The organism is Pseudomonas sp. Irchel 3H3 (genome assembly GCF_900187635.1).
In the GTDB taxonomy this organism is placed as follows: domain Bacteria; phylum Pseudomonadota; class Gammaproteobacteria; order Pseudomonadales; family Pseudomonadaceae; genus Aquipseudomonas.
Genome location: NZ_FYEC01000018.1, coordinates 55,177 through 112,847, shown reverse-complemented (window position 1 = coordinate 112,847; position 57,671 = coordinate 55,177). Strand labels below are relative to the sequence as shown.

General features: G+C 57.8%; 49 protein-coding genes and 1 pseudogene (1 of these 50 running past the window's edge). 16 read left to right on the top strand and 34 right to left on the bottom strand.

Features of this window, described 5'->3' with window-relative positions; translation table 11 throughout:
- Positions 1 to 51 carry the 3' end of an Lrp/AsnC family transcriptional regulator gene (locus CKW24_RS19205; protein ID WP_095169736.1) on the top strand. 384 nt of this gene lie to the left of the window's left edge, so 51 of the gene's 435 nt are visible here — the last part of the coding sequence; the start codon falls outside the window, past its left edge; the stop codon is at positions 49 to 51.
- Between the two features lie 7 nt (positions 52 to 58).
- Here CKW24_RS19205 and CKW24_RS19200 read toward each other — a convergent pair whose 3' ends face one another.
- The 4 genes from CKW24_RS19200 to CKW24_RS19185 all read right to left on the bottom strand — a co-directional run bounded on the left by CKW24_RS19200 (position 59) and on the right by CKW24_RS19185 (position 2,253).
- Entirely contained in the window at positions 59 to 559 is a 501-nt protein-coding gene (locus CKW24_RS19200) for a DUF2867 domain-containing protein (protein WP_256585504.1), read from the bottom strand.
- 170 nt (positions 560 to 729) lie between these two features.
- Positions 730 to 1,161, bottom strand: coding sequence for a carboxymuconolactone decarboxylase family protein (locus CKW24_RS19195; protein ID WP_095169734.1), 432 nt, complete (start codon positions 1,159 to 1,161; stop codon positions 730 to 732).
- Positions 1,162 to 1,189: 28 nt separating this feature from the next.
- On the bottom strand, positions 1,190 to 1,810 hold the full coding sequence (locus CKW24_RS19190; RefSeq protein ID WP_095169733.1) for an FMN-dependent NADH-azoreductase: 621 nt from the start codon (positions 1,808 to 1,810) through the stop codon (positions 1,190 to 1,192).
- Positions 1,807 to 2,253, bottom strand: coding sequence for a GNAT family N-acetyltransferase (locus tag CKW24_RS19185; protein WP_095169732.1), 447 nt, complete (start codon positions 2,251 to 2,253; stop codon positions 1,807 to 1,809). The genes CKW24_RS19190 and CKW24_RS19185 overlap by 4 nt, the downstream gene beginning before the upstream one ends.
- 87 nt (positions 2,254 to 2,340) lie before the next feature.
- On the opposite strand from CKW24_RS19185, the gene CKW24_RS19180 reads away from it, so the two are divergent.
- A complete protein-coding gene (locus CKW24_RS19180; protein WP_095169731.1) occupies positions 2,341 to 3,741 on the top strand; it encodes a PLP-dependent aminotransferase family protein in 1,401 nt (466 codons plus the stop codon).
- A 58-nt stretch (positions 3,742 to 3,799) separates the two neighbouring features.
- Here the strand turns inward: CKW24_RS19180 and CKW24_RS19175 are convergent, their stop codons facing one another.
- Complete coding sequence (locus CKW24_RS19175; RefSeq protein WP_095169730.1) at positions 3,800 to 4,024, bottom strand: hypothetical protein; 225 nt, start codon at positions 4,022 to 4,024, stop codon at positions 3,800 to 3,802.
- A 104-nt stretch (positions 4,025 to 4,128) separates the two neighbouring features.
- Entirely contained in the window at positions 4,129 to 4,845 is a 717-nt protein-coding gene (locus tag CKW24_RS19170) for a class I SAM-dependent methyltransferase (protein WP_095169729.1), read from the bottom strand.
- A 223-nt stretch (positions 4,846 to 5,068) separates the two neighbouring features.
- Between CKW24_RS19170 and CKW24_RS19165 the strand changes: the two genes are divergently transcribed.
- Complete coding sequence (locus CKW24_RS19165; RefSeq protein WP_095169728.1) at positions 5,069 to 5,617, top strand: YdeI/OmpD-associated family protein; 549 nt, start codon at positions 5,069 to 5,071, stop codon at positions 5,615 to 5,617.
- Positions 5,618 to 5,644: 27 nt separating this feature from the next.
- On the opposite strand, the gene CKW24_RS19160 is transcribed toward CKW24_RS19165, so the two are convergent.
- Together CKW24_RS19160 and CKW24_RS19155 are read right to left on the bottom strand one after the other, a co-directional pair.
- A complete protein-coding gene (locus CKW24_RS19160; RefSeq protein ID WP_095169727.1) occupies positions 5,645 to 6,859 on the bottom strand; it encodes an aldose 1-epimerase family protein in 1,215 nt (404 codons plus the stop codon).
- 106 nt (positions 6,860 to 6,965) lie between these two features.
- Complete coding sequence (locus tag CKW24_RS19155) at positions 6,966 to 7,865, bottom strand: alpha/beta fold hydrolase (protein WP_095169726.1); 900 nt, start codon at positions 7,863 to 7,865, stop codon at positions 6,966 to 6,968.
- Positions 7,866 to 8,194: 329 nt separating this feature from the next.
- Here CKW24_RS19155 and CKW24_RS19150 point away from each other — a divergent pair, with 329 nt between their 5' ends.
- Positions 8,195 to 8,653: a GNAT family N-acetyltransferase gene (locus tag CKW24_RS19150; RefSeq protein ID WP_095169725.1), complete on the top strand. Its 459-nt coding sequence runs from the start codon at positions 8,195 to 8,197 to the stop codon at positions 8,651 to 8,653.
- Positions 8,654 to 8,776: 123 nt separating this feature from the next.
- On the opposite strand, the gene CKW24_RS19145 is transcribed toward CKW24_RS19150, so the two are convergent.
- The 11 genes from CKW24_RS19145 to CKW24_RS19095 form a co-directional block, all read right to left on the bottom strand.
- Entirely contained in the window at positions 8,777 to 9,508 is a 732-nt protein-coding gene (locus tag CKW24_RS19145; RefSeq protein WP_095169724.1) for a CPBP family intramembrane glutamic endopeptidase, read from the bottom strand.
- Between the two features lie 130 nt (positions 9,509 to 9,638).
- On the bottom strand, positions 9,639 to 10,019 hold the full coding sequence (locus CKW24_RS19140; protein WP_256585503.1) for a hypothetical protein: 381 nt from the start codon (positions 10,017 to 10,019) through the stop codon (positions 9,639 to 9,641).
- 119 nt (positions 10,020 to 10,138) lie between these two features.
- Positions 10,139 to 11,557, bottom strand: coding sequence for an aldehyde dehydrogenase family protein (locus CKW24_RS19135; protein WP_095169742.1), 1,419 nt, complete (start codon positions 11,555 to 11,557; stop codon positions 10,139 to 10,141).
- 14 nt (positions 11,558 to 11,571) lie between these two features.
- Positions 11,572 to 12,897 carry an aminotransferase class III-fold pyridoxal phosphate-dependent enzyme gene (locus tag CKW24_RS19130; protein ID WP_095169722.1) on the bottom strand — a complete coding sequence of 442 codons (1,326 nt, stop codon included), beginning with the start codon at positions 12,895 to 12,897 and terminating at the stop codon, positions 11,572 to 11,574.
- Positions 12,894 to 14,411: a serine hydrolase gene (locus CKW24_RS19125; RefSeq protein ID WP_095169721.1), complete on the bottom strand. Its 1,518-nt coding sequence runs from the start codon at positions 14,409 to 14,411 to the stop codon at positions 12,894 to 12,896. Before CKW24_RS19125 ends, CKW24_RS19130 begins: the two co-directional genes overlap by 4 nt.
- A 67-nt stretch (positions 14,412 to 14,478) precedes the next feature.
- The gene (locus tag CKW24_RS19120) at positions 14,479 to 15,759 is read right to left on the bottom strand and encodes an OprD family porin (RefSeq protein WP_095169720.1); all 1,281 of its coding nucleotides are present in this window, start codon (positions 15,757 to 15,759) and stop codon (positions 14,479 to 14,481) included.
- A gap of 130 nt (positions 15,760 to 15,889) precedes the next feature.
- Entirely contained in the window at positions 15,890 to 17,521 is a 1,632-nt protein-coding gene (locus CKW24_RS19115) for an ABC transporter ATP-binding protein (RefSeq protein ID WP_095169719.1), read from the bottom strand.
- Between the two features lie 2 nt (positions 17,522 to 17,523).
- Positions 17,524 to 18,393 (bottom strand): ABC transporter permease, encoded by an 870-nt coding sequence (locus CKW24_RS19110; protein WP_095169718.1) that lies wholly within the window; start codon positions 18,391 to 18,393, stop codon positions 17,524 to 17,526.
- The gene (locus CKW24_RS19105) at positions 18,390 to 19,331 is read right to left on the bottom strand and encodes an ABC transporter permease (protein ID WP_095169717.1); all 942 of its coding nucleotides are present in this window, start codon (positions 19,329 to 19,331) and stop codon (positions 18,390 to 18,392) included. Before CKW24_RS19105 ends, CKW24_RS19110 begins: the two co-directional genes overlap by 4 nt.
- A gap of 11 nt (positions 19,332 to 19,342) precedes the next feature.
- Entirely contained in the window at positions 19,343 to 20,911 is a 1,569-nt protein-coding gene (locus CKW24_RS19100; RefSeq protein ID WP_095169716.1) for an ABC transporter substrate-binding protein, read from the bottom strand.
- Between the two features lie 125 nt (positions 20,912 to 21,036).
- Complete coding sequence (locus tag CKW24_RS19095) at positions 21,037 to 21,915, bottom strand: hydrolase (RefSeq protein ID WP_095169715.1); 879 nt, start codon at positions 21,913 to 21,915, stop codon at positions 21,037 to 21,039.
- Positions 21,916 to 22,047: 132 nt separating this feature from the next.
- Here CKW24_RS19095 and CKW24_RS19090 point away from each other — a divergent pair, with 132 nt between their 5' ends.
- Positions 22,048 to 22,926, top strand: coding sequence for a LysR family transcriptional regulator (locus CKW24_RS19090; protein WP_095169714.1), 879 nt, complete (start codon positions 22,048 to 22,050; stop codon positions 22,924 to 22,926).
- A gap of 565 nt (positions 22,927 to 23,491) precedes the next feature.
- Here the strand turns inward: CKW24_RS19090 and CKW24_RS19085 are convergent.
- Positions 23,492 to 25,618, bottom strand: a complete 2,127-nt coding sequence (locus CKW24_RS19085; RefSeq protein ID WP_095169713.1) for a TonB-dependent siderophore receptor — start codon at positions 25,616 to 25,618, stop codon at positions 23,492 to 23,494.
- A 740-nt stretch (positions 25,619 to 26,358) separates the two neighbouring features.
- Between CKW24_RS19085 and CKW24_RS28490 the strand changes: the two are divergent.
- Positions 26,359 to 26,582: pseudogene (locus CKW24_RS28490) on the top strand (hypothetical protein).
- A gap of 221 nt (positions 26,583 to 26,803) precedes the next feature.
- On the opposite strand, the gene CKW24_RS19075 reads toward CKW24_RS28490, so the two are convergent.
- Entirely contained in the window at positions 26,804 to 30,391 is a 3,588-nt protein-coding gene (locus tag CKW24_RS19075) for an ATP-binding protein (protein ID WP_256585502.1), read from the bottom strand.
- A gap of 138 nt (positions 30,392 to 30,529) precedes the next feature.
- On the bottom strand, positions 30,530 to 31,726 hold the full coding sequence (locus tag CKW24_RS19070) for an EAL domain-containing protein (RefSeq protein WP_095169711.1): 1,197 nt from the start codon (positions 31,724 to 31,726) through the stop codon (positions 30,530 to 30,532).
- A gap of 211 nt (positions 31,727 to 31,937) precedes the next feature.
- Between CKW24_RS19070 and CKW24_RS19065 the strand changes: the two genes are divergently transcribed.
- The 10 genes from CKW24_RS19065 (at position 31,938) to CKW24_RS27960 (ending at position 40,186) form a co-directional block, all read left to right on the top strand.
- Positions 31,938 to 32,564 carry a response regulator transcription factor gene (locus CKW24_RS19065; RefSeq protein WP_095169710.1) on the top strand — a complete coding sequence of 209 codons (627 nt, stop codon included), beginning with the start codon at positions 31,938 to 31,940 and terminating at the stop codon, positions 32,562 to 32,564.
- Positions 32,565 to 32,739: 175 nt separating this feature from the next.
- Entirely contained in the window at positions 32,740 to 33,294 is a 555-nt protein-coding gene (locus tag CKW24_RS19060; RefSeq protein WP_095169709.1) for a fimbrial protein, read from the top strand.
- 71 nt (positions 33,295 to 33,365) lie between these two features.
- Positions 33,366 to 33,893 (top strand): fimbrial protein, encoded by a 528-nt coding sequence (locus CKW24_RS19055; RefSeq protein ID WP_095169708.1) that lies wholly within the window; start codon positions 33,366 to 33,368, stop codon positions 33,891 to 33,893.
- 43 nt (positions 33,894 to 33,936) lie between these two features.
- Positions 33,937 to 36,426, top strand: coding sequence for an outer membrane usher protein (locus tag CKW24_RS19050; RefSeq protein ID WP_095169707.1), 2,490 nt, complete (start codon positions 33,937 to 33,939; stop codon positions 36,424 to 36,426).
- Positions 36,427 to 36,448: 22 nt separating this feature from the next.
- Positions 36,449 to 37,207, top strand: a complete 759-nt coding sequence (locus CKW24_RS19045; protein WP_095169706.1) for a fimbria/pilus periplasmic chaperone — start codon at positions 36,449 to 36,451, stop codon at positions 37,205 to 37,207.
- Between the two features lie 32 nt (positions 37,208 to 37,239).
- The gene (locus CKW24_RS19040; RefSeq protein ID WP_143501247.1) at positions 37,240 to 37,812 is read left to right on the top strand and encodes a fimbrial protein; all 573 of its coding nucleotides are present in this window, start codon (positions 37,240 to 37,242) and stop codon (positions 37,810 to 37,812) included.
- Between the two features lie 10 nt (positions 37,813 to 37,822).
- Complete coding sequence (locus CKW24_RS19035) at positions 37,823 to 38,302, top strand: fimbrial protein (RefSeq protein ID WP_159987316.1); 480 nt, start codon at positions 37,823 to 37,825, stop codon at positions 38,300 to 38,302.
- Positions 38,299 to 38,802 carry a fimbrial protein gene (locus CKW24_RS19030; protein WP_095169703.1) on the top strand — a complete coding sequence of 168 codons (504 nt, stop codon included), beginning with the start codon at positions 38,299 to 38,301 and terminating at the stop codon, positions 38,800 to 38,802. Before CKW24_RS19035 ends, CKW24_RS19030 begins: the two co-directional genes overlap by 4 nt.
- A gap of 8 nt (positions 38,803 to 38,810) precedes the next feature.
- Positions 38,811 to 39,344 carry a fimbrial protein gene (locus CKW24_RS19025; protein WP_095169702.1) on the top strand — a complete coding sequence of 178 codons (534 nt, stop codon included), beginning with the start codon at positions 38,811 to 38,813 and terminating at the stop codon, positions 39,342 to 39,344.
- A gap of 5 nt (positions 39,345 to 39,349) precedes the next feature.
- Positions 39,350 to 40,186, top strand: a complete 837-nt coding sequence (locus tag CKW24_RS27960) for a hypothetical protein (RefSeq protein WP_143501245.1) — start codon at positions 39,350 to 39,352, stop codon at positions 40,184 to 40,186.
- Between the two features lie 158 nt (positions 40,187 to 40,344).
- Here the strand turns inward: CKW24_RS27960 and CKW24_RS19020 are convergent, their stop codons facing one another.
- The 12 genes from CKW24_RS19020 to CKW24_RS18965 all read right to left on the bottom strand — a co-directional run bounded on the left by CKW24_RS19020 (position 40,345) and on the right by CKW24_RS18965 (position 57,410).
- Entirely contained in the window at positions 40,345 to 41,610 is a 1,266-nt protein-coding gene (locus CKW24_RS19020; protein WP_095169701.1) for an OprD family porin, read from the bottom strand.
- 234 nt (positions 41,611 to 41,844) lie between these two features.
- Complete coding sequence (locus tag CKW24_RS19015) at positions 41,845 to 43,134, bottom strand: MFS transporter (protein ID WP_095169700.1); 1,290 nt, start codon at positions 43,132 to 43,134, stop codon at positions 41,845 to 41,847.
- 352 nt (positions 43,135 to 43,486) lie between these two features.
- Positions 43,487 to 43,822, bottom strand: coding sequence for a LysR substrate-binding domain-containing protein (locus CKW24_RS19010; RefSeq protein ID WP_256585506.1), 336 nt, complete (start codon positions 43,820 to 43,822; stop codon positions 43,487 to 43,489).
- An 89-nt stretch (positions 43,823 to 43,911) separates the two neighbouring features.
- Positions 43,912 to 45,087 (bottom strand): fimbrial protein, encoded by a 1,176-nt coding sequence (locus CKW24_RS19005; RefSeq protein WP_095169699.1) that lies wholly within the window; start codon positions 45,085 to 45,087, stop codon positions 43,912 to 43,914.
- Positions 45,084 to 47,681: a fimbria/pilus outer membrane usher protein gene (locus CKW24_RS19000; RefSeq protein WP_095169698.1), complete on the bottom strand. Its 2,598-nt coding sequence runs from the start codon at positions 47,679 to 47,681 to the stop codon at positions 45,084 to 45,086. Before CKW24_RS19000 ends, CKW24_RS19005 begins: the two co-directional genes overlap by 4 nt.
- A gap of 33 nt (positions 47,682 to 47,714) precedes the next feature.
- Complete coding sequence (locus CKW24_RS18995; protein ID WP_371917599.1) at positions 47,715 to 48,380, bottom strand: molecular chaperone; 666 nt, start codon at positions 48,378 to 48,380, stop codon at positions 47,715 to 47,717.
- A 154-nt stretch (positions 48,381 to 48,534) separates the two neighbouring features.
- The gene (locus CKW24_RS18990; RefSeq protein ID WP_095169696.1) at positions 48,535 to 49,077 is read right to left on the bottom strand and encodes a fimbrial protein; all 543 of its coding nucleotides are present in this window, start codon (positions 49,075 to 49,077) and stop codon (positions 48,535 to 48,537) included.
- A gap of 318 nt (positions 49,078 to 49,395) precedes the next feature.
- Entirely contained in the window at positions 49,396 to 51,762 is a 2,367-nt protein-coding gene (locus tag CKW24_RS18985) for an ATP-binding protein (RefSeq protein ID WP_256585501.1), read from the bottom strand.
- A 17-nt stretch (positions 51,763 to 51,779) separates the two neighbouring features.
- Positions 51,780 to 54,173, bottom strand: a complete 2,394-nt coding sequence (locus CKW24_RS18980; protein WP_095169695.1) for an ATP-binding protein — start codon at positions 54,171 to 54,173, stop codon at positions 51,780 to 51,782.
- Entirely contained in the window at positions 54,170 to 54,835 is a 666-nt protein-coding gene (locus tag CKW24_RS18975) for a response regulator transcription factor (protein ID WP_095169694.1), read from the bottom strand. Before CKW24_RS18975 ends, CKW24_RS18980 begins: the two co-directional genes overlap by 4 nt.
- 137 nt (positions 54,836 to 54,972) lie before the next feature.
- Positions 54,973 to 55,662 (bottom strand): response regulator transcription factor, encoded by a 690-nt coding sequence (locus CKW24_RS18970; RefSeq protein ID WP_095169693.1) that lies wholly within the window; start codon positions 55,660 to 55,662, stop codon positions 54,973 to 54,975.
- A 407-nt stretch (positions 55,663 to 56,069) separates the two neighbouring features.
- Positions 56,070 to 57,410: an EAL domain-containing protein gene (locus CKW24_RS18965; protein WP_095169692.1), complete on the bottom strand. Its 1,341-nt coding sequence runs from the start codon at positions 57,408 to 57,410 to the stop codon at positions 56,070 to 56,072.
- Positions 57,411 to 57,671: the final 261 nt, after the last annotated feature.

Sequence of the window (57,671 nt, the reverse complement as noted above, 5' to 3'; positions counted from 1 at the left end):
GAAGACATCACCACCGCAGTGGTCCTGCGGCGCGACATTGATCGGCAGTGATCCGCTGCTAGTCCGTGAGCGCTGATGCGCGCTCTGCCAGCGTGCGCTGCAGTTGCCGCAGATTGCGCTTGATGATCACCTTGTGCGCTGGACCGACCGGCACCATGTAGGCGCGGCCGAAGGCGTTGTGGGTGATCACCGATGAGGTGATCGTCATCACTCGAGCGCTTATCGACAGGCAAATCATCACATCCAGGTGCCGGTCCCGCTCGGTCAAAACCAACACGTCGGGGGCACAATGCTCCACCCGGAAAAAATCCAGGTAGTCCCCCACACTGACTGTCTCGCGCTGGGTACCGGAAAAACCGCCGATGCGCTTCACCCCGAACAGCGAGGAAATCCGGTCCCTCACCCGGAACGCCAGGCGCATGAACCACCCCGTTTGCGCGGTAATGATGTTCCATGCCTCAAGCACACTGACATCCGCAGCCAGCGCGGCCGAGCGACAGTCGTAGTAATCCAGTTCGGACAGCGGGCGCAGGGTGTGAACAGCTGATGTGCTAACCAAGGATAATCCCTCAACCTGGGTGAAAACGGCGGGTGACCCGCCGTAAGGATTGCTAGAACAGCTCATCCAACTGTTCGAAAAATTCACGCTTGCGCGCAATGCTGCGGCGCTTTGCACGTTTGCGCGGATTATCCGGCTCGCCCAGGGTTTTGAGAATAGGATTTTTGCCCTTAGAGCTTCATCCCCACCGCCAGCCGGTTAAACGCATTCATCAAGGCCGCAGCCAACGTCAGGTCGCTAATCTCGACATCGCTGAAGTGCGCTTTCAATGGCTCGTACAATTCGTCTGGCGCGCCCTTCTCACTGACGTAGGTGAGTGTCTCGGCCCAGGCCAGTGCGGCGCGTTCGCGGGCGTTGAACAGTTCGCTGATGCGCCAACCCGCCAGGCAATCCAGCTTCTCTTGCGCCACCTCACTGTCGCGCAAGGTCTGTGCATGTTTGCCCAGGCAGAACGCGCAGCCGTTGATCTGCGAGATGCGCAAGTACACCAGCTCCAGCAGCGGCAAGCCGAGGGAGCTGGTAGCCAGCGCCGTGTTGGTGGCGAGCAGGCCCTGATAGGCGGCAGGCGACAGGGACGGAAACGGCAGTCTGAGTTGGCTCATGGTGAAACTCCTCGGTAGAAAAAATCGCTCAGGCACAAACGAGATGATTGAACAGTGGCTCCAGTGCCAGCCGGGCGCGGCTATCGTCGAGCGTTGCGCGGACGGCCTCCTCACCCAACACCAAGCCCTGAAGATAAGAAAAGTGCAGGTCGAACAGCCCAAGGGTATTCAGCACATGGCGCAGGTACGAGGTCAGGAAATCCGCTTGCCGGGCCCGCTCGCCCTGGTGAAAACCACCGGAACCGACAATCACGTACACCGGGCGATCGCGCAGCAGACCGGTCTTGCCCTCAGGGCCCGAGCTGAATGTGCGGTGAATGCGCAGGACGTAGTCGATCCACAGCTTGAGCGCGGCCGGCAGGGTAAAGTTATGCATCGGCGTGGCTATCAGCAGCATATCGCTGCGCTCCAACTCGCTGATCAACGCCTCGGACAACTCGAACGTTGGCGAGTCGAACGGCGTGGCCGTGGTCAGCGCACGGGCGTAGTCCATATCCAGCGGGGGCAACGGCTGCGCGCCGAGGTCGCGCTCGACCAGTTCGAGCTGCGGATAGCGGTTGCGCAGGGAGGCCACCAGCTCCAGTGCCAACTGGTTGGCGTGGGACACCTGCCCCTGCGGGCTGGCATTGAGCAACAACAGATTGTTCATGCCGGATTTCCTGCCCGCAGGCTCTGGGTGAAATGCATGCCACGGGCCAACAGCCCCTGGCGAAAATAGAAGCGTTGGGCCAACGGCATATGCAGGCCGGTATCCAGCACCAGGTGATCACAATCGCGCTGCACGGCCTGCTCGCGAACCGCGGTCAACAGTTGCGCGCCCACGCCGCTGCGCTGCAACTGGGGACTGACCACCAGGTCATCGACATAGATGAAACGCCCGTAGAGCAGGTTTTCCAACTCGCGGTAACCGGCCAGGCCGACCAGGCGTTCGCCCTCCTGCGCGGCCAGCAAACGGTAGCCCTGCTCCGCCTGCCGAACCAGTTGCGCCACATAGCGGTCCTGGTCATTGAGGTGCGGGCGCAACACGCCCATCAGCGCAAAGCTGGCCGCCAAGGCCTGCGGGTCGTCGAGGTGTTGAAAGGTGTAAGGCATGTGCGTTGTCCGCCGTGAAGAGATGGCTCACTTTAGGGCGGTAATGGCTTAAGCTACAGGGCCGAAAAATGCATAAATGACTAGGCCATGATTCCGCCCTTCCAACTGGATCGCTGCCAACCAGCCCCCATCTATCGCCAGCTGTATCAGCGATTTCGTGAATCGATCGCCGACGGTCGCCTGCGCCCGGGAGACCGGGTGCCTGCCGTTCGCGCACTGGCGGCGGAGCTGAACCTGGCGCGCGGCACCGTCGAAGCGGCGTACCAGTTACTGATTGGCGAGGGTTACCTGACAGCTCGCGGGGCCGCAGGGACGGTGGTCACCCCTCACCTGGCCGCCGTTTCCTCGCCCATCCATCAGCCCCCGCTGCCTTCAACCGCATACCAGGCCACCCACAGCGGGACGCAGCCGCTCGCCCTGCAGATGGGCCTGCCCGCGCTGGATGCCTTTCCGCGCAAGCTCTGGACTCGGCTGGCGGGCCGCCAGTTGCGCCAGGCCGGCCTCGAGGGGCTGGTCTACCCGGACCCACGTGGCCATGCGCCGTTGCGCGCGGCCATCGCCACCTACCTGGGCATCTCCCGCGGCATCACCTGCCGCCCTGAGCAGATATTCGTCTGCGCCGGTTATCGCGCGTGCCTGGACCTGATCAGCCACACCCTCATGCAGCCTGGCGATACCTGCTGGCTGGAAGAACCCGGCTACTTCATGGCCCGCAACGCCCTGCTGGAAGCCGGCGCACAGTTGGTGCCGGTGCCCGTGGATGACCAGGGACTTGACGTCGCACAGGGCATCCGCCGCGCCCCGGATGCCCGCTTCGCCGTGGTCACGCCGACCCACCAAAGCCCGCTCGGTGTGTCGCTGTCACTGCCACGGCGCCTGGCCCTGCTGGACTGGGCCAACCGCCGTGGCAACTGGATCATCGAGGACGATTACGACAGCGAATACCGCTACCAGGGCAAACCCCTGCCCGCCCTCAAGAGCCTCGACCAACAAGGTCGCGTGCTCTACACCGGGACCTTCAGCAAAGTGCTGTTTCCAGGCCTGCGCCTGGCCTACCTGGTGGTACCGGCCGACCAGAGCGAAGCGTTCGCCCGCCAGGCAGACCGACTGCATAACCACTGCCCGCACCTCCTGCAGGCAACCGTCACGGCATTCCTCAACGAGGGGCACTTCGCCCGGCACCTGAAAAAAATGCGCAGCCTCTACGCCCACCGCCGCCAATGGCTGGTGGAGGCACTGCAACAACAAATGGGTGACCGCCTGTTGATCAACCCCCAGGCCGGCGGCATGCACCTGGTGGTGGGTCTTCGCGAAGGTGATGACAACCAGTTGGCACAGCGTGCCCGGTCCGTTGGCATCGCCGTCGAGCCGCTATCGCAGTGGTACCTGGAAGCCGAGCCCAGGCATGGCCTGGTGCTCGGCTTCACCAACATCACCAGTGCCGAACAGGCAACAGCGGTGGCGCTGCGCCTGGCGCAAATTATCTAGAAGGATGGAGTCAAAAGCAGCGGCGTCGCCGACGTTGAGCGTGCGCAGTGCCAGCCATTCATGACTCGCTCTCGGCGCTCTTGGCAGAATGAAATCCCGCGAAAATCATGCCGAACAACCAGCCACCGATCATGGCTAGATAGATGGACCTGTACCCTGGGACGGTATAGGCCAGCAAATAATTGAGTGCCGTCACCGCAATCGCGGCAAAGAGAAACTGCTTGCGCGTAAACCTGCTTAGAAAACGCTCTGCGGCGGCGTTCAGGGCCTTGAGGTACTTCATCGGTTTCATCCTTGAAAAACCCGGCAATCCTAACCCAAGCCCCACTGACACACCAAGGCGCAGGCTCCCTCGATTGGCAAGAAACCACAACCTATCGCTGCCGTTCAAATAGTTTTGCGTGTTAGCCAGGCACCCCAGAACAGACTACTGAAGAAACGCGTAGCGTCTGCGAATCCGGCGTCAAACATCAATTGTTGAACCGCCGCCTCGGAATGGGGTGGGTCGGCACCCTGAAGGATTTTCCCCAGCTTGGCCTTCACTTCATCCGCGCTGGCGCCATGCTGTCGCCACCGTTGCCCCCAGGCCGCAAGCAATAACGGCTGGCTGGCATAAGCATATTGATTGCCGGCGACAATCAACGGCGCACCCGGCTTTAGATGAGCCCGAATGGAGCGTAAAATCTGTCGCTTCGCAGCATCCCCCTCGAGATGATGGAGCACCCCGATCAAGGTCGCTGCGTCGTATGACTCATCCGCAACCAGGTCTTCAACATGGCCGAGATGCAGGCTGGTTCGCTCAAGCAGATTGTTTGCCTGCAACTGCTGCGCCGCAGCCTCGAGCATCGGCTCGGATGGATCAACGGCAGTGAAGCACCAGGTCGGCTCCAGCGCTGCCATCGCAATAATCTCCTGAGCCGTACCACCCGCGCCAACCACCAGTATTTTCGCCGAACGCGCATTGCCCAGGCTTGCCGCCAGCATGCACGCAGCAAGATCCTGGCAGGCGTCATACCCGGCTAATGCGATACGGCTCTGGCGTGCGTACTCATTAGCCCGTGAAGTATCGAATTTTTCAGCTGAGTTCAGAGGGGATGATTTCAAGGCGGTTCTCCGTGTCCTTGAATCAAGCTACGCCAGATAATCTGATAAGAAAAATTCATTAATTTTATAAGAGGCATTCCTCAAAGGAATGTTCGGGGCGGGTTCTTGTGAGGCGTTAGTTGCACGATGCGAAGGACAACCAGCGGCCATCAACAGCCGCTGGACAGCCTCGTGACGAGTCGGTAGCGTCGACTTTCCAGACGTATCAGTTGGAGGCGTGGCAATGACAACAGTCGATGTGAAATCCCGATTCGAAGCAACGCTTCTTCGTCCGGCGAAGCCTGGCAATGATACGTCGTGGGCGTTCTTGGTACTGCCAAGAGACGCGAGTGAACAGTTGCCGAGGCGAGGAAGGACGACAGTTGAAGGCACAATCAATGGGCACCCTTTCCAGGCAACCCTTGAGCCGGATGGTCAACTGAGCCATTGGCTGCAGGTCAGTAGAGCGTTACTCAAAGCCGCAGGCGCGGCCGTTGGGGATGTCGTTGCACTCGAACTCACTCCTGTGAAGGAGGAACCCGAACCTGACATCCCGCCAGATCTTCAGGAGGCACTGGCAGCCGCTCCAGAGGCTCATAAAGTCTGGAGGGATACGACGACCATCGCCCGAGTCGACTGGATACACTGGATCACTTCAGCCAAGCAACTCAAGACGCGCGCAAAACGAATCAGTGATGCCTGCGACATGCTCGCGTCCGGCAAGAAGCACGTTTGCTGTTTCGACCAGTCCGGCTATTACAGTAAGGCCTTTCGCGCGCCCGAGGCCGTCTAAAAGGGGACGGATCTATTATCCCTGGCGTCAGCCCTTGGTCAGATCAACCAACGGCGTCTGCCGCACCTCAGTCTCCCGCCCACCCTGAATCTCGCTCACTTGCTTCAAGGCCTTATCCACTGCCGCCTTATCCGCCAACAAGCTGTAGCTGATGCGAAACTGCTTGTGCTCCTTCGGCGCAATTGTCGGGACCAGGTTCAGTGGCCGCTGATAACGACGGTTGTAGGAAAAACTTGTCCCCGGCTCCAGCCCCGTGACATAGCCCTGGCCCTGGGTATCGGTGTTTTTCCACAGGGAAAACACCGGCAGTGTCTGAGTATTGAAGCCGACCGCAACGCCCAGGCTACCGGCCTTGTTATGCAACACAGTCAACGTATCGCCCTTGGCATCGGCATACGGCACCACGTTGTAAACCGTTTCGTCGTAGTCCTTGGTTGGTGCGCGGTAGGTTTGCCAATCGGGCAGATCACCCTTGGCCTTGTCGTTGAACGGCGACACCTGTTTTACCGGCGCGGCGAAACGAGCGCCCTGCTCCAGGAACGGGGTACTGAAGTTACTGTGATACAGCGCCTGGTATTCCTTGGGATAGTCGCCGTTGTTGGTCAGAGTGTCGTTGAGGGCGAACACTACGCTGCCGGGTTCGGTGACCAGTTCGGTCGCGACCGAGAAGTCGACCTTCTTGAACGCCTGCTCTTTCAGTTCACCGCGCAGGGTGATGGCGTACGGTGGTTTCTCATCGATGTGCAGGGTGACTTTGTTCGCAGGAATGTTCGCGGCCCGACCGTGCAGGGTCAGCAGCTCGCCGTTGTCGACGCCGGGGTGGCCGACCCATTCATATCCGCAGCGGGTAACCAGCTCATTGAAACCTTCCAGCCAGCCCAGGCCACCGCGGCCATTGAGTTCGATGAAGGACGGATTGACCACTTCCTTGACCGGCGAATCCCAGCCCATGCGCACATCACCGACCGAGGCCTGCAAGACGTTCATGCCGCGAGTCGGCACTACCGAGAGTTTCATCGTGCCGTTATCGATGTCGACAATGCTGACACCCTCCTGCCGACCGCCGTGCAAGGTGCGCAGGGTAACGCTGAAGGGTTTGTCGGTTTTTATGCCGAGCTGCTGGCTGGTGATCTGCCAGTTCTGGGCGGCTTTGTCGGTGTCGAGCAGAACGTAATCCCAGGCCATGGCGTGGGAGGCAGCGGACAGTGCGCTGAGGGCAACAACGAGTTTGAGCGGGGTCATGGCGGCAGCCTTTCTTGGAGTTGTGCCTTTTTATAAACTTGATGAATCGTTTCAGCAAGCTTAAAAAGGGACAGATTTATTATCCCTGACAACCCACTGCCGCCGCTTACTGGTCCAGGAACTTGAAGACAGCACTGGCGAACAGTTCTGGCTGGTCAAGCATGACGAAGTGAAAGCTGCCATCAATGCGCCTGAAACTGATGTTTGGGGTCGAGACATAGGCGTTACGGAACATTGCATCAACCTGGGTCGCATCTACGCCGTAAAGCAAGTCGTAGGCATAGACGACCTCGACCGGCACCCTGATGCGTCCAAGCTCAGGCCGCAGGTCGGTGACCATCAGCTCATGCATGGCATCGGCCACGGTCTTGCGGTCCGAGCTTGTTCCCGCCGCGGCCAAGCCAGGCCTGACCGCTTCAGTTTTGGCGAGACGGGCGATGGATGCATGCTGCATGACTTCCGCCTGTTCAGCCGTTGCCGCTAACATTGCATCGCGCATCGCAGCAGCCTGCGGGGTCGCCGCTTCACTGGTCGCCGAAGGGTCAAACAGCAACGCATAAAAGGGCAGCGCATCGACAATCATCAGGCGTCCAACTTGGTCGGGATGACGAGCACCCAGCATCAGTGCCACCTCACCGCCCAACGAATGGCCAATGATGGCCGGGGCCTCGATGCGCTGGCTGCGGATATATTCAGCGATCGCCTCGGCCGTCGGCGCTACTACTTTCCCGCCTGGATCGGATACGGCAGGCGAGCCGGCAAAGCCAGCTACCTGTACCAGATGAAGACGGTGGCTCTGCTGTAGTCTGGAGGCCAAATCAGCCCACACTTCGTAAGACGACGCCAATCCCGGAATCAATATGATGTCTGGTCCCGAGCCTTGGACCAGCACCGAAATACCACCCTGTTTGATCGCTCCTGGCGGCAGGGGCGCAGCCTGGGCTGGCGATGCAGACACCAGCGCCAACGTTGTGCCGATCCCGGCAAGGATCATTCTCAAACGCATGGCGTTGCCCTTTTAGCGCAATGCGAAAAATATGCGATATCACAGTCGCCAATCACACCGACGAGTAGGCAGCTTGAGGGGTACATAGCCATTCCTTTGACCGACAAAATATCGCCACTATACGGCGCACGAAGGCGCCGGGAAACTATCCTCTCATGCAATCCTTAGTGTCCGTTTTGGGTCGACAGCTACCGGTCACGACCGGCAGAAATCGGCCCAGAGTGTGTAAAAGCGCTATCTGGCATCATCGGCGCGGAGAGTTCAAAAAGGGGACAGATTTATTATCCCCAAACCCTACCTGTAGGACGAATACATAAGGAGTGTTTCAGATGCTGCGAGTAGATTGGCTCGATACTCAAATGGACAAATGCGGCGTCATGGCCGAATGGATTTATCGGGAATTCAGTTACGAGTTTGCGCAGCAATCTCTTTCGAGTTGGCAACGCGAATTCTCTGATGGACAGCGTGATGGCCGTTGGAAGTGCCTGATCGCAACGGAACGAGGCCAGTTGCTAGGTGGCGCTTCGCTTGCCAGTAGCGACCTAGCTGACCGGCCAGATCTAGGCCCATGGCTTGCCTGTGTTTTCATCACGCCTGAGGCTCGACGCAGGGGGCTCGCAACGCAGTTGATCGAAGGCATCTGCGGCCATGCAAGGGATGCAGGATTCACTACTTTGTATTTGCACACCCACAGCCAGAGCAATTATTACACCAAGCTCGGTTGGGAGGTGTTGGAGCGCTTTGAGGTTTGGGGGAAAGAGCACTGCCTCATGTCACGGAGTTTATAGTTAAAGCCGACTTCGAATTTCCGCCGCTGCTTTTTCATCAATAGTAAAACGCTGGCGTGACGCTGCGTTTTCCCCGCAGTCCGGGTCGCTTGCTGGCTATCAGCACTCCCCCTCGGCAATCAACTACATGGGCAAGGCAATCAGCACTATCGCCGTCCCATGTGCGGCTATGGCAGCACTTACGCCATAGCGCATGCGCACCAAAGCACAGACCAGCCCCTCGACCAGCGTGAACAGTAAAATCGGCCAGCCAATCCGGGTCACGCTCAGTGCCAGGAACGAATGGCAGGCGGCGAAGGCGATAGCACTGATCAGGGCTGCTCGTAGTGCACAAGTGTGCTGTTCGAGGTGTCCTTGCAGGAACCCGCGAAACAGCACCTCTTCCAGCGCGTTGCCGCCGTAGGCCAGCACGACCATGCCCAGCAACCAAGGCCAGTACCCTGCTATCTCGCCGACATCGGTGCCTTGATAGAGCCGCAGCGGGACACCGATCGCACAGCCGGCAGCGATGCCCAGGGCAAGTCCCGCGGCCAGGTTGCCCTTGCGCCAGACCACGAGTTTCCATAACTCGGGGGCGATCCGTGCCAGAGCGGCGATGATCGCCAGCGACAGAACGCCTAGCGTGGCCAGGACCAATGGATTTGAAATAAAGCCGATCTGCACGCCGCCACTCAGGGACCATAAGCGCAGCGGGGTCATCACATCGCGCATCAGTACGAAGGTCAGCAGCAGGATCACAATGCGTAGACCTGGCTGCGTCTTCGGTGTCAGCCAGAACCACAGGGCACAGAGGCAAAGACCTGGAAGCAGGTAAATACCGTAGTCGATGAGTAGCGAAAGTCCTTCTGCGATCATTTGGCCGTCCATGGGATGCGAAGCAAATGTTGAGGGTAGGCGCTGCGCAGCAAGCTGAGACTGTGTTTATCCCTGCTTGGCTGTCAACGGAGTGAACCGTCGCAGCGTTTGTCGACGAGGTACCCGCTGGCTATTGCTCCTTCGCCTGCCGGAACTCCTCCCGGGTAGGCATCGTCCAGTCTGCATCGGTTCTTTCATGCACCGAGTCATCGCGCAGTGAGCCATCGTAGGTGAACGCCAGCAAGTAAAATCCAAATGCGGTTGCGGCTAACGCGGCTCGGCCCATGGGGTTCGCATCTTTGGATAATCCACCTGGGCCAAGCGCGACCCAACCGCCGCGACAGTACGCAAAGACTGCCTGGATAAGCCATCCGTGCACCAGCAGCGCGCCAAAGAAATTCGGTCCATCCCCGGCAAAACGCACAAAGGCGTTTACCAGGGCGGCCGCGATCATCAACGCCAGTAACCAGTACCGATAGCGCCTCAAGAATGCCAAGACGGTGCTTTCCATTCCCATACAACTCTATCCCTACCACCGATGGCCTGGACTTGCCATTTAACCACAAGGGTTGCAAGCAAGAAGGTTAATCAGGACCTTGATAGTCCCCCCTTGGCACACGCCTCAAGCCGCTAGTAGCCGAACATCGACTTGCTCTCCAGGTACTCGTCAAACCCCTGCTCACCCCACTCACGTCCATTGCCCGACTGTTTATAGCCGCCAAACGGCGCGGCCTGGTCAGCACGCGCGCCGTTGATGTGGACCATCCCGGTACGCAGTTGGCGGGCCACCGCGCGACTGCGATCCAGGCTCGCCGAGGTGACGTACCCCGACAAACCGTAAAGGCTGTCGTTGGCAATGGCTATGGCCTCGGCTTCGCTGTCGTACGGCATGATCGCCAGGACCGGACCGAAGATTTCTTCGCGTGCCACCCGCATATCCGGGGTGACGTCGGCAAAAATCGTCGGTTGTACGTAGTAGCCGCGCTCAACCCCTTGCGGCCGGCCCAACCCTCCGGCGACCAATCGCGAACCCTCGCCAATCGCCTGCGCGATCATCGCCTGTACACGCTCGAACTGCACGGCGTTCGCCACCGGGCCGATGGCTGACGCCGGGTTACTGTCGTCGAAGCACACCTGCGCCAGCACGTCCCTGGCGATATCAATCACCGCCTGTTGCTGGGCGCGGGGCACCAGCAGGCGCGTCGGCGCATTGCACGACTGGCCACTGTTGCGGATACACCCCAAGACCCCGTGACGCACCGCGTCGGACAGGACGGCATCGTCCAGCAGGATGTTCGCCGATTTGCCGCCCAGCTCCTGGGACACCCGCTTGACCGTATCGGCCGCCGCCTTCGCCACGGCAACGCCAGCGCCGGTCGAGCCGGTAAAGGACACCATGTCCACGTCGGCATGGCGTGCCAGCGCGGTACCCACGCCAGGGCCGTCGCCGTTGACCAGGTTGAACACGCCTTGGGGCACCCCGGCCTCATGCAGGATTTGCGCGAGGATCAGCGCCGACAGCGGCGCGCGCTCACTCGGCTTGAGGACCACGGTGCAACCCACCGCGAGGGCGGGCGCGAGCTTGCAGGTGAGTTGATTGAGCGGCCAGTTCCAGGGCGTGATCAGGGCGCATACGCCAATCGGCTCGCGCACCACCAGCGTATTGCCCAGGCGCCGTTCGAAGCGGTACTCGCGCAACACCTGCAGCGCCTGCGTCAGATGGCCCAGTCCCGCCGGCACATGGGCGCTGCGGGCCAGGGACAGCGGCGCGCCCATCTCCAGGTGAACCGCTTCGATCAACGCTTCGCTGTGGCGTTGGTAGCCTTCGATAATGCGCTGCAGCAGGTCGATACGCGCTTGCAGCGAACTCGCGGCAAACGCCGGGAACGCCTGGCGGGCCGCACTGACTGCACGGTCCACATCCTGCGCGTCACCGAGGATGATGCGCGCCACCGCCTGCTCGGTGGACGGGTTCACCACTGTTTCGACGGTTTCGCCATGGGGTTTGACCCAGGCGCCGTCGATGTAGAACTCAAACAAATCGGACATGCCATCGACTCCCATCAGGCGACCTGTTGCAACGCATCCGCCAAGGTGTCGAACACCTGGGCGATCTCCTGCGGGCTGATCACCAGCGGCGGCGAAATCACGATGGTATCGCCCGAGCCGCGCACCAGTACGCCGTGCTCGAAGCACCACTGCGCCACTTCGCTGCCACGTGCACCGGCGGCACCGGGGCGCGGTTCGAGTTCGACGGCGCAGAGCAAACCGACGGTGCGTACGTCGAGCACCGGGCCAACACCGCGCAGCGTCAGCGCGGCTGACTGCCAGAGCCCGCTGACCGCGTTGACGTGTTGATTGATGCCCAATTCACGATGCAACTCGATGGTCGCCAACCCGGCCGCACACGCCAATGGATGCGCCGAATAGGTGTAGCCGTGCATCAGCTCGATGACATTGGTTGGCCCGGCCATGAACGCCTCATACACCGCGCCACTGACCAGCACACCGCCCATGGGTACGGCGCCGTTGGTCAGGCCTTTAGCCGTGGTGATCAGGTCCGGTGTCACGCCGAAGGCTTGAGCGGCAAAGCTGGCCCCGACACGGCCAAAGCCGGTAATCACTTCGTCGAAAATCAACAGCACGCCGTGCCGGGTGCAAATCTCGCGCAGGCGTTGCAAGTACCCCTGGGGCGGCGGGTAGACACCGCCGGAGCCGGTCACGGGCTCAACGATCACCGCGGCCACGCTGCTCGGGTCCTGGATCTCCAGCAGTTGTGACAGCGCATCGGCATAACTGGCGCCGTGCTGTGGCAGTCCCGCGCTGAAACGCATCTGCGCGTCGTAAGGCAGCGGCAGGTGTGACACCTCCCCCAGCAGCGGGCCAAACTCACGTTTCTGCCGGCCGATACCCGACACCGACAGCCCGCCAAAGCCCATGCCGTGGTAACCCTTGGCCCGCCCGATAAACTTGGTCCGGCGGCTGTCGCCTCGGGCCTGGTGATACGCCCGGGCAATCTTCAGCGACGTGTCGACCGCCTCGGAACCTGAGTTAGTGAAGAACACCTGCTCGATGCCGGCCGGGCTGATCTCGATCAAACGCTCAGCCATCTCCAGGGCGTGGGGATGGCTCATCTTGAATGAGGAGACAAAGTCCAGGCGCCCCGCCGCTTCGCGAATCGCCTCGACGATTTTGGCCTGGCCATGTCCGGCGTTGACGCACCACAACCCCGCCATCGCATCGAGTACCCGTCGGCCATCGGTGGTGGTGTAGTACATGCCGTCGGCGCTGGCGAACATCATCGGTTGCTGCTGGAACTGGCGCATCGGGGTAAACGGTGCCCAGAACGCGCTGGACCGGGAACCTGATGGGTTGGATAGATCGTTCATAGCGACTCCTGCAAAGTACTGGTTGGATGGCCGGTCAGCGTCGGGCGCTGCAACGGGCCAGCGTTAACGTTGACGCGGCGGTCCACAGACAAGCTGCCGCGCTCGATGCGGCAAGTGACGTGGTCACAAAAGGCGGTTTCGACAAATTGCCAGGTCATGCTCAACGCGCCGTCCTCGGTCCAGCGCGCCTGCGCCACCACCGGGGTGATTTGCGGCTGGTATTGGTGATGTAAGTAGTGTCCGGTCATGCTGGTCTGGCTTTCGATACCGTCGGCCAGGCCTGCGCGAATGCAGTGGGTGCCACGCGGGTCGGTGAGGTAAAAGTCGCAATGGTCGGGGCCAAACTCCAGGCGTATCGTGCTGACCTGATCTTCATTGGCCTCCATCACAAACGTGCCGCTGAACTGCGCCTGACGCGGCGAGGCCGACGCACCAGTCATAACCGGCCGCCGTTGATTGGCCAACTTCGCGGCAAGATCGGCATCTGCCGCGCAGTCGCCGGGCACGCCCAACGCCGGCACCAGGTGCTCCCACAGCAGGCTATGCAGGCGCCTTTCACCCAATGGCAGCCCTGCGGTAAACGCAATCACCGCGTTGTGTTGCGGCAGCACAATGCACTGCTGGCCAAACACCCCGGAGGCGTAATAGCCACCGTGCAGGGTCATCCACCACTGGTAGCCATAGCCCTCGCGGCGCGTCACAGCTGCGTTGCTCGACTCGTCGCGACCCAGGTAGCGCTTGCCATCGAAGGCACCCATCCATACATCGTCGACGTGCCCGCGCGTGGCCTGCGCCACCCACTCTCTGGAAAGTAATTGTTGCCCCTCCCAGTTACCTTGCTGCAAGTGCAGCACGCCGAACTTGAGCAAATCCTCGGTGCTGCAACTCAAGCCATTGCCACCCGTGTTGAAGCCACCCGGTGCCAGGTCCCACTCGATGCGGCCCATGCCCATGGGTTGGAACAGACGGGTGTTGCACAACTCGAACGCCGTTTGGCCGCTGACCACGCTGACAATGGCCGAGAGCATGAAGCTCGACGCGCTGCTGTAGATGAAGTGCTGCCCTGGCAGGTCTGCAACCGGCTCATTGAGGAACAACTTCACCCAACTTTCACTGCGCCCCCGCCAGGCCCCGCCAGAAATACCCTGGCGATGCCCGGTGCGCATGGTCAGCAAATCGCCCACGGTCATGGCGGCCAGGTTGGCGCTGACCGGTTTCGGGCAGTCGGCGGCGAAAAAATCCACCACCTTGGCCTCCAGTGACAGCACGCCGTCATCAACCAATAGCCCAATGGCCATGGACACCCAGCTCTTGGTTGCCGAATGCTGCACATGGAGTCGGTCGGCACGGTAAGGCGCCCAAAATGCTTCAGCCACCACCGCACCGTCGCGGTACAGCATGAAACTGTGCAACTGAAGGCCCGCAGCGTTCACCGCATCGATGAAATCACTCACGCCACGCGCCGATACGCGTTGTTGGCTGGGCAATGCCCGCCGCAACGGCAAACTCGTCATCTGATCTATCCCCTCATTTCCATTGCCAGGGCGTGCAACAGGCTGCCCCTGCTGCACGCCGTCACTGCTACCAGAGCGCCACGGTGTAGCCGACGATCACTCGGTTTTCATTGGTGTCACGGGCGAAGTTGCTGGTGGCGCTAGCGTTCTGCCAACGCAGCGACACGTCCTTGAAAGTGCCGCTCTGCACGACATAGCCGAGACTCAAATCGCGTTCCCACTCGCGCCCTTCGCCGTCGAAGCCAATGACCTTGGCGTTGTCGCCCTTGGCATAACGGGTCGAGAACAGCAGGCCGGGAATGCCCAGCGTGGCGAAGTCATAGTCATAGCGGGCGTGCCAGACGCGCTCGCCGGTCTGGGAGAAGTTCGCCAGTTGGTACTCGGTGAACAGGTACGTGTTGGTGCCGTCGACATAGGTGAACGGCGTCGAACCGTACTGCTCCTGGTAACCGCCACTCAGGTTGTGGCCATGCAGGCCATAGCCCACACGCGTACTCAACGCACGGTTATCGACTTTGCCGGCCAGCCCTGCGGCATCTTCGCTCGCGTCGAAGTAGCGGACGTCCGTCTTGAACGTGCCGGGGCCCCACTTGAAGCTGTTTTTCAAGCCCAGGTAGTGCTGGCGGTACAAGCTCTCCAATTGCGCGAACTGGTAGGTGGCGATGGTGTTAGGCGTCAGCTTGTACTCACCGCCGGCGTAGCGGAACTCATCGCTTTTGGCGCTGCTTTTGTACGCGCCGTACTGGCTGGTGAGGCCCATGTCTTCGTAGTTGGTCGAATCGCGCTGCTTGACCTGATCCAATTGACCCACGGTCAGGGTCAACTGGTCGATGTCCCTGGAGGTCAGCGCGGTGCCGCTGAAACTCTGCGGGAACAGACGACTGAGGTTCGGTTGCAGGGTGGGCAGGTCAGGCACCATATAGCCCACACGCAGCTCGCTTTGCGCCAGGCGCGCCTTGCCGGTGACGCCGAGCTTGGAGTAGTTGTCGTGGGCACGGCGGGCATAGCTGGGAGCACCCGGTTCGGCGACGCTTGAGCGGGACAACAGCCCGGTGCCCGAGTTGTCCGGGCTCGAATCGAGCTTCATCCCGAACATGCCGACCGCGTCGAGGCCAAAACCGACAGTGCCTTCGGTAAAACCCGATTGGACGTTGAGGGTGAACCCCTGTGCCCACTCGGCGCGCTTGCTCTGGCCGCTGGACTCGCGATAGTCGCGGTTGAAGTAATAGTTCTTCAGTTCAAGCGCAGCCTTGCTGTCGGCGACGAAGTCAGCCTGGGCAAACAAGGGCATGAAACCGGCGCCCATGACACTGGCACTGGCGAGGACTGTGTTGAAGCGGATATTCATGTGTAGGTTCCTGGCAGACAGGTTGAGTGGAGTTGTTTTTGTTTTCTTCGACCATGGCTTCGCCTGCTTCGCCAATCAGCGATTGACGAAGGGTGGGTTTGCAAGGCACAGGCCTGGGGTGTTGCAGTACCTAAATCACGCTGGCACGGAGGCGGTAACTGCCATCCGCACGTTTTTCCAAGGGGCTGGCCGCCGCGAGCAGCCGGCGGGTGTAAGGGTGTTGTGGAGTGTCGAAAATCCTCTCGCGCGGGCCCATTTCCACCACCTCACCCTGGTTCATCACTGCCACGCGATGGGCAATGCGCTCCACCGCCGACAGGTCGTGGGAAATGAACAGGCAGGCGAACCCGTATTGGCGCTGCAGGCGTTCGAACAACTCCAGAATCTGCTTTTGAATGGTCATGTCCAACGCCGAAATCGGCTCGTCGGCAATCACCAGTTTCGGCCGCCGGACCAGCGCTCGGCCAATCGCCACGCGCTGGCGCTGGCCACCCGAGAGTTGATGGGCAAAACGCTCACGGAACTGCTCGGGCAAGCCCACGTCGAGCAGTGTGTCGGTGACCCGCTGGCGTTTTTGCGCAGCCGTCAGGCCCGGTTCATAGCGCAGTGGTTCGGCGATGATCTGGCCCACGGTCATGCGCGGATCGAGGGATGAATACGGGTCCTGGAAAATCATCTGGCATTGCAGGCGATGCGCACGGTTGGCGGCCTTGAGGATATCCACGCCCTGGAACAGGATCGACCCGGCGCATGGCGTAACCAACCCGACCACGGCACGGCCGAGGGTGGTCTTGCCCGAACCACTGCCACCGACCAAGGCCAGGGTCTCGCCCGGTGCGATGCTCAGGTTCACCGAATGCACCACCCGCTTGGGCACGCTGCGCCCCCAAAAGCTGCGCGGACCCGGATGTTCGATGCACACATCCTGAACCTGCAACAGCGCACTTTCGGCCGCTGGCAATGGCACCAGCGCGCCGCGCCGTGGCAGCGCTTCAAGCAACTGGCGGGTGTAGTCGGCCTTCGGCGCGAACAGGATGTCTTCGATCCGGCCCTGCTCCACCGCCTTGCCCGCACGCATCACCACCACCTTGTGGGCATAACGCGCCACCAGGGACAGGTCATGGCTGATGAACAGAATGGCAGTGCCCTGCTCGCGGGTCAGCTCCAGCATCAACTCGATCACGTCCAGTTGTGCCAGGCAATCGAGTGCCGTGGTCGGCTCGTCAGCAATCAACAGTGCCGGGCGCAGCAGCATCACCGAGGCGAGCATGATGCGTTGGCGCATGCCACCGGAGAACTGGTGCGGATAGGATGCCAGGCATTTCTCGGCGTCCTTGATACCGATGCGCTGCAGCATATCGCTGCAACGCTGACGGATCGTCGCCGCGTCCAACTCGGTGTGCAACTTGAGCGCCTCGCTCATCTGCCGGCCAATGGTCAGCGCGGGGTTGAGCGAGACCATCGGTTCCTGGAACACCATGCCGATCCGCGCGCCGCGCACCCCACGCATCGCCTTGGCATTGCCGGGCTCCAACGGTTCACCCTGGAAGATGATTTGCCCGCCACACACGTTCATCGGCGCTGGCAGCAAGCCAATGGCCGCGCGTGCAGCCATGGTCTTGCCACTGCCGGACTCGCCCACCAGTGCAACGATTTCCCCGGGAGCCATGGTGAAGCTGAAGTCGTCGACAGCCAGCGGACCGTCTGTACCGACACGAATCTGTAGATTTTCAACGGCCAGTAGTGGCACTGAAACGCTCATGCTCATTTCCTCATGCGCGGGTCGAGACGATCGCGCAAGGCATCGCCGAACAGATTGATAGCCAGCAACGTCAGGCTGATAAAGATGCCCGGGAAGATCCCCAGCCACGGTGCCGTCGAGATGTAGGTGCGGCTTGCCGAGAGCATGCTGCCCCAGGTGGCAGCCGGCGGTGGCACGCCCAGGCCAAGGAAGCTCAGCGCGCTCTCCGAGAGCAAGGCCCAGCCGAACATGCTGGTGGCCAACACACACAACGGCGCCAGGCAGTTGGGGGTGATGTGGCGGAACATGGTGTACAGCTCTGAGTTGCCGATCACCCGTGAGGCCTCGATGAACTCCAGCTCACGCAACGACAACACGCTGCCACGCACCACCCGGACCACCGAGGGGGTGTAGGCGATGCCCAGGGCGAGCACGATTCCGTACTGGCTGGCACCCACGATCGCCATGATACCCAGGGCCATGAGGATCCCGGGAAACGCCAGCAGCGCATCGTTGAGCATCATCAGCACGCGGTCGGTCCAGCCGCGCAGATAACCGGCGAGCATGCCGATCACTGTGCCGCAGATAACCGCCACGCTCACCGAGAGCAGGCTGATCCACAGGCTGGTGCGTGCCCCAATGATCAAGCGGCTGAACACGTCACGGCCGAACTCGTCGGTGCCCAGCCAGTGCGCAGCGCTCGGCGCGTGCAGGCGCGACAACAAGTCCAGCTTGAGCGGGTCATAAGGTGTCCACACCACGCCGAGCAACGCCAGCAATACCAGTGCCGCGAGTAAACTGCCGCCGATCAAGGCATTCAACGGCGGGTAACGCCAGCTGCGTCGAGGCTGGGTATCCAGCCCGCTCGGCAAGGCGGGAGTCTTGAGGTTCATAGCTTCACCCTTGGATCGAACAGCGGATACACCAGATCCACCAACAGGTTGACCAACACGTAGATGCAGGTGATCAGCAGCAGGCAACCCTGCAGCACCGGATAGTCGCGGGAGAAGATCGCATCGACCATCAACCGGCCGATGCCGGGCAAGGTGAACACGGTTTCCAGGACTGCAATGCCGCCGAGCAGATTGCCCAGGATCAGGCCGATCAGGGTCCAGGTCGGCGCAAACGCATTGCGCAGGGCGTGATTCCACAGCACCGCGCCCTCTGACAATCCCTTGGCCCGTGCATGGGCGATGTACTCCAGGCGCAACACTTCAATGGTGCTGGCCCGTGCCATCCGCGCAATGGCGCCGAATTCCACCAGGGTCAGGGTAATGATCGGCAGCACCACATAGGTCACCGCCTTCATGGGATCGCTGGAGAAGCCAACGTAGCCGATCACCGGCAACCAACCCAACTGGATGCCGAACACATACAGCAGCAACAAGCCCAGCCAGAAGCTTGGCACCGACAACAGCAAGGTCGCCGTTGCCACCAGGCCCAGGTCCATCGCGCTGTTTTGCTTCCAGGCCGCGAGCAAGCCCACCGGTACCGCGAGCAGGGTCGCCAGCAACACCGCGACGAGCACCACCGTGGCGCTGACGCTGAAACGCTCGACCAGCAACTCCAACACGGGCTGGCGACTGCTGATGGACACCCCAAGGTCGCCACTGAGCACCGACTTGATCCAGATCAGGTACTGGGTCGGCACCGAGTGGTCCAGCCCCAGGCTGCTACGCATGTCGGCGAGGCTTTGCGGGTCGGCCATGTCGCCCAGCATCAGCAAGGCGGGGTCGCCGGGAATCAGGCGGATCAAGGCAAATACAATCACCGAGATCAGCAGCAGGGTCGGCACCGCCATGCCGAGCCTGTGCAAGATGAATCGAAACATAGTGGTACGCCTTACTTGGAAGTGTCGGCCAGCTTCACGCCCCACAGGCGCGGCTTGGCAACGGGCCAGGAGCGGTACCCTTCAACGCGCTTGCCCATCGCGCCGATGGCGGTACCGTTGTAGATGGCCACCATTGGCACATCCTTGAGCATCAAGGTATGCAGCTTGTCGAACAACGGTTGGCGCTTGGCAGGGTCAACCTCGCGCTGGACCTCACGCAATATCGCCAGGGCCTCGGGGTTGTCCCAGACTTTGCGCGGCTCCTTGTGCTTGTCGCCGATCACCGATTCATAGCTTTGCGCCGCGTCGAAACGCCCCGAATAAGAGAACGACATCATCTGGTAGCTGCCGGTCTGGTAGCGCTCCAACTGCGTGCCCCACTCCAGGGTCTCCATCTCGATATTGAGCCCCGCCGCCTGGGTCATGGCCTGGCTGAGCAAGCCCATGTCGAACATCTGCGGGTAGCGCTTGTTGACCAGCATGCGGATCTTTTCACCGGCGTAACCCGCCTCTTTCAACAGGCGCCGGGCCTCGTCGAGGTTGTAGCTGTAACCCTGGTGCGCAGTGGCGTCGTAGTACGGGCTGGCGGTCGGAATCACCGAGTTGTTGACCACCGACAAACCATCGGACAACGCCGCCACCATCTGCGCGTAATCCAGGGACAGCGCCACCGCACGACGAATGCGCACGTCCTTGAGCAGTGGGTCACGGGTCTGGAACAACAGGCCGCTGATGGTCATGATCGGGCTGACCTGGATCTGCAGGTTCTTGACCTTCTTGAGCTCCGCGGCATCCATCGCCGTCACGTCCGGCAGTAGGTCCACGCCACCCGACAGCAGCGCAGCCTTGGCCGACGCCGAATCGGGGATCACCTCGAAACGCACCTTGTCGACAAACGCCTGCTTGTTGCCGGTGTACCCGTCCGCCTCGACCTCGGCCCGCGGGGAGTAATCCTTGAAGCGATCCAGCTCGACGTACTGGCCCTTTTGCCATTTGCCCAAGGTGAATGGACCGGTACCAATCGGGGCGCGCCAACTGCCATCGGCCGCCAGGGAGTCCGGATGCAGAATGCCGCTGCCGGTGCAATCCGGGCGGGCCATCGCAGCCAGGAACAAGCCATTGGCCTGGTCCAGTTGGAACACCACGGTCTGCGCGTCGGGGGTGGAGACATCGACGATCTTGGCCGCGCCACGGCCATCGAACTCCGCCAGGCAGCGCCACTGGGTCTTGGGGTCAAGGTAGCGCTGCCAGGTCCATTGCACGTCCTTGGCCGTCAACAACTGGCCATTTTGAAAGTGCACCCCATCGCGCAGGGTGAAGGTGTAGCGCAGGCCGTCCGGCGAGACATCCACCGCGCTGGCCAGCATCGGCGCGATGCTGGTGTCTTCGCGATACGCCACCAGCCCTTCGACGATATGCATCATGACCGCATCGGTATTGTCGTCGCGGTTGACGCCTGGGTCGGTGCTGCGGATATCGCCATTGAGACCCACATTGATGACCTTGTCTTGCGCAACGGCAAGGGACACTGTGCATGTCGACATCGCGACGACGAGCGCGGTCTTTACGTAATTATTCACGGGAGAACGACTCCTTGAAGAAGTATTCCGGTCAGTGGCGAAGGCCAGGGCAGGACCGGCATCAGAATGAGTGAATCCTTAGTTATTGTTATACGGCCTGTTCTGAGTGCATCTGCAGTGCTGTATCAGCCAAGGCTGCGCTTGTGCCGCAGCACCTTGGCGAAAAAGTCCTGGGCCGCCGGCATGGCCTTGATGCCCTGGTGAGCCACGTTGGGTAACAGGTCGAAGTGCACCTGTACGCCGGCGGCTTGGAAACTTGCCTGCAAGCTGGCCAGGCGTTCCGGGCGTGTACGTCCGGCGGCGTTGGCACCGACCATGTAGTGCTTGCCGCCTTCGCGGTGGGTGATCTCCCAGGTCTCGAGGTCCGAGTCACCCACCACCATGTGCACCGGCAGTTGCTGCAAGGCTTGCAGGTTCAGCGGTTTGCCGAATCGCGCCGCGAAGTCCCGCACCCCTACCCACCAATCCTGGTCGGCATCCAGCAAGGTCACCGATCCCGGCGCACCGATGGACGCTGCCCAGAGTTTCTCTGGGTGCAAGTAGCAGAATCGATGAGTGAATTGTCCGCCACCGGAATAACCAAACAGCGCAAAGGTATCGAAGCGCCGACCATAACGTTTACCGACGCCGGCGATCATGTCGAGCAGGACCTGGTCGTAGCGGATATCGCCCTCGACCAACTGCTTGTAGCCGTCCCCATTGTTGTCACCCAGGACGCCGACCGGGAACAGTGGGGACAGAATCACGCAATCGTTCCAACGGCCAAATTCCGCGAAGCCATTGCGATAGATCTCCATCGCCCGGGTCGAGCCGTGCAGCGAGACCACCAGGTCCACTGGCCGGCTGCTGTCTTCAATCGCCTCAGGCACGTAGAGGGTGTAGGCAAAACGGCTGTCTTCGGTGTGTGAATACACGGTGGTAGCACCGAGGTGATACACGCTCTTGGCAGCACGCAGGGCCAGTTGTTCGGGGTTGTTATCTGAAGTGGTGTCTAAATTACTCATGTGGAAAGTTCGCCGAGTCAGTTCGGGAATGAGTATTGGGCGGAGGCTATAAAAAGAAAAACTAATTAAACTTTAGTTTGAGTAAACAAAACCTTTACGATGCAGCGATACCCCCTGACTACGGCCCTTTCCATGAGCAGTATTCGTTTTTTCAAGACCTTTATCGCCGTCGCCGAATACGGCAGCTTTGCCGCCGCCGCCGACCGCGTGGCCCTGACCAATGCCGCGGTCGGCCAGCAAATGCGCGCACTCGAAGAAGAGATGCGCCGACCGCTGTTCGACCGCAGTCATCGGCAGATCAAACTGAGCCGCGACGGGGTGTTGTTGCTGCCCAAAGCCAAGCGCCTGCTGGCGGACTACGAGCAAATGATCGCCGAGGCACCCGAAGGCGTGGCGATGGAGGGTGAAGTGTCCATCGGCGGCATTACCTCCGGCATGGGCCTGCTCGCCAATTGCCTGGTGCAACTGAAAAAACTGCACCCGAGGATATCGGTCAACTTGATGACTGCCCGCTCCGACGAAGTGGTCAACCTGGTGCATGCCGCCAAGCTCGACGCCGCGCTGTTGATCGAGACCGCACGGCAAAACTTCGATGGACTGAGCTGGACCCTGCTCTACAACGAACCGATCGTCATGCTCGCCAATGCCACGCAAACCGCCGGCATTGACGACGCCGTGGAACTGCTGAGAACCCAGCCGTTTATTCGCTACGACAGGTCCACGGCAGTCGGGCGCAAGGTGCAGGCAATCATCAAGAGTGAGTCCGTCGAGCCGTTGGAAATTCTCGAACTGAACTCCATCATCGGCATCGCCGACCTGGTTCGCCAACAAGTCGGCGTGGCAATCGTGCCCTTGCTGAAAAACTTCGACTGGCACAAGGACCCCAGCCTGCGAGTGCTGCCGCTGCCCGGCGACTTGGCGGTACGCCGGGTGGGGATACTGGAGCAAGGCACCAAAAGTGCGATTACCGGGGAGATTCGCAAGCTGCTGATGACGGCGGTGGCGAAGTGACCGTACCGTTACGCGATGTGCGTAGTACTTGTAGCAGCTGCCGAGCTCGCGAGGCTGCGTTCGAGGACGGAGTCCTCGCCGGGTTGGCGTAGGGCCTGGCGGCTGCTTCGCAGCCGAACGCAGCCTCGCGGGCTCGGCAGCTGCTACAGGTTCCTGTGATCGCGTAACGGCACAACATTGCGCCAAAGGCCGGTTTTAGCAGCAAAAGGGGACAGATTTATTTGACTCTGCATTTTCTGCTGATCTTGAAAATAAATCCGTGCCCATTTTCTCGCATTTTCTCATTCTTTATTACTCCAGCCGACGCCATATGCCACCTGCCTTGAAAGCACTCATCGAATTCATCAGGGCGGGTAACTTGCGGATCTGATTCAGGACCATCCTGACCGGCAACCGTGGATCGAGTCGAACTCAGATGTGCTGGCCAATGTACTAAAAATAATGAGAACTGAGGAGAACGAACAAGCCCCGCCAGGCCAGGGCCAGCGGGGCTTTTGCCCGATTAGCTGCAGGACGTGCTGCGTGCTGAGCTTTCACAATTCGCAAGATCGCCCATTCAATCGAATCACAACGTGTAGGAAATACCGACCTGCACTGTTCTCGGCGCCCCTGGATAAGCGTAAACGTTGCCGAACGCCCCCTCCTCATAATCTTCATCCGCCAGGTTTTTCACATCCAGATTGAGCCTGACCCTGTCGTTCACCTTGTAGTAGCTCAGCAGGTCGACCACCGTGTAGCTACCCATCGAAAACGCTGTGTTGGCGGTCTGCCCTGCGCGCTCATCGACGTACTTGAGCCCGGTGCCAAGCCCCAGACCCTTGAGCGCGCCATCCTGGAACTCGTAGACATTGAGCAGGCTGAAGCTGCTCTGCGGGATGTTCATCAGCCGGGTGCCGGATTCGATGACGTTGTCCTTGGTCACTTGCGCATCGACATAGGCGTAGCCGCCGATCACCCGCCATTGCGGGGTCAGGTTGCCGGCGATGTTCAGGTCCAAACCACGGCTGCGCACCTCGCCTGCCGCCACGCTGAACGTCGAGTCCACAGGATCGGTGGTGAGTACGTTGCGCTTTTCGATCTGGTAGATCGCCGCGTCGACACTCAATTGACTGTCCAGCGCTTGCCACTTAATACCCAGCTCATAGGACTTGCCCTTTTCCGGTTCGAAACCACCGCCCTGGCGACTGGCACCGGTATTGGGCTTGAACGAGCGCGCCGTGTCGGCATAAATCGCCACGGTATCGGTTAGGTCATAGGTCACACCAACGCGCGGGGTCACGGCATTGTCGCTGGCCTCCCAGCTTCTGCCGGCCGGCACGAAGGTTTGGTAGGCATGCTCGAAGCGTTCGAAACGGGCTCCGGCCAGGACGCGCAAGCGCTCGGTCACGGCCACCTGATCCTGGATGAACGCGGCGTAGGTCTTGAGGTTTTCCTTGTCGTTGGTCGGGGTGCGGGTCAAGGCGGGACGCGGCTGGCCATACACCGGATTGAAGATATCGATCGGATAGGCACTGGCGTCTCCGCTGGAGCGCTGGATGATCGACTGGTAGTCGTAATCCTCGTACTCGACGCCGGTCAGCAGAGTGTGATCTAAACCGCCTGCGGTGAAATGTCCGGTGAGGTTGAGTTGGGTGTCCTTGTCCGTCCACTCCAGCTTGCGGTAATTGAAGTTACGGCCCAGGGTGCGCCCGTCCGAAGCCACACCGTTGGCTTCGACCGCATTCCCCGCCAGGGTCCCGTCGAGCCATTGGAATCCACCGCCCAACGTCCAGTTATCGCTCAGCAGATGCTCGAACCGCAGCTGCGCCATGTTGTTGTCGTTGTGCAGTTTGCCAACGTCTTTTTCGCCGAAGAAGGTGTCGCGCGAGGCCGTGCCGATCTGGTTTGGATAGCGCGTCAGGCCACGGTCGAGCGGGTGATTGTTGCGCATGAAATCACCTTCGAAAATCACCTTGGTCTCGTCGGTGGCCTGCCAGGACAGCACCGGGGTCACGCCGTAGCGTTCGGTTTCGACATGATCGCGGAAGGTATCACCGCCCTCACCCACCACGTTCAGGCGATAGGCCAGGCGGCCCTCTTCGTCCAACGGGCCGGAGGCGTCCAGCGTGCCACGCTGCATGCCCTGGTCGTCGAGTTGGCTCCCCAGGGTCACAGTGGGCACGGCCAGGGGCTGCTTGGAGATGACGTTGAAGGTGCCACCTGGATCGCCTCGGCCATAGATCATGGTCGCCGGCCCTCGCAGCACTTCCAGTCGCTCGATGATGTTGGCATCGGGCATGTTCGGATAACCACGGTTGATCGGGAACCCGTTGCGATAGAACTCCCCGGTGGTAAAGCCGCGCACGGTAAAGGTAGTCAGCCCCTGTCCGCCGAAATTGTTGGCCCGCCCCACACCACCGGCGTAATCGAGAGCGTCCTGCAACCTTGTCGCACTGATGTCCTCGACGACATCCCTGGTGACCACGCTGATGGACTGTGGCGTTTCGTGGATCGAAGTGTCGGTGCGCGTAGCGCTGGCCGACCGCGTCGCGCGATAACCGTCAACTGGCCCAAGGGCGGTTTCAAAATCTGCTGTGCCAACGATGTCAGTCGCTTGCAACTCCAGACTGGCTTTTTCAGTTGTGGCTTCTTCTGCCCAGGAGGACACGGAGAATGCCTGAAGCACGCAGATGGACACCAGAGTACGACGCATCTAGTAAACCTTGAGAAAATAGCCAAATGGGAGGGCATACATGCCAACAAATCGCGGCGTATGGTATACCTCATTGTCGTATCTTGATACGTATTCGCATTTGTATTTTCTGGATGCTACCTACGGTTGCACACATCGCTGATCAAGGAATTCCAGAACACCTCGCTTGCAGACCCTATGTGGGAGCGAGCTTGCTCGCGATGGACGTGAACGATAACGCGTAAGTAGATAAATACGCGGCGCTTTCAAGTCCATCGCGAGCAAGCCGCAAGCGGGCGCCCGCTCCCACAATGAACTGCGTCGCTTAACTGATCAGCATTACCCTCAAAGAGCCCTTTGGAAGTCGTTTCAGATTTACTTGGTCAGCCAGGACTGGACGGTCGCAGAAGGCATTAAAAAGTTTTAATGAGCTTTTTTCTCAACCAGAAACGAACAAGGGCCTGCGCGATAAAATCACGCAAGCCCTTGATATATATGGTGCCGAAGCCGGAATCGAACCGGCACGCCCTTACGAGCGGGGGATTTTAAGTCCAATAGTTTTCACTTTAAAATCAAATAGATAAGCCATTACCTGCAACGCAACACGGGTATAACGTAAGCCTTGCAGCCCTTTAAACTCACGGGATGCAAACGAGTTGCGGTGCGAAATTTACACCGCACAACCCATCTTCTGGCGTCCTGCCGAACGAACAATCCCCCCAGCCGCCCTGCTACGCTGAAAACTCCACGGAGGATTCGCGATGACAAATTCAGATCTGCTCCCTTCCTTACTGTTCAAGATCAACGAAAACCAGCCCGCCTTGGAAGCCGCTATCATGGAGCTATCGAACTGGGTGGAGTTCACGGGTCAGCCGACGTCGCTGACAACGCTCACGGCGACCTGGACACGATCGAGCGGAATGAAGAATTCATCAAGCTGACGCTCGCCGTGCTCATAGACAGAGTGAAAGCAACCCTGCAGTAACGGCCATTCGGGCTCTAAGAAACGAGGAACAATTCATATTGGTTGGGGTGAGCCAATGTGACCGAGGCCAACCTCACCGTGGTCGAAACCGACAATGACATGAATCACTAGGCAATCCCGTGCGATAAAGCCTGAATCAGGCCCTATGGGCCTGGCAACGTGGCACTTGTCGTTCATGAAGTTGTGCGCAACTGACCGGCAATGGTTCGTCGCAGCGGGGGTCAAGATTTCTGGAACGATAGCAATGCCTGCTCCAGCTCTCCAATTGCAGCTTCGATCTTGCCCACGGCTTCCTCCAGCTGTCCAAACGTCGCCTGCGGGTCCCCGCACACGGCCTCCAGGCGCTGACAGCACTCGACCAATAGCTCACCCTTAACCACCCGCGCAGCACCTTTGATGCGATGTGCACGCTCACTCAGTTCGTCGACATCGCGCTCCTCAAGCAACATATTCAAGGTCTGGCAGTCTTTGCGATTGTTGTGGATCAGTTCGTCGAGGATCTGCCGGAACTTCACTGGCTCACTGCTGATCAACTTCTCCAACGGCCCCAGATCGAGCAGTCTTGTGTGCTCCGGTGGTGCTATCAATTGCTCTGGCAGGCGATGCTCAAGCGGTACCGGGGCAAATTCCGCCTCTGGCCCAAAAGCCAGCAGGCGCGCATCCAATTCATCCAGGCCGAGCGGCTTGATCAGGCACTCGTTCATCCCGGCCTGGATGCAAAACTCGATCTCTTCTGGCTGGGCGTCGGCGGTCAGTCCGATGATCACCGAAGCTTCCCCGCCACGCTCCTGTTCAGCCTGACGTATCGCCCGAGCGAGGTCGACTCCAGTCATCACCGGCATATGGCAGTCGGTAATAATGATATCGAAGAGCTGCTCGTTCCAGCGCTCATAGGCCATCTGGCCATTTTCTGCCTCGCAGACGTCATGCCCGAGGAAACTCAATTGCTCGTGCAACACCTGTCGATTGATCCGGTGATCATCCACTACCAGCACTTGCAGTCGGTGCCGGGGTCTTGCCTGGATCAGCGCAGGTACCTGGCGCACAGCAATGTATTCCAGGACCTGCAGGCGCATTTCGATATCAACCCGGGTACCGCGTCCCAGGGTGCTGGTCAGCACTACCCTGCCCCCCATCATTTCGCACAACGAACGACAGATCACCAGACCCAGGCCAGTACCTTCGGTCTGTTGGACATTACGTTGCGCCTGAACGAAGGGTGTGAACAAACGCTGCTGGTCGGCCGGGCTGATGCCAACGCCGGTGTCTTCGACACTGAGATGGACATTGAGCAGGCTGGCAGGGTCCAGGAGCCCGGAAATACTGATTTTGATCGAGCCTTCTTCTGTGAACTTGATGGCATTGCTGATCAGGTTGGACAGGATCTGCTTGAACCGCAGGGCATCGACCAATACATCACAGTTGATGCTCGAATCGATGTCGAGGAACAGGTTCAGGCGCTTTTGCCTGGCCAGCCCCTCGAACACCCTGGCCACTGATTCGACCAGTTCGCGCAAATTGGCGCGCTTGGGCGACAGGCTCAGACGTCCCGACTCGATGCGGGCGATGTCGAGGATATCGCCGATCAGCTCCAGAAGACTCTTGGCCGAGGTATGGGCGATTTCAATACTGGCGCGGTCGATCGGCTGGCTTTCGGCACGTTTGAGCGCAAGCTCGAGGATGCCGATCACAGCGTTCATCGGTGTGCGGATTTCGTGACTCATGGTGGCCAGGAAACTGGTCTTGGCCCGGCTGGCGTCGTCCGCGCGGGTCTTCGCTTCTTGCAACTGCTCCACCAACTGACGGTGTTCAGTGATGTCCAGCCAGCCGCAGATCACCCCTTTGATCATCCCTTTGGAGTCATGAAACGGCTGCACCCAGTGATTGATCCAAACGTCCCTGCCCTGCAGCGCAACGGCATGCACTGACTCGATGGTCTGGCCGTCGCGCATGGCCTGCAGGTAGTACCGATGAAAGTCCGGGTGGCCCTCAAAGTTCTCTCTAGGTAACTGACGCACAGTTTTGTTCAGCACCTGGTCGGCGCGCAGGCCGACGCTGTCAAGGTAGCTGCGGTTGCACGACAGCATGCGCCCCTTGATATCTCGCACATACAACGGCGGTGGCATGCAGTCGGTCAGCGTCTCGACAAACTGCAGTTGGTCATTGAGCATGCGCTCGGCCTTGAGCCGTGCCTTGATCTGCTGGCGCAAATAGAACACCCAGACCAGCAACAGGAACAGGAGCAACACCCCCCCCGCGACAATTTCACGGATCACTCGCTCGTAATCGACCCAGGTCTGACCGCTCATGCCCGGCGGCGAGCGCCAGCGATTGGCAATCGCATTCATCTCATCAGGTCCAACGCTCAGCAAGACCTTGTCGATGATCGATTGCAGCTCAAAATCCCCGCGGCGCATCGCAAAATTGACCGTCGCCGGTCCTACATCAAGCACCTGGTTGATGACCAGCTTGTCGCGAAACAAACGCTCAATGTAATAGCGCGCCGCAGGCATCGACACTACCGCTGCATCAACCTTGCCTTGATAGAGCAGGTTCATCGTGTCCAGTGAGCCGCCGGCCTCTACCACTACCGCTTCGGGGTAACGCTTGCGCAGTTGTTGGATGGCTACGTGCCCAGTGGGTATCGCCACGCGCTTTTCAATCAGGCTCTCGAGCTTGCCTTGCTGCTCAACACTGCTGAGTAGCACAAAGGGACTGGCAAGAAACGGCCTGGAAAAGCGCAGGGTCTCTTCACGCTCGGGGCTTGGGGTCATCAGGGCCAAGTCAGCCTCCCCCAGGCGCAGCGCTTCGATAATCTGTGGGAAACCACCACTGCGTGAAACCACCTGAAAATGCAGCCCGGTACTCAGGGTCACGACTTCGAGTATGTCGGCGATGCCACCTGAAAAAACCCCGCTCGAATCGAAGTACGCACCTGGGGCCAAGTCGTCATTGATCACCAATCGTGCAACGGGGTGCCGCTGAATCCAGCGTAGCTGCTCTGTCGTGAGCTCGAGGGGGTCTTCACTGGGAATGAAACTGTTGCCAACCCAACGCTTGGCCAGATTACGTAGCTGATCTTCACCAATAGCCTTGATGGCGACGTTGATTAGCCGCAGCAGACGCGTGTTGTCCAATTGCAAGGCATAACTGTAGCCGCCTACGTCCAGGTCGCTGAAACGCTCAAATTGCAGATAGCCGTAGTAGGCGCGATTGATGCGGTAATAGGCGCTGTACAGATCATCCAGATAAACATCGGCTTGACCAAAGGCGGCAGCAGCAATTGCCTTGTCATGGTCGGCATAGACCCGCAAGTCGGCCCGTGGGAAACGCTGTTTCAACTCATCGCTGTGCTCTTCGCTAACCGCCACGCGTAAGCCTGCAAGGTCCACGGGCGAATGTCGTGCTTCGACACTGCGCTTGAACAGGGCCAGACGGTCCCGTGCGTAGGGCACGCTGAACATTAGATCCTGGCGCGGCTCAAGACTGCCGTGGCGGCTGATTACGTCGACGCCGCCGTCTTGCACTGCCTTCTCGGCATCGCTATCGCTGGCGAACGGAACGATCTTCACCTGCAAACCCAACAACTGCGCAACCAGGGCTGTAGTATCGGCGCTGATGCCCTCGTACTGGTGGTCTTGAGCATTGACCGAAAACGGTGCTGACTCGCTGGGCGAAATGCCAACCCTTAGCTCGGCCTTATGTCGCAGCCAATGCCAGTCTTCAGTGGAGATCGGCATATCCTGGCGGTCGATACGCAGCTGGCTGGACAGCACTTGTGGAGCCAGTGGCAAGGATGCAGCCAGCATCGGGGTGCTGCTCAAGAGCAGGCCGAGGGATAGGCAAAAAGTGCGTAGATACATGCGAGATAAAAAACCGATAGTGCCTTGGGATCGCCGTGATGGTCGGCGCAATAATAGTTCAAAGGGGTTACCGTCGCTAAATCTTCAGCACCTGTGCCAATCCGCCTGCTGCGAGCAGAAGTCGATAAAATGACTTTCCGGCAATGGGCGGGCAAACAGAAACCCCTGGGCAAGGGTGCCGCCTAACTCAATCAGGCGAGCCTGTTGCTCGTCAGTCTCGACACCTTCGATAACCAGCGAAATGCCTAACGCCTGGGCCAACGCCACCGAACAACTGATGATCGCGGCGCTTTTGGGTTGGTTTTGCATCTTGCGCACGAACGCCCGGTCAAGCTTGATCTGAGTGAATGGCAGTTCGCTGAGTCGATCCAGCGAAGAATAGCCGGCGCCAAAATCATCCATGGCCAGTCCACAGCCGAGCATACGCAACCGCACCAGGTTTTCCAGGCTGCTGGCCGGCGCACTGATCAGGCCGGACTCGGTGATTTCGAACATCACGCTGCTCGCGGGCACCTGCGAGCGCTTGAGCAGCATGGTGATGCGCTCGGTCAGTGCTGCGCAAGCCAGCTGTGCCGGATGCAGGTTGAACGCCAGATTGATCACCCGTTCTTGCGCACCCAGCCTTTGTTGCAGGGCCAGGCCTTGCTCGAATAACTGCCAGAACAATCGGTTGATCAAGTTGTACTCTTCCATTATTGGTAAAAAATGCGCGGGCGACAGCACACCCCATTGCGGATGTGTCCACCGCGCCAGCACTTCTGCGCCGACCAGCAGTTGCCCTTCCAGGGTGACCTTGGGTTGGTAATAGGCCTCGAATTCGCCATTATCCAGACCCCGCTGCACATCGCTCAGGGTGGGTAGCTCTGCAGGCGACAATAGTTGCGGGCCAGCACTACAGAGCTCCCGGTAGCGATTGACCAAATGGCTGAACCCCTCCAGCTTGAACGGTTTGCCCAGATCGCCGAGAAAGGTCAAGCCCAGGCAATGAATCATCGCGACCGTGGCCTGACGCAAAACCGGGTCCAGTTCGCTGCACAACACCACCGCCCCGATTTTGCCACTGCTACTGGCATGGCGAAGAAACGCCAAGCCATCCATACCGGTCATTTTCAGGTCACAGAGGACAATGTCCACCGCCTTGCAGGCCGACAGCACAACAACCGCTTCGTGGCCGTTCGCCGCTTGCAGAATGGGGCCTGGCAGCACTTTTTCCAGAGCCGTCACGGTGACGAGGCGCTGGAAGGGTTCATCCTCCAGAACCAGAACAGTCAAATCTTGCATTGCAGGTCTACACGCACGCAATTGAAGGAGAGACAGTGTGCAAGGCGCGCTTCCGATACATCCATGGGATATTTCCTGCGCATCCTAGGAATTTTCCTAAGGTAACCCGGTATCAAGTACAGCTCTTTCCTACACGGGTAATGGTGTTAACCTTTCACTGCCCAAGCTGTACCGTTCCGTAAAAAGCGCGTTCTCAAGGTAAATTCGCACTATGCATAGCGTTCTGATAGTTGACGATCATCCGGTCATTCGACTTGCCGTCCGGGTTCTGCTGGAGAAGCACGGCATGCACGTGGTGGGGGAGGCCGACAATGGCGTCGATGCTGTTCAACTGGTACGCGAACTCACCCCTCAAGTGGTGATCCTCGATATTGGTATTCCCAAGTTGGACGGCTTTACCGTTATTTCCCGGATCAAAGCCCTGCAGGTGCGCAGCGAGATACTGATACTGACCTCCCAACCCGCCGACTCTGTGTGTCGACGCTGCATCCAGCTAGGTGCCCGTGGCTTCGTCAATAAAGAAGAAGACCTTGGCAGCCTGATAACCGCGATCAAAGCAGTGGATGCCGGCTATACCTTCTTTCCCTCTCTGACGTTTGACAGCGTCAACCCTTCAGAGCAACTCACCGAGCTTGAGCAGATTCGATCGTTGACCGACCGGGAAGTAACGGTATTGCAATACCTGGCTCAGGGTTACTCCAACAAACAGATTGGTGAAAAGCTCCTGCTCAGTAATAAAACTGTGAGCACCTACAAGACTCGACTACTACAAAAGTTGGGGGCCACGTCGCTGGTTGATCTGGCCGAGTTCGCCAAACGCAACGCACTGACCTCTTGACCAGAAAGTAAAGCCCTGTAGGAAATTTCCTAGGCCCGCGTCGGCAACGTCCTACTCACTTCTCCCCTCTTCACGCCTAGTATCTCTTCAGCTCAACAGTACACGGATACCAGAGCAGAAAGAGTGTTCCATTGAGTCCCTTTCAAGGACTTCAATATCAATCTAGGAGTATGAAATGAAAGTTAGTACGTTGGCTGGCGCGATTATGGCAGTTACCCTGGCAGCAACTTCGGCGGTCAGTCTTGCCCAAGATCAAGGCCACGGTGTCATTACCTTCAAGGGTGCAATTATCGATGCTCCGTGCTCGATTGCTCAAGAGTCGGCCTACCAAACCGTCCCGATGGATGAAATTTCCAACGTCTCCCTGAAAAACGGCGGCAAATCCAGCCCGAAAACCTTCAAGATCGAACTGCGCGGCTGTGAGTTGGGCGCGCTGAAGTCCGCCACTGCTACTTTCACCGGTTCGCCTTCCACCAACCCAGACCTGCTGGCGCTCAGAGGTAGTGCCCAAGGCGCCAGCCTGGCCATCGCCGACCATACTGGTAATCTGATCAAGCTTGGCGATGCTTCGCCTGCGCAGACGCTGTCCAATGGCGACACCTACCTGGAGTTCAAAGCCTATCTGCAGGGCGATATGGTTGCCGCGCAAGGTGGTGGCACAGCGACTCCCGCTGAAATCGTTCCGGGTGACTTCGAAACTTTCGCCAACTTCACCCTCGCCTATCAGTAACGTAATTCGTCACTGAGCTACCCCGCAGTGCGCACTGGCTGTGTACTGCGGGGGTGCCTGCGGAGGTCTAGATGATTCGCTCAACCGCACTGCTGCTCCTGACTCTCTACCCCTTGGGCGTGCCCGTCTGTACTGCCGATGCGCTCAAAGGGCGTGTGCAACTGGCCGGGAGCATTGTCGACAGCGCCTGTACCATCCGTATGGGTAATGACAGTCAGACAATTGCGTTCAAACCCCTGGCACTTAATGGGTTGCTAAGCGGCGATAGTTCATCCCAACAACCCTTGACTATCTATATCAGCAATTGCATTACCTCGGAAAAACATAACGACTCCGACCCTTCCCAACGTTTCAAACTGGCATTCGAAGGCCCGCCTGATGGTAAACACTTCGGTATTGATGGTGGCGCTAAAGGCATTGCATTGCAGATAAAAGATCAACAAGGGAAGTTAATTTCACCTGGCATGTCACTTGAGCACAACACACTGTCGACCGACAGTTTAATGCTCAATTATTCGCTGACGCTCGTCGGTAGCGGACATGCATTGGAAGCCGGCGACTATCACGCCACGATCAAGCTGAGTATTCAGCACTTCTGAACTGCAGACACCGGTGTGCAGTTTTGCTCAAGGATTAAGTCACGTGGATCACCGTAAGGTACTGGCTACCACGGCGTTGTGTTGTTTCGCGACGTGGGCAAGTGCAGCCGAAGAATTCCAATTCAACACCGATGTACTGGACCTCAAGGATCGCGAGAACCTTGATCTTGGGGTGTTTGCTTCGGCCAACTTCATCATGCCCGGCCAATACAGCCTGATGGTGCACGTGAACCGCGATACGTTGACGGAGTTTGCCGTCGACTATTTCCCGGCCCCAAACGACCCAAAAAGCAGCGTCGCCTGTCTTTCGCCGGCTCTGGTCAATGAACTGGGTCTTAAAGAACACGTCCTCAAGTCCCTGACCTGGTGGCGCGATAGCACCTGCCTGGACCTCACCAGCGTTCCTGGCATGCAGGCGCGTGGCAACCTCGGCACTTCGGCGCTGTACGTGAGCATCCCCCAGGATCAACTGGAATACACCGCGCTCAACTGGGATCCGCCTTCACGCTGGGACGAGGGCATTTCCGGGGTGCTGTTTGACTACAACTTCAACGCCCAGACCACCGAGCGCAATCGCGGTAAAGGTCGCAGCGACAACCTCAGCGGCAACGGAACCACCGGGATCAACCTGGGCGCCTGGCGCTTGCGCGGCGACTGGCAGACCCAGATGCAACGCAGTGACGACCAGCCGTCACATAACGAGTTCGCCTGGAGCCGTTTTTATGCGTTGCGCGCCGTGCCGTCGCTGCGTTCGAACCTGATCGTCGGTGAAGACTACCTGGACTCCAATCTGTTCGGCAGTTTCCGCTACACCGGCGTCAACCTGAGCAGCAACGACAACATGCTACCCCCCAACCTCAGGGGGTATGCCCCGGAAGTCAGCGGTGTGGCCCGCACCAACGCGCGGGTGGTGATTCGCCAGCAAGGCCGGGTGCTCTACGACACCCAAGTGCCGCCAGGGGCGTTTCGGATCCAGGACCTCAATGATGCGGTCTCTGGCCAGCTTGACGTGCGCGTCGAAGAGCAGGATGGCAGCGTCCAGGAGTTCCAGATGGACACCGCCAGCATCCCCTACCTCACCCGTCCGGGCACCGTGCGCTACAAGCTGGCCACCGGAAAACCCTCTGACTGGGAACATCAGCTCGATGGCCCACAGTTCGCCACTGGTGAGTTTTCCTGGGGTGTGAGCAACGGCTGGTCGCTGTATGGCGGCAGCCTCGGTGCCAAGGATTACGGTTCCCTGGCCGTGGGCGTGGGCCGCGACCTGATGGCGTTCGGTGCGCTGTCGTTCGACGTCACCCAGTCGCGGGCCACACTGCCGGAACACGACACCCTGAGCGGCAAGTCGTACCGTGCCAGCTATTCCAAGCGCTTCGATGAGTACGACAGCCAGGTCACCTTCGCTGGCTACCGGTTCTCCGAGGAGAACTACCTGAGCATGAACGAATTCATCGAAGTCCGGCGTGGCAGCCAGTCGTTAAACCAGAGCAAGGAGCTATACACCGCGACAGTGAGCAAACAGTTTCGCGATTCGGCGCTCAGCATGTACTTCAACTACAACCACCAGACTTACTGGAACAGCCAGGCGAGCGATCGCTACAGCCTGTCGTTGTCGCACTATTTCGATGTCGGTGGCTTGAAGAACCTCAGCCTGTCGCTGACCGCGTACCAGAACAAGGGCAACGGCACCTCCGATGACGGCGCCTACCTGTCGGTCAGCATTCCCTGGGACAGCACCGGCTCGCTCAGCTACAGCTCGTCGGTCAACCGCGGCGACACCTCCCATAGCCTGAGTTACTACGACCGTATCGATGAGCGTAACCACTACATGCTCAGCGCCGGCAAATCCTCCAGCGGCGAAATTGCCAGCGGCTTCCTGTCCCATGACGGCGATCAGGCCCAGGTGGTGGCCAGCGCCAGCCACCAAGCCGGTGAGTACACCTCGGCCGGGCTGTCCCTACAAGGTGGTGCCACTCTGACGGGCCAGGGTGCGGCCCTGCACCGCAGCAACATCATGGGCGGCACCCGTCTTCTGGTAGATACCCAGGGCGTGGCCGATGTACCGGTACGCGGCAACGGCGGGACTACCCGAACCAACCGTTTCGGCAAGGCGGTGGTGACAGACGTCAACAGCTACTACCGCAACCAGGCCAGCATCGTGCTGGACGATCTGGCCGACGACGTCGAAGCCACTCAGTCAGTCACCCAGGCGACCCTGACCGAAGGCGCAATTGGCTACCGCCGCTTTGATGTGATCGCCGGCTACAAGGACATGGTCATCATTCGCATGGCCAACCGCGGCGCGCCCCCCTTTGGTGCCAGCGCGCAGAACAGTCGCGGCCAGGAAACCGGCATTGTCGGCGAAGAAGGATCGACTTACTTGAGCGGCATGAAGCCGGGCGAAACCATGTCGCTGCATTGGGACGGTAGCGCGCGCTGCCATTTCACCCTGCCCGAACAGGTGGTATCGCCTGAACGACAACTGGAGCTGCTGTGCCAGCCCGTCAGCGACGCAGGCGACTCCGCCGTTTAATCTCTTTGCAACAGGTACCTCTATGAACACCAGCTTCAAACGCAACACCCTGACCCTGCTCGCCCTGTTCGGCACTTGCGCTGCGCAAACCAGCCTGGCCGCTGTCTCGCTGGACCGCACCCGGGTGATTTTTACCGGCAGCGAGAAATCGGTCAGCCTCAGCGTCAGCAACCAGAATACCCAGTTGCCCTATCTGGCCCAGGCCTGGATCGAGAACGAGCAGGCCGAGAAGATCACCAGCCCCATGGTGGTGGTGCCACCGATCCAACGTCTGGAAGCCGGGGCCAACAGCCAGGTGAAGATTCAGGGCCTGCCTGAACTGGGGTTGCTGCCCCAGGACCGCGAGTCGTTGTTCTACTTCAACATGCGCGAAATTCCGCCACGCAGCGATCAACCCAACACGCTGCAGATTGCCCTGCAGACGCGGGTAAAGCTGTTCTATCGACCTGCGGCGATCGCCCCGAGAGCCGGTGCCAATGATGCCCCCTGGCAGGAAAAACTGACCCTGACGCGCCAGAATGATCGCTATCTGGTGAACAACCCGACGCCCTACTACATCACGCTGATCGATGCCACGCCCAACCTCAAGGCCGTCAGTGCAACCGACTTCAAACCCCTGATGATCGCCCCCAAGGGCCAGCTCGACCTGGGTGTAAGCAGCAAGGCGCTGGGCGACAAGCCAGTGCTGACCTACGTCAATGACTACGGCGGTCGTCCGCAACTGCAGTTCAGCTGCGCTGCAGACAACTGCACCGCCAGTCCCGTTACCAACAAGCGCTGACACTCAATGACCTATTCCAGTGAGGGCCAATCATGAAGCCTGGACTCCGTATCTGTCTTGCTGCCTTGCTCTGCAGCACCAGTGTCTTGACTCACGCCGCCGACAACCTTGCGCAGACGGCCGAGATCCAGGTCACCGGTACCTTGCTTGAAAGTGCCTGCTACCTGGACCCCAGCTCCGCCTACCAGACTTTGTCGCTGAGCGATTTGAGCACCGCCCGCCTGTTGCGCCTTGGCGATCAGGGCGCGCCGGTGGCCCTGCATATCAAGCTGCAAGGCTGTGTACGCAGCAACGGCGGCCGCCAGGATGAGCAGCAAGGCACCCTGGTCTGGAGTGCCATCGAGCCGGTGGCCGCACTGGCCTTCAAGGCGGTCGCCGATGCCAATACGCCCGAGCTGATCAGAGTGATCGGCGCCGAGGGTTTCGGCCTGCGTCTGCTCGATGTCCAGGGCAACGATGTGCGCCTGGGCCGCACCGCTCCGGGCTGGTTCGTTTCGCCCGGTGACAGCCAACTGACCTATTACATCCGCCCTGAGCGCACCGCAGCTCCTTTGCGCCCAGGCGCCTTTCGCGCCAGCCTCAATGTGAACCTGGCGTATGACTGAGGCCCCGGCAATGACTGTCGTACGTCCCCTACTGCTGGCCATGCTGCTTGGCTGTGCACCCATGACCCTCGCTACCGAGCAGCAGGTAACGATCAAAGGGGTTGTCTATGCGGCGATCCCTTGCGAGATCAACAAAAACGCGCCCATCAGCGCACCCTTTGGTGATGTGCAGACTGCAGGCATCGATGGCACTTACAAGACCATCACCTTGGAGTACGCACTCAATTGCAGCCGCTCGGCGACCAATGAACTGCGGATGCAGGTGCGCGGCACCGCGGCTTTCGATCCAGCGCTGCTGATGGTACCGGGTTACGACAACCTCGGCATCGCCCTAAAAAAGGACGGCGGCCGGCTTGCGGTCAACACCTGGGTGGACTTCGATACCCGTAAAAAGCCGGTGCTGCAAGCCGTGCTGGTCAAGCGTGCAAACAGTGAAATCAAAGCCGGTGCGTTCAAGGTCAGCGCAACCCTGGTGGTGGATTATCGATGAACATACTGCAAAGCACCATGGCAACAATGGCGATCACCGCCCTGCCCCTTCAATACGTTGGCGCAGACAACCTGCAGTTCACCGGCAACCTGCAGGCACCACCCGGCTGCGCCGTCAGCGACAAGGGTCGACGTATCGACGTGCGCTTCGAACGCAATATCGCGATCAACCGCATCGATGGTGAGCGCTACCGCCAGGCAATTCCCTACCAGATCGAATGCCCTGGTGCATCCGACGCCGGTGTCACCTGGCACATGCGCTTGACCCTTCAGGGTAACTACGCCCATTTCGACCCTGCCGCGCTCAAGACTTCGGTAAACGACCTGGGTATCAGGGTGCTGCTAGGGGGTACCCCATTGGTACCCAATCAACCCCGAGAGATCGATGTCAACGCATCGACACCGCCGGAGCTGGAAGCTGTACCGGTAAAGCTTACCGGTGCGGCGCTCCCCAGCACCGACTTTACCGCTTCGGCGCTCCTGATGGCCGAACTCTACTAGGAGGATCTATGGGCAAGTGGGTCGTGACCCTGAGCGCCTGGTTAGCCACCGGCCTCTGGTTTCCTGCGCTGCAAGCAGCACCAGACAACCTGTACTTCTCCGGCACCCTTGTGAACGAGCCTTGCGTGCTTGCCGAGGAGGATGAGCTGATCAAACTGGACTTCAAAAGCGTAATCGACAAGGACCTTTACCTCAACGGCAGAACCAAAGGCCGCCCTATCAAGCTGCGCCTGAAAAACTGCAACCTGGACGTCGGCAAACGCATGGTCAGCATCACCTTCAGCGGTAACGAAAGCAGCGAAGCACCAGGCCTGCTGGTGCTTCAAAGCACCACGGTGCAAGGCCTGATGGTTGGGTTGGAGACAACAGGCGGTGCGGCCCTGCCGTTGAACAAGACTCACCGCATGGGCGAACTGAGCAGTGGCAACAACTTGCTCAGCTTCAATGCATATCTTCAAGCGGAGCCCAGGACGCTGGCCGACCGCACCCTGGGATTAGGCAATTTTGAAGCCTCCCTGACCTTTGGACTTAGTTACGAGTAAACACCATGGCGAAGTTTCACTGTACTGTGCTGCGCAGAGCGCTTTTAACAATATCATTATGCTTTACAGCGACACAGGCACAAGCCCTGACTATCACCACAACGAAAAGCTACTATGAGCCAGCGGGTGTACGCTATTACTTCGAGGTCAGCAATTGGGATGCAAATAGTAGTTGGAGCCCCTGCACGGTGGACGATAGTCGAGTCACAGCGTGTGCTATCGGCTTGATTGCGAACCGACCGGGTTTGGTGATCAATACGGCAGGAACCTACTTTAAATGGGACGTGCCCGCACGCCGCAACTCTAATATGGGCGAACTATTGTCTGACCTCAAGACTAAAGGATTCCAAATACCCCTCACCGGGTCAATTCTGGTCCCGAAACAATACGCCAACAATAACCTCTGCATCACCTTTACCTACGCGCACACAGGGCCCAACCTTGGCGCAGCTGTTAATCCTTGGGGCCCATGCTCCAAAGTAAAAGCGCCGGCGCTACAATGCGAAATCAAAGGCGATATCACTATCAACCATAGAAGCCTATACGATAATAAAGTTGACGGAGCGATGGCTTCGACCCAGCTCTATTTGCAGTGCCTGGGTCCGACTAGCGTAACCGTTTCGACATCTAGAACAGATGCTTCGGGAGTGCAACTCAGAAGCGATGGCAGCCTGTACTCGAAGATTACCGTGAATGGCAAGGACGCTACTACAGGGATCAACGTGCAGACTACAAAAGATCAAGCTACCACACTTGATGTCACCTCGACACTCAGTAGCCGAGGGACCGTTGCACCTGGAGAATTCTCCGGCTTTACGGTGATTACCGTGTCACCACCTTAAGCTCGGTGTAAGAGCAACAGGAACTCGGAAGAGTGTAAGCGATCCACCGTACCCACCTTTGAGTAATCTGCGACTGCAGATCATAAAAAAGTCAGCCCGTTTAAGGCTGACTGATGATTGCACCCGCCAATTACCCTCCTAGGTCAATATCACCAGTTTTACCAAAGGGCTAAACTATAGGTGAGGATCAAGCGACTCTCATCTATATCGTTGAGGAAGTTGCTGCGCGTACTGGCGTTGCGAAATTTGAACCCGAAGTCCTTCAGCGGACCGCTCTGAATGACATAACTCAGGTCGGTATTCCGCTCCCAGGTTCTACCCTCACTCAAGCCCGGGCCACGATCGACGTTGTCACCTGACAGGTACCGGGTCATCAGATTTAGGCCGGGCACGCCCAAGGCTGAAAAGTCGTAGTCATAACGTATTTGCCAGGAGTGCTCATTCTCGTTACCGAAGTCATTAATTTGCACCAGATTAATCAGCACATTATCTGCACCGTTTACGCTGGCAAAGCCGGTGTTGCCGCTTAGATGCTGATAACCAGCGCTGACGTTGTGGCTGCCCAATTTATAAGTGAACAGCGCGCCAACGGCATCGTTGTCCACATTGCTACCACCATCATCGCTGGAGTGGGCCAACCGCAGGTCGGATTTGAGGCTCTGCCCCTTCCCCAGTGGAAATTGGTACACCATGTTTACCAGGTGCTGTTTGTAGATGCTGTCCAGGCCGCCGTAATAGTAACTGGTGGCCAACGCCGAGTTCCACTGATAACGACCACCGCCGAACAGGAACTCGCTGCTCTTTTTGGCGTTGCTCAACACGATATTACGCATGCCTCCATTGAATACCGTCAGCGCCTCATTATTTGAGGAGTTGCGTTGATTGACTCGATCGATGCGTCCCAGGTCAAGACTCAGGCTATCGATCTCGTTGCTGTTGACCCATGTTCCACGAAAGGTTTGTGGCAACAAACGGCCGTCGTTACGCATTAATGGTGGCAGAACTGGTTGAAGGGTGCCGATTTTGATGGTGCTTTTGGACGCGCGCAGTTTTGCTGTGAGGCCAGACTCACTGTATTCATCTTTAGCGTTTGCTGACGCCTCGCTACCACTCTTGAGCAGACCAGTACCGGTTCGATCAGGACTGGAGTCCAGCTTGATACCTAATTGGCCGATGGCATCAACGCCCATGCCCAGCGGCCCCTCTGTATAACCGGACTCGAAGCGTAGGATGAATCCCTGGGCCCACTCCTCTGCTTTATTTTGCACCGCTCCGCTCTGCCGGAAGTCGCGATTCATATAAAAATTGCGCATATCGAGACTGGCTTTGCTGTCTTCCACAAGAGCAGCTGTGGCGGATTCGGCAATGCCCAACGCAGTCCCCGAACAGAGTACATGAATGATGGATTTCAAGTTGTTATGCATGGAAAGGTCTTCCTGTTAGTATTTTTATATTTTTATATTTTTATATTTTTATGTTTTCTGATTACTCATAAAGATCAGCCAGCCTTAAAAATCGTTACGACACGCACGGCGTCTTTATATCGACACCACTGAACTTACTTATAATCGAGTCAAGATTGAGGTGATTTCCGGCCTCGGAAAGATAGCGCTCGCAGGGCCGTGCACCTACGGCAGGTATGTTTTCCTACCCTCACATCAACGGCCTTTCCTCCAGAGATAACTGCCTACCAGGATGCCTATGCCGCAAATAATCGCCATATAGTACGCAGGCCCCATGGGGCTCGCCTTGAGCAGTAGGGTTACAACTATCGGGGTAAGTCCACCAAAGATCGCATAGGCCAGGTTATAGGAAAACGACAAACCACTAAAACGGACCGCCGCTGGAAAAGCTTTGACCATTACGAACGGCACCGCTCCAATAGTGCCTACGAACAAACCGGCCAGTGCGTACAACGGGAACAACCAGTCGGGGTGGTCGAAGAGACTGTGGTAGAAAGTCCAAGTAGTGATCAGCAGCGCAGCGCTGCCGAACACAAACACCCTCCCTCCGCCGAAGCGGTCCGCCAGTGCGCCGGAGGCCACACAACCGAGACAGAGAAATACAATCGCTAGGCTATTGGCTTGCAATGCAGTGGTCGCGGGGAAAAGGTAAATAGTTTGCAGCGTGGTCGGGGTCATTAGAATAACCACAATAACTCCGGCCGAGAGTAGCCAGGTCAGCAACATCGAAATCGCAATCGCCCCGCGATGGTCTCGCAGCACCGTACGCAATGGCATTTCTTCGGCCAAGGCTTTGCGCAATTGCAACTCGGCAAACACCGGGGTTTCATGCAGCCAACGGCGTAGATAGACCGCGAACAAACCGAACACACCGCCAAGCAAGAACGGTATCCTCCAAGCGTAATCGGACACTTCGGCTGGGGTGTAGAAGCTGTGAATTACCGTGGCGACCAGTGAACCGAGCAGGATCCCGGCGGTCAGACCACTGGTCAGCGTGCCACAGGCGAAACCCGTGTGTCGTTGCGGCACGTGTTCGGACACGAACACCCAAGCCCCCGGAACTTCACCACCAATCGCCGCGCCTTGAATCACCCGCATTAGCAGCAACAAAATTGGCGCCCAAATGCCAATCTGCGCGTAAGTCGGCAATAAGCCCATGATCAATGTCGGTACAGCCATCATGAAGATGCTCAAAGTAAACATCTTTTTGCGCCCCAAAAGATCGCCGAAGTGCGCCATGACGATACCGCCCAACGGTCGCGCGAGATAACCAGCAGCAAATATGCTGAAGGTCTGCATCAGACGCAGCCATTCCGGTATATCAGGCGGAAAAAACAACTTTCCAACTACCGCGGCGAAAAACACAAAAATAATGAAGTCGTAAAACTCCAACGCTCCGCCCAGAGCAGATAGCGATAAGGTCTTACAGTCATCCCGGGTCAGGGGGCGCGAGGATTGTTCGATGTTCGAGGGAATGGCAGTCATGGGAAAGCTACTCTTATAGTTTGCATTTTTTGAACCCCAACAACGTTGGCCAGGACTTGAAATTCAGTACAGGGAGCTACAAGTAAAGGACTACTGGGCATAAATGAACAGCGATGCCGAATGCTGGAAGTAGCATCTGATTAGAAATGGTATAGGGGGCTCGAACCGGTTCAAGGTAGGTGCCCAAGTAGCTGACAATCCGCTGCTGAATAATCCTCCACAGGTTCTTTTCGGCAAGGTCAATGCAGGGCATGGTTCGGCATATCACGGAAAAGCGATTGTAAGTATTTATCTTGTGTTTCTTTATTGTTATTAGGATGGTCTTAAATTGGCATCAATAACGAATTACCGATCAGAGCACACGCCCCCCCGACCACTTATCGCTCTCGCACATAATCCAAACGACTTCGCGGATCAACTCACAGATTAGCGTTTTGAGGTGGCTGGCGGGCATCGAGGCAGAACTGCAGATTCCCAGGTTTCTGGACAAACCTTCCGCGGAAATCCTGTGGGCAACCAGACGCCCTTCTTCGACTTCACGCATGGCCAGATTCAAAGGCATGATCGCGTAACCAATACCTGCTTCGACTGCACTTTTGAGTACATGCACAGAGTTGACCTCCATGGATATCTGAAACGGGCCTCGATCAACGTCCGCTGCACATCGAGGCGCCTTCAACGGATTCACCCCCCCCAATGTGAGTTTGCTCAAGAACACCTTTCACAAATTTAGGTTTTGCAGTACGAATCATTATGGGCGGCTACCCCAGTAAAAAATCACCGATAAATAATCGTAAACGTCGCCGATGCATTGGCCGGGCCCGGCGTCACCTGCTGCGTACTGGTACGCAGGTACCGGGCACGCAGCAAGATGGTATAACTTCCCTCCCTGGGTTGTAGAGAGACTCCACTACTTACCTCTCTTCTCAAAGGCAAGGTGACACCATCTTTGGTAGCAATCTGTACACCCACACCGCTGGCCGCTGGTGCCCCTCCCCCGACGCTCGGGTCGAGACTCAGTACAGCGCCCCGACTCGTGTTAATCACTGTTCGAACTGGATCGATACGAAAGGCTAGATCATTCTTATCCGCCGTTCCTGTAACGCCCTTGCCGCCGGCGTTCTGACCGCCTTGCGAGATCCAACCAGGAGCATTGCTAGTATACATTCCATGAAATGCTGGGCAGTTAATCAAGGCAATTGGAACATCCTTCCAGTCGGAAGCACTGCCTTGATTAGCGAAAACCGTTGTCAAATGAGTACCCATTGGCACCACTACATCTGGTGTACTGCAAGTACGCGACACTATATCAATACCTCCCTCCATATTGATCGTGAGCCCGCGCATTGGGATATTATCGAATTGGACTGACATTATCATAGTAGGTATACTTGCGCCTTGGAGACGACCTGGCTTAACATCACCGATCTTGATAAAGACCAAATCATAGCTCATATACCCAGCATTAACTCCGCCGCTAATTCCATCGTAATGAAAATTACAGATTCCCGATCGCGGGCAAGTACTACCATCACCAGCAACCTCTTCAATCCGCGCACTAAAGCTCGCAGGTAGAACGCCATACCTAGAAACTATTGCAACCCCCAGCCCATCTATGTTTGTTTCATAAACTTGGTTGGCATACTTCCCTCCAGACCAGTTGGCCTTTTTAGCTAAAGACCCTACCTGAAATGTGCCCTTTATTTGAAACGAGGCATCATAAGTACAGCTCACCTTAGGAGCTTTATTCGGAGCAATCTTAAACGACTGACGATAAACTTCACTTCCTATCGCCACATTACGCCCGACGGTGATAGCTGACACCTGCAGTGGCACAGTTCCGTTAGTTGCTCCGGTGAGATATTTACAGGTCGGCGCCGCCACTGCTATATCAGCCAAGGTCCAGAGTGCAGTAGATGCCAACACTGATTTGATCAAAGAGCCAAGTTTCATAATGATACCTTCTGCGTGTTCTCGGAGCGGGCGCTATCAGCGACCTGTTTACCGGCCGCACAAACGGCGTCCACTTGCTGCAATTGCTGCCCCTCGCCGGGCCCTGGAGGAATCATCAGTGCGCACCGTTGATGGGTCTTGCTGCCCCAATTGATCAACAACTGTTGGGTTTCAGGCTTGATGCGCGCATAAAGTTGTCCGCCCTGGCCGACCATGCCCACCGAGGCACCTTCGCCATCCATCACGCCTGCGCCAAAGGGCAAGCTGCTGCCATCGTCCAGGCGCACATTGAGCAGCACGGCACGGCCTAGGTTGGTCGTGTATTTGAGATGCACCACGGCACCTGCACGGGGGGCCACCTGTTGGCTGGTTTCGTTGAGTTCAACGTCCAGTGAACTACCAATCGGGTCGATTGCCACTTCATTCAACTCATAAGGGCGCAGGTACGGCACCACGGCGTTGCCGCTGCTATCGAGCTTGAGTCCTGGATGCCCTGCCACTTTAGCTCCCTCGGCGCCAGGCGCACTGACGATTGCCATGGTCTCGCCACGGTAAGGTGTCATCGTCAGGCCGTCGGCATGCGCGACCATTGTCCCGCTGGCCCCCAGTGACATGCTGGTATATCCATCTCCTCGTCCCAGCGCGGCACTAAGCATAGAACGAGCTCCGGTATATTGACCGTTGAGCGAGGAGCTTTTGCTGTTGCTTGCGCTGTCATGAGCGAAAGACGCGCCGTAACCGTACTGACGGTCCTCTCCGGCTGAACCACTAATTCCCGCCTGCTCATTGAAGTGGCCTCGGGTGTCTCGACCAACCTGAGCTGTCAGTTGTGGACCAAACCTCGAAGCACCAAACTCCAGAGGCATGCTCATAGTCAGCAGTAGGCTGTTTTCCATGTCGCCCAAGCCGATGCGGCTACGGTTGGCATTCAAACTGAAACTCACACGATTGAACTGCTTGCCATAACTGAATTGGTACTGCACGTCGCTGCCCGGCAGGTTCCAGTAATTCTGCGCATAACCGCTGATCGCTACTTGGCCCCATGATCCCAGGCTCTGGTCTGCCGTCACGGACAAACGGCTGCGCGGGCGCCCGAACATGCTGGCGTCCCAACCGTTTTTCTCTGCATCCAGTAGTTGTACGGCGTTGCTGAAATCCAAGTAATCACCGGTGGAGAACCGGTAAGCCGCGACTGAGAAGTTACTGCCGGTGCTGAGGATATTTTTGCTGTAGGACAGGCGCATGCTCTGCCCTTTGGCGGCTCCGCTCGCCAGATCAGTTTGGGCGTGAGTCACATCCGCAGCCATGGCGCCAATGGGCGTGCCAAAGGCAACGCCGGCGAGTACCGCCATGTAGTTGTCACTCGATTGCACACCACCAAAACCGGTGAAGGTGTTGTTCAGGCCATATTGCAGCGTACCTTGCAGCAGGCGAGCCTGATCGTCGACATAATTGTTTCGGGTTTCACCGGCGGTCAGGCTGAAACGTGAGGTGCCGGGGCGCAGTAATTGGCTGACCGAAGCATACGGCACGACAAAACTCTGTTCGGTACCGTCCGCTTCGGCAACCGTCACGTTGAGGTCGCCACCGTAGCCGGTGGAATACAAGTCGTCGATAACAAAAGCACCAGGAGCCACAGTGGTTTCCAGCAGCACGTTGCCAGCCTGGCGTACGGTAACCCGCGCGTTGGTACGGGCAATACCGCGAATCACCGGCGCATAACCGCGCATCGAATCAGGCAGCATCCGATCGTCGCTGGCCAATTGCACGCCGCGATACGACAAGGTGTCAAATATCTCGCCCGTAGTGTTCGACTCCCCCACCGTCAACTGGCTTTTCAGCGCGGTGATATCGCGCTGGGCGTAACTGTCCAAGGCATGATACTGATTGCCCTGGAGTGTTTGCCAGCTCATCGAGGCGTTATGGCGAAGGCGCCAGTCACCCAGGTTAAGGCCGGCATTGAGTCCCAAGTAGGCCGAGTCAAAGTTGCCGGTGCTGGTACGGTTGCGATTGCCATTGAAGTTGTAGCTGAGCATGCCTGCCGTCACGCCGCGATCCCACAACTCCGGGCTGACATAGCCCCGTGCATTACGCTTGAGCGCCACTTGAGGAATGCTAAGGTCGAGGGCCTGGTTCTCGGGCGAAAAGCTCGCGGTGGCACCCGCAATCAAAATCCCCAATGCCGCGCAATCCTCGCTGTCGAGGAGCTGGCTAGCCTCAGCCGACAAGCTGGACATCTCTACGCCCTGACGCTCCAGTATTCCACGACTCATGCAAACGACGGGGTTACTACCATCGGCTTGCGCCTCGATGCGAACATCGTGGCTACTGTTCATCTGACCATTGAGTATCACGTCTGCGCGATACCGTCCCGGCATCACCGGGTTGCCGCTCTGATAGGCACCAAGATCAATGCTACGCGAGTCTTCAGGCAGGAACGCCTCGTTGAACTGCACCTCTTGCGCAAGCGCACCGGACACACCACATGCGCCTGGAGCAATTGCCAGCACCTTTAAAATCAAGATAGTCAGCGGATTCAAGGCGAAGCGGGGCTGCGCCCCCAGTAACAACCTGGAGCGGGAAGAGGTCTGCATAAATAACTCGCGCGTAAAATCGTCAGGGATTAATCAGGGCTTGAGTGTTTTGCGGATCGGAATCAGTGCACCGTAATCATTGATGGCGCTGAACTCGACCTGGGCAGGACCGGTCGGCCGGGCCTTAAGCGTTGGCAGCAAAAATTGTCGGGTTTCACCCGGGGCAATCATCCCGTCCTCGCTAGGCGCACGCTGGGCGCCGACCACCACATCCAACTCAATCAGCGATACGTGAAACGCCGACGGATTGAACGCTTGCAGGGCCAAGCCTTGGCCATTACTGGCAGAAACCAACTGCCACTGCACCTGTTCCATTGCTTCACTGGCGGTACCCACTAATCCTGTTGGGCGATAGAACAGCTTGATCCGCGAGCGAAACGCCATCTGCAGCGTATTGACATCCCCCGCGCCTTGGGGCTTAGGAGGAATCTCCAGCACGTTGAGCCAGAACACCGACTCCTTGTCCTGGATCAAAGGAGCACCCGTGAACATCACCCGAAGGGTTTGCCCCTTGGCCGGATCAATACGTGCCACGGGGGGCGAGAGCAAGAACGGCGCCTTGGAGCTGGTGGGTGTCGACTCCACGCTACCGGTATCGATCCACGACTGCGTCAGCGCAGGCTGTGTTCCGTTATTGTTGAGCTTAACCGAGATTTCCTTCTGATCCGCTTCGTAGACCACCCGGGTTCCCGTGATCACTACACCAGCAGATGCCTGAAAACACATCAGCGCGGTAAAGCTTGCCAAAAGAAGTTGTTTGAATGGAAGTGTACAAAGCATTACGTCATCCCATTGCCGCCTGGATGCTCGCCCCGTTCTAGTTGGAACAGGGCGCACACCGATAACTTGCGACTTACTGATAATTAATAGAGTAAGTCACGGAGCTGACAACTGTACCCGGACCCGTAGCGGCTTCAGCGAAATACTGAACGGCATATGGTAGTTCTGCAGTGAAAGTCTTACCGTCGATATCAATACGGCTGGTGGTAGCGACCTGGCCAGTATCGCCGGCTTTGATTACCTTGCCGTTGGTTGCATCGACCAGTTGCAGCTGAACTTTGGTGGCTCCACCAGAGTTCCTCAGATTACCGGTATTTGAATCTACGGTGCCACCACCTTCAAAGTAAGCTGCTGCGGTTTTGAGTGAGGCGGAGCACTTGCTCAGCTGAATGTTGAAGAAGGTCTGACCCGCAACTAGGCCAGCTGCAGACAGCACCGACGTAGACAGTGTTGGCAGCGTGACGGTCGTTCCGCTTGCCTGGCCGTTGTTCACAGCAACGGTGCAGGTCTCGGCCATCAGAAAGCCGTTAAAGTTGATGGTGCCGTCCGCCGCGGTAGCGGCAGAGGTGGCGGTTGCAGCGACCAGTACAGCAAGGGCGCGGGCTTTGTAATTCATGAAGAAACTCCGGAGTCAGAATACTTATATTAAGTTCGGAGGCCTCCTTCCGCGGAAGCGCTCCTGTGTTGGTGCGAGATGAAGTGTAAGGAACACACGACAAACGCAATATAGGAGTACTCCGAAAAATCGAATAACCGCTAAAACCCCATAACTAATCAACATCAAAAAACTTATAAACCCACTGCTTAGTACAATTACCGAGATGACAAACAACTCCACACCAAATCAATAGGATCACTCCTAAAAACTCAACTCAGCGAGAGAAAATAGTTTTGTTCAATTGCCGATGGCGCATTTTCTGGGCGTATCAATAAATCAGCTTGTCTGGACATCGCAGAGAAGGTCAGCCCACTGCTTGAGCAGAATGCAAAGGTGATCCGCGATAGCCGTAGCGGGCCAGTTCGCGTCACCACGCAGTAGCCGCTCGATTTCTCCGGCTGGGGTCGTGATATCCGCCCACCCCACAGCCAGCGCCACACCGCGTAACTGAGGCAGCACCTGCAACACCCAACTGCGATCACGCAGGGCGATAGCCTCAATCAGACTACTGAGAGTTTTGCGAAGCTCAGCATGCTCCTTCTCCCCTTCATGATTCTGCTCGGACTGTGGTTGCACTTCGGGCGCCAAGGAAACGTCGCACCAGAGCTCAATCATTTGCTGCAATTTGCCCTGACTGACGGGGAGAGCCAGCAAGCCATCTATTCCAACATCAAAACAACGCTCGAGGTGGTCGTTGTCAGTGAGCGCCGACATGCCAACAATCGGGCAATACGCTCGTTGCTGTTCGTGCTCTAGATCACGAAAGGCCCCAGCCAGAGTGTAGTCATCAGCTTCTGGCAAGTCACAATTGATCAACACCATAGCGACCCGATGCGCGCCGAAACAAGCCAGTCCCTGGGTGGTATCAGCCGCAAGCAAAACCTCACAGCCGAGGTAATGGAGTTGTTCCACTAACACTTGCTGGTTGTCCGACGAGCCTTCCACCACCAGCACCTGCAACCCATTGCCGAGCGCTGCAATGTCTGTTGTTGCGACTACCGTCATTTCATCTCGCGAAAGCGAATCCCGGCGCGGGACCCACTTGACGGGCAACGTCACGTCCACCCGGGTACCAACGCCAAGCGTGCTAGTGAGCCTTAGCTTGCCGCGCATCAGTTTCACTAACCGCCGACACATCACCAAGCCCAGACCGGTCCCGCCCGTGCGATTGTAAGAGTGCGTGGACCGAGCATAAGGCCGGAACAACGAAAGCTGTGCCTGCCTGGACAAACCAACACCGCTGTCAATGACCCTGATTCGCAAGTGGCTGAAGTCACCCATGCCCCCCTCAAGCATCTGTAACTGCACCTCAACCTGGCCGTTTACGGTAAATTTGATGGCATTGGAAATCAGGTTGCACAAGATCTGTGCCACTCGCGCTTCGTCCAGCGACAAGGGGGTATTAAATCGCTCACCCGCTAATGTCAGCAACAGACCCTTTTGCTCGGCATAAACTTGGTGTTCATCCATCACTTGCTGGGTCAATTGCCAGACGTCAACCGGCCCCGGGTTAAGCTTGAACTGTCCAGCCTCAATCTTGGAGATGTCCAGCACATCATCCACTAAGCGCAGCAAGGTATTGGCACCGCTATTTGCAAGGTTGGTGAAATGAAGCTGCTGTTCGTCGAGGAGAGTGTGCTGCAGCAATTCTACAGCCGCCAGCACCGCATTCATGGGCGAGCGAATTTCGTGACTCATGACGGCCAGGAACATCGCTTTCTCCTGCTCGCGATGCAGAGCACGACGGCGCTGGATCCAACTTTGCCAAACCAGCGTCACGAGCAACGCTACCACGGCGAGTAATAGCCACAACTCTTCTTGGAAGTGTTCAGCAATGGCCTTGATGGTAGGTATGTCCAGGTTCATGTCGGCAAACCAAGCGTCATAGATCGCCTTGCGCTCATCCCCTGTGACCGAGGCCAGTGCCTTCTCCAGAATGGATAGCAGGATCACGTCGGAGTCACGCACCGCCATGCTCACTCCGGTATGCAACTGCGGCACCACGCCGGAAATCTGCAACACGCCCTGGTATTGGCGAGACAAATACGGGATGAGCATCCACTCCGAAGCAATGGCCGCATCGGCGCGGCCATCCTTGACCATCATCATCATGTCCACGGCGTTCTGGGCGGAGATGATCGTGATGCCTGGAACCTTTTTGCTCAGGAACGGGGCGTAAACTTCACGGCTCAGCATCACCAACCGTTTACCGGCAAGATCTTCCAGTTCAGCGAAAGGGTGGTCGTCAAAGCGGCTGACAAGAATGGTTGAACTGGTGTTGTAAGGCTGGGTGTAGAGCATCCCACGATCCTCGACAGGGTCATCAGACCTGCGTCGGGTGGGCAAAATGTCGACTTCACCGCTGATTAGCATGGCTTTGCGAGCGCTACGGGTGGTGGTAGCCACCGACTTGAAATGCAGGCCCGTGCGCAGCGTGATCAGTTGCAGGTACTTGGCAGACAGGCCTCGCAGTTGATCACTGCTGATATATTCAAAAGGCAGCAGGTCCTCGAAGACCCCGACACGCAGTACCGGGTTGGCCTTGATCCAGTCCCGCTCCTGCTGCGTCAATATCATCGGCACTGGGCCAGTATCTGCGCCCACTCCAGCCAGATGCCCCAGCAGAACCAACGTGAGCAACACGCGCGGCCACATCCCCCTCACAGTGGTGCCATCCGATGTGCGCGGACCACCGGCAGCACATCGAGCAGCCTATCGCCGCTCAGTGCTTGCCACTGCTGAACCAGTGCCTCTAGTGCTTGCGCGTAGGCAGGACTATCCCAGCCCTCTTCCCTGCGCAGCAGCAATTCCATACGCTCTGCTGCCGCCCCCAGGACTAACCATTCCATGATCAATGCTGCACCATGCAAGCGGTGGGTAGCGTGCAGCGCAGTAGGACGATCACACAGCGCCAAGGCCTTGATCAGGCTCCCCAGATCGCCGGCCATTTCCCGATTAATCGAAACTTGGTCCAGTTCGGGAGCCATCAAGCTCGCGCTCGGAGCCGCCAGCTTGACGCTACACCAGCGCTCAATGACCTCAGCCAGATGCCCAAGGCGAATGGGCTTGCTCAGCACTGCATCCATCCCGGCATCGAGACAGCGCTGAAGGTGCTGGTCGCCAGTCAAGGCTGAGATGGCAATGATCGGACAACGTGTGCGGCCCAACTGCAATTCAAAAACCCGCAAACCCTGGACCAGGCTGTAGCCATCTTGATCCGGGAGGTCGCAGTCCATCAGAATAAGATTGTAAGCACTTTGCTCAAACAAAGCTGTGGCCTGGGCGGCATCGGCAGCTAACACAGGCCGACAGCCAAAACCGCTGATCTGCGCTCGCAATACTTCTTGGTTGGCCAGCGTGTCTTCCACGACCAATATCTGTAAGCCGGTATCGGCCAGCTGGGATGGGAGCGGCTCTATAGCCGACATGAACGGAGACTCAGGAGCAAGCGTCGCGGGTAAGCAGATGGTTACCGTGGTGCCAACCCCCAACTCACTGCTGAACATCAACTCACCCCCCATCAAACGAACCATTTGCTGGCAGATCACCAGGCCGAGCCCCGTCCCCCCTGCATGATTACTGGAATGGCTGGCCTGGGCATAGGGTCGGAACAAAGTTGCCGTTTCCGCTTTGCTAACACCGATCCCAGTATCACAGACCTCAACCTGCAACTGCAGGGCATCATCCTGCAAGGCAGCCAGGTGTACGCTGATATCGACATCACCGGAATCAGTGAACTTGATGGCATTGGAAAGCAGGTTATGAAGAATCTGCGTCAGACGTGAACTGTCGAGCAACAACAGGGGCATCTTCGCCTGGACTCTCGGGTTCAGGCTCAGACGCTTTTCCCGGGCACGCAAGCGATGCAGGCCCACGACTCCTTCCACCAGCACCGTGACGTCGGTTGGCTCAATGGCGAGGCATAACGGCCGGATGTTCGGATCAGGCGTGTGCAGCCCATCATCAAGCAGGCGTACCAACGCGCTGGCACCGCTATTGGCCAGGTGAGCGAGGTGGCGTTGCTGCTCATTGAGGCGGGTGTGCCATAACAACTCAATAGCCGCCAGCACCGCATTCATCGGCGAACGAATTTCATGACTCATAACTGTCAGGAACATAGTTTTTTCCTGCTCGTTACGCACCGCAATCTGTCGCTGGCGGTGGCCGCGATAGACCATTAGGCACAAGCTGGCTAATGCCACGAGAGCCAGGATCAACGCGTGCAGATAATGACTGACAATACTCGTCAGTGTGGGCGCGTCCACATCCAGCTCCTGATACCACTGCTCATAGATGACCTGGCGCTGTTCGGTAGTAATCGACCCCAGGACTTTTTCGAGAATAGATATCAATACTGCCTGGTCTGTTCGGGCAGCCATGCTCACGTCCAACATCTGGCTCCCGACCACGCCCGAAGTCTCCAGAACCCCCTTGAACCGTCGGTACAAGTACGGCATCAGGAAGGTTTCCGTGGCGACCACCGCATCAGCGCTGCCCTCCACGACCCTGTTCAGCATATCCACGGCCGACTTACTTCTGATCAAGGTAGCTTGGAGCGAGCGCCCCCTGAACATCTGCTCGTAGTAGTCGACATCAGGAATCATCACAGTCCTGCCCTGCAGTTGATCTATATCGAAAACATCCGGGCGATCAACACGCGTCACGATGATGGGAGCGGTAGTGTGATAGACCAGTGCCTTAAGTACTGTATTCACCCGCTCTGACCGGAAGCGCAAGTAGGAGGACAGTATGTCTACTTGGCCATCCACCAGCATTTGCTCGCGTATCGCCCTGGTTTTACCCGGCACATACGTGAATTGAAGCCCCGTGGCCGCCGTTAGAAATTGCAGATACTGTTTTGATCGCCCGTGTAACTCCCCGTCTTTCATGTATTCGAAAGGAATCAGGTCCTCGACTACCCCTACCCGTAACGTCGGGTGCAGCGCGACCCACTGTCGCTCTTCAGCACTCAGTTCAACCGGCGCGGCCTGGATGAGCGAAGCTCCGCCCCCCAGCCAAAACAGCAGCAGGATCCTAAGCAGGCATTGCCTCATGGTGGACTGATGATCTTATTGAGCTTGAACAGCTCATTATTTGACGTGACCCCAAGCTTGCGAAACGCCGAGGTTTTCTGGGTGCTGATGGTCTTGATACTACGATTGAACTTATCGGCAATCTCACTCACGGTCATGCCCGCCAGATAACATCGAATGACTTCCTGTTCTCGGCTGGTCAACTCTGCCTGGACTAGCGCATCTGGCGCTTCGCTTGCATCGTTGCGAGTATCGCTGGTGACCGTTTCTGCTAGGCGATAGGTCATTGAGTTGCTCAGGTAGACTGCACCCGACACCACTTTGCGGATCGCCTTGACCAATTGAGCCATGTCCTCACCCTTGCCGACAAAGCCTCGGGCACCGACCCGCATGGCCAAGCCCACAGTCGCCGGGTCGTAGTGAGCGGAAAGTACGAGGATGTGGCAGCTAGGAAACTTGACCCGCAAGGCTCGAATCAGCGCCACACCGTCCAACTCATCGGGACTCAAGGAAAAATCAAGAAGTAACAAGTCCGCAAGGACTGTGGCAAGGCCGGCGATAAGATCGCGACTTTTCTCATAAATGCCAACCACCTCAAAGTCCGCCTCGGCCGCCAGAGTATTGACAAGTCCGTGCCGAACGACAGCATGATCATCCAACAACGCAATACGTATAGGTTTCATCGTGATTTAACCCACTCAGCTCAGCGCATCCAGCGCTGTTGGAATAATAGGATAGAACAGTAAACCGTGTGCCATACAGATGAGTGTATGCATCAACGGCTAATGACACATCCTAGCATTCCTTTTTCAAAGAAGGCCTAGTCGATTGGTTCTGTGCGGTCCCCACCCCCTTCAATAATATGCCTGATCCTGAACAGCTCATTGTTCGACACTACGCCCAGCTTACGGAAAGCCGAGGATTTCTGTGAGCTAATCGTCTTGATACTGCGCCTGAATTTTTCAGCGATATCGGTGATGCTCATGCCCGCGAGATAACAGCGAATCACCTCCTGCTCACGGGCAGACAGGCTGACAAAGCGCAACGCATCTCCTCGGCTTTGCTCCTCACCGTCATTATTGGTCGCAGTAGCCTCCGCGACGCGGTACGCCATGTCGGGGGTCAGGTATATCCCTCCTGAGGCTACAAGCCGGACGGCGCTGATCAGTTGGTTCATATCCTCAGCCTTACTGATAAATCCGCGAGCACCAACGCGCAACGCAAGTATCACCGTGGCCGCATCATAATGAGTTGAAAACACTAGGATGCGGCATTTCGGAAACTTCACCCGCAAAGCACGAATCAGCATGACGCCGTCCTGCTCATGAGGACCGAGAACGAAATCCAGTAACAATACCTCTGCCGGAACTGCCGCGAGACCTGCCATCAGGTCACGGGAGCGGGCATAAACGCCAACCACCTCAAAGTCGGACTCCTGCACCAGTCGACTCACCAAACCATGTCGCACGATTGCATGATCATCCAGCAAAGCAATTTGCAAGCATTTCATAGAGTACAGGCACTTTGTATAACGAACAAAAATATGAGAAGCACAAACCTCTCACCACCAGTAAGTTGTCGTCACGTCAGATGAGACCTACAACAAAAACTGCGCCCGGACAACTGAGCAATTGAACACTAAAAGCGAGACAGAAAAACCACCAAATGCACAATCTCACATCCATGGACAACCGATTAGGCTCTCGGGCATTTCGGAGTATTCTAACAGCCCAGGCACACCGACTCCTCAACCGACTAACAAATTGGCTAAGGTAGTAAACAACCTGAAAACATCGACAATCTTAAATTAGTTCAACCGCATTCAAGTTAACATCGGAAAACTCCTAAAAACGCAGCATTAACAGGAGCAGACTCGAACTTTAATTCTCAGACAAACCGCACGTTCAACAAAGCTGGTTAGCGTTGTTGACTCATTTCCTTTTGAGTAATGAAGTTCAAAAAAGCATCGATCTCCATCGGCCGTGCCAAAGCGTAACCCTGCCCTATCCGACACCCCAAACGGTGTAACAGCGGAATCGTCGACTCATCCTCGATTCCCTCGGCCACCAGACTCAAATTAAGCAGCTCTGCCCAATTGGCTATACCGCCGATGACCTTGCGCGACGACGAATGCCTCCCGACATCACGAACAAACGAACCATCGATTTTCATCTCATCGAACGACAAGTTCGCCAACAGATTCATCGTGGCCGCCCCAGTTCCGAAGTCGTCCAGCGACACCTGAAACCCCTTGGCCCGTATGGCCGTCAACGAGGCGGAAAGATAGAGCTCATCCGGCTCTGGCACATCCTCGGTGAGTTCGATTTTCAACAGTCGGGTCGGCAAGTCGGCCTGATGCATGCGTGCCGCCAGCCGATCAGCGAACTGCGGTGTACAAATAGTCTTTGCTGACGCATTCACGGCGATAGGAATCCAAATATTTTCACGCTTGAGTGCAAGCATCACCCTGAGCGTCCACATCTCAACCAGACTGAACAACAACAGGTCCAGGCCCAACCGATTAACCAGTGGCATCAGTACTGAAGGCGGAATTTCGCCGAAGTGCGGATGCCTCCACCGCACTAACGCCTCAGCCCCCACGACACGCCGGCTCAACAGTTCGAATTGCGGCTGGAACACGAAACGCAGCCCCTCCCCTGTAGTGAGCGCATTGATCACTTCATCTTCGGCCAGAGAGGTGAAGGTTTCCATGTGTTGTTTAGGATCGGACTTTACGCGAGTGAGTACCACCGCCCGCAAGGCATCGCCTAGGCCCAGAGCCCCACCTTCACGCAGGATTTCCACGTGGATTTCCGCTGCCCGTGCCAGTCGAGCATGGGACTCTAGTGCGCTAACTGTCACGCCGCCCATGCACTTGACCCAGAACTGATGGCTAGGCACTTGCTGATTAAACAAACGTTTTCCATCGACTACCCGTGCCGGTGCTCTCATCGTGATTTCCCCGGTCCAAAAGATGCTGGGGATCTGCGTCAGGCTACCGCCTTCATGGAGTCGCTTGAGAAGGCTTGGCAACATCAAGCCTGCATCACACTCGGGGTGAATTTCACATACGATGACGTCTACCGGATTCTCGATCAGGTAGTCTTCCACCATGCTTAAGGACGATAGGTTGGCTCGCGGGGTAACCCCCATGTAATTTAGTGCATCGGCAAGCCGGTGCGCGCAGGCAGTGACAGCGGTCAACGTAATAACGCCTAACGCCTTGAACTCGTCGGGCACGACGGTGTGTAGGATCATGACAGTAGCTTTCCTGATTCGGTTTCAGGAAAAAAGCTTATCAGCGCAAAAAAAGAATCAAATAGGATTGGGACTAAAAAATCAAAGCCGTGGGCACGGTCGCAGCGGGAATCGAAACACCCCTCGAATGACTCGTAATCCACCATTGAAAATCACCTAGCCCCTTCTAGACTTATCCAACATTGATTGTCACCAACTACCAATTATTTCAAAACGTGTTTTCTCCATAAGCACCTGTTTTCCCACGCAAACCGTCTAGCA

Bases quoted from the DNA above. Each gene is read 5' to 3' on its own strand.
- CKW24_RS19195 (WP_095169734.1), bottom strand. From the start codon at position 1,161: ATGAGCCAACTCAGACTGCCGTTTCCGTCCCTGTCGCCTGCCGCCTAT.
- CKW24_RS19190 (WP_095169733.1), bottom strand. From the start codon at position 1,810: ATGAACAATCTGTTGTTGCTCAATGCCAGCCCGCAGGGGCAGGTGTCC.
- CKW24_RS19185 (WP_095169732.1), bottom strand. From the start codon at position 2,253: ATGCCTTACACCTTTCAACACCTCGACGACCCGCAGGCCTTGGCGGCC.
- CKW24_RS19180 (WP_095169731.1), top strand. From the start codon at position 2,341: ATGATTCCGCCCTTCCAACTGGATCGCTGCCAACCAGCCCCCATCTAT.
- CKW24_RS19175 (WP_095169730.1), bottom strand. From the start codon at position 4,024: ATGAAGTACCTCAAGGCCCTGAACGCCGCCGCAGAGCGTTTTCTAAGC.
- CKW24_RS19165 (WP_095169728.1), top strand. From the start codon at position 5,069: ATGACAACAGTCGATGTGAAATCCCGATTCGAAGCAACGCTTCTTCGT.
- CKW24_RS19160 (WP_095169727.1), bottom strand. From the start codon at position 6,859: ATGACCCCGCTCAAACTCGTTGTTGCCCTCAGCGCACTGTCCGCTGCC.
- CKW24_RS19155 (WP_095169726.1), bottom strand. From the start codon at position 7,865: ATGCGTTTGAGAATGATCCTTGCCGGGATCGGCACAACGTTGGCGCTG.
- CKW24_RS19150 (WP_095169725.1), top strand. From the start codon at position 8,195: ATGCTGCGAGTAGATTGGCTCGATACTCAAATGGACAAATGCGGCGTC.
- CKW24_RS19145 (WP_095169724.1), bottom strand. From the start codon at position 9,508: ATGATCGCAGAAGGACTTTCGCTACTCATCGACTACGGTATTTACCTG.
- CKW24_RS19140 (WP_256585503.1), bottom strand. From the start codon at position 10,019: ATGGAAAGCACCGTCTTGGCATTCTTGAGGCGCTATCGGTACTGGTTA.
- CKW24_RS19135 (WP_095169742.1), bottom strand. From the start codon at position 11,557: ATGTCCGATTTGTTTGAGTTCTACATCGACGGCGCCTGGGTCAAACCC.
- CKW24_RS19130 (WP_095169722.1), bottom strand. From the start codon at position 12,897: ATGAACGATCTATCCAACCCATCAGGTTCCCGGTCCAGCGCGTTCTGG.
- CKW24_RS19125 (WP_095169721.1), bottom strand. From the start codon at position 14,411: ATGACGAGTTTGCCGTTGCGGCGGGCATTGCCCAGCCAACAACGCGTA.
- CKW24_RS19120 (WP_095169720.1), bottom strand. From the start codon at position 15,759: ATGAATATCCGCTTCAACACAGTCCTCGCCAGTGCCAGTGTCATGGGC.
- CKW24_RS19115 (WP_095169719.1), bottom strand. From the start codon at position 17,521: ATGAGCGTTTCAGTGCCACTACTGGCCGTTGAAAATCTACAGATTCGT.
- CKW24_RS19110 (WP_095169718.1), bottom strand. From the start codon at position 18,393: ATGAACCTCAAGACTCCCGCCTTGCCGAGCGGGCTGGATACCCAGCCT.
- CKW24_RS19105 (WP_095169717.1), bottom strand. From the start codon at position 19,331: ATGTTTCGATTCATCTTGCACAGGCTCGGCATGGCGGTGCCGACCCTG.
- CKW24_RS19095 (WP_095169715.1), bottom strand. From the start codon at position 21,915: ATGAGTAATTTAGACACCACTTCAGATAACAACCCCGAACAACTGGCC.
- CKW24_RS19090 (WP_095169714.1), top strand. From the start codon at position 22,048: ATGAGCAGTATTCGTTTTTTCAAGACCTTTATCGCCGTCGCCGAATAC.
- CKW24_RS19085 (WP_095169713.1), bottom strand. From the start codon at position 25,618: ATGCGTCGTACTCTGGTGTCCATCTGCGTGCTTCAGGCATTCTCCGTG.
- CKW24_RS19075 (WP_256585502.1), bottom strand. From the start codon at position 30,391: ATGCTGGCTGCATCCTTGCCACTGGCTCCACAAGTGCTGTCCAGCCAG.
- CKW24_RS19070 (WP_095169711.1), bottom strand. From the start codon at position 31,726: ATGCAAGATTTGACTGTTCTGGTTCTGGAGGATGAACCCTTCCAGCGC.
- CKW24_RS19065 (WP_095169710.1), top strand. From the start codon at position 31,938: ATGCATAGCGTTCTGATAGTTGACGATCATCCGGTCATTCGACTTGCC.
- CKW24_RS19060 (WP_095169709.1), top strand. From the start codon at position 32,740: ATGAAAGTTAGTACGTTGGCTGGCGCGATTATGGCAGTTACCCTGGCA.
- CKW24_RS19055 (WP_095169708.1), top strand. From the start codon at position 33,366: ATGATTCGCTCAACCGCACTGCTGCTCCTGACTCTCTACCCCTTGGGC.
- CKW24_RS19045 (WP_095169706.1), top strand. From the start codon at position 36,449: ATGAACACCAGCTTCAAACGCAACACCCTGACCCTGCTCGCCCTGTTC.
- CKW24_RS19040 (WP_143501247.1), top strand. From the start codon at position 37,240: ATGAAGCCTGGACTCCGTATCTGTCTTGCTGCCTTGCTCTGCAGCACC.
- CKW24_RS19035 (WP_159987316.1), top strand. From the start codon at position 37,823: ATGACTGTCGTACGTCCCCTACTGCTGGCCATGCTGCTTGGCTGTGCA.
- CKW24_RS19030 (WP_095169703.1), top strand. From the start codon at position 38,299: ATGAACATACTGCAAAGCACCATGGCAACAATGGCGATCACCGCCCTG.
- CKW24_RS19025 (WP_095169702.1), top strand. From the start codon at position 38,811: ATGGGCAAGTGGGTCGTGACCCTGAGCGCCTGGTTAGCCACCGGCCTC.
- CKW24_RS27960 (WP_143501245.1), top strand. From the start codon at position 39,350: ATGGCGAAGTTTCACTGTACTGTGCTGCGCAGAGCGCTTTTAACAATA.
- CKW24_RS19020 (WP_095169701.1), bottom strand. From the start codon at position 41,610: ATGCATAACAACTTGAAATCCATCATTCATGTACTCTGTTCGGGGACT.
- CKW24_RS19015 (WP_095169700.1), bottom strand. From the start codon at position 43,134: ATGACTGCCATTCCCTCGAACATCGAACAATCCTCGCGCCCCCTGACC.
- CKW24_RS19005 (WP_095169699.1), bottom strand. From the start codon at position 45,087: ATGAAACTTGGCTCTTTGATCAAATCAGTGTTGGCATCTACTGCACTC.
- CKW24_RS19000 (WP_095169698.1), bottom strand. From the start codon at position 47,681: ATGCAGACCTCTTCCCGCTCCAGGTTGTTACTGGGGGCGCAGCCCCGC.
- CKW24_RS18990 (WP_095169696.1), bottom strand. From the start codon at position 49,077: ATGAATTACAAAGCCCGCGCCCTTGCTGTACTGGTCGCTGCAACCGCC.
- CKW24_RS18980 (WP_095169695.1), bottom strand. From the start codon at position 54,173: ATGAGGCAATGCCTGCTTAGGATCCTGCTGCTGTTTTGGCTGGGGGGC.
- CKW24_RS18975 (WP_095169694.1), bottom strand. From the start codon at position 54,835: ATGAAACCTATACGTATTGCGTTGTTGGATGATCATGCTGTCGTTCGG.
- CKW24_RS18970 (WP_095169693.1), bottom strand. From the start codon at position 55,662: ATGAAATGCTTGCAAATTGCTTTGCTGGATGATCATGCAATCGTGCGA.
- CKW24_RS18965 (WP_095169692.1), bottom strand. From the start codon at position 57,410: ATGATCCTACACACCGTCGTGCCCGACGAGTTCAAGGCGTTAGGCGTT.